The organism is Paenibacillus sp. JCM 9796, assembly GCF_055379675.1.
Window position 1 is genome coordinate 917762 of the sequence record NZ_AP043723.1, and the last position, 57671, is coordinate 975432.

A 57671-nucleotide genomic window follows, 5' to 3' on the forward strand; every position below is an offset into this window, starting at 1 on the left:
CTGGAAATTTTGAAGGGGGGCGAATGTGGGTTTTCTCAAAAAAATGGCAAAAATTTTGATAGATAAGCGTCAAGGGACACACATGCGCCCCTCTAGGCTTTCTCGGAGCTTCTGTTGATAAAATTGCAGAATATGCCGGATTTAGCAAAGGGGCGGTTTATGCTCATTTTAATTCCAAAGAAGATCTCTTTCTAGCTATGATAACGGAATCGGTAGAACAAATTTCCAAGGCCATTGAGAAATTGATGTCGAAAGAGAATCATGAGTCTAGACCGTGTGCCCCTTCATCTATATGGAAAAGCACTACAAAATATGCTCCTGTCCCCACGTTAGTTCGAGTCTGCCGGATATTGGCCGCTTGGTATGCCTTCTCACCGCATCCTTTAAAATGCTTCATAAAAAAGAGGGCCTTTCCCGGAAGGTCTATTTATGACCTTATGGGAAAGCCCCCTTACGTTTATTGGAACACCAGCTGTCTGGCTTCCATCTCGACAATCCGATCGCAGATCGCATCGGCATCTTCCCGGTCATGGGTGACAAGGATCGAGGTAATGCCTGCCGCCCGGAGCAGCGCCTGCAGCTCCCCTCGGATCTGGCTCTTCAGATCCGCATCCAGGCTGCTGAATGGCTCATCCATGAGCAGCAGCTGCGGCCGCGGCGCGAGTGCCCTCGCGAAAGCGACGCGCTGCTGCTGGCCGCCGCTCAGCTCATGCGGATACCGCTTGGCGAAGCCGCTCAGCTGGACAAGCTCCAGCATATCCGCCAATCGCGCCGCACGCTCCGAGCTCGGCAGCCGATGCAGGCCGAACAGGATGTTCTGCGCGACCGTCAGGTGCGGGAACAAGGCATAATCCTGGAACACCATGCCGACGCCGCGCGCCTCCGGCTGCACGAATACATTCGGAGAAACCATTGTCACGCCGTTAATGGTGATATGCCCCGAGCTCGGCTGCTCAAGGCCGGCGATCAACCGAAGCAGCGTGCTCTTGCCGCAGCCGCTCTGTCCCAATATTCCCACAATCTCCCCTTGCTTTAATTGAAGCGAAAAGCCGCTCAGCACGCTCCCGCCGGCCTTCGAATAATGATACGATATATCCTGAAGCTCTATGAAGCTCATCTCGCATTCCTCTCCCCTAACCAATGATAGAATACGACGGACAAAATCCCGACCGCGATAATCATGAGCGAAGGCACGGATGCCTGATGGATCTGCTCATCGCTCGCATATTGATAGGCCTTGGTCGCCAGCGTATCGAAGTTGAATGGCCTGAGCAGCAGCGTCAGCGGAAGCTCCTTCACGATCTCCATGAACACAAGCACTAGCCCGGCCAACACCGATCCGCGTATCATCGGCAGGTCTACCTTGAAGAACGTGCGCGTCATTCCGAGACCGAGCATGCGCGACGCCTCGCTGTATCGATTGCCGATTTTGTCAAAACCAGCCTCTACCGCATTATAACCCACCGCCAGAAAACGAACGGTATACGCAAATACAAGCATAACAAGCGACATGCTCAGCACGAGCTTGCCCGCTCCCAGGCCTAGCTGCTCATAGACGCCGGCAAGCTGCCGGTCAAGCGACAGGAATACGGCGAGCACGCCGATGGACAGGACCGCTCCCGGGATGGAATAACCCATCGCAATTACACGGCTCATCATCCTTGAGAAGAAGGTTCGCCCGTAGCGGTTCACATTCGCCACGATGACGGCCAGAAGCATAATAAGCGCGATCGAGACACCTGATAGGACGAGCGAATTATTCAGCATGCCTGCGAACCTCATGTCCAGCACGTCATGGTACGTCCACCCGGCCCAGACGATCATCTGGAGTACCGGAATGATGAATGACAATGAAAGCACGATCGTACTGAAGACGACGGCTGCGGCAGCCTGAATGCCGCGCAGCTTCCTCCGGCGCAGCGGGGTCGAACGGCTGACGGTCGAATGGTATTTCTTCCGTCCGCGTAGCAGGCGTTCGATGACGAACAGCCCTATGATGACCATCATGAGCAAGGCGGACAAACGCAGCGCCGAATCGATGTCGCTCATGCCGAACCAAGTCTTGAAAATGGCGGTTGAGAATGATTGAATGCCGAAGTGCTTGGACACGCCGTAATCGTTCAGCACCTCGAAGGCAACCAGGCTTGCCCCCCCGACGATCGCCCCTTGCGACAGCGGCAGCACCACTCGAAGGAAGATATAGACGGGCCCCTTTCCCAGCAGTCTTGCATTGTCAATGAAGGCGGCGCTCTGCTTCTCGAGGAACGACTTCGTAATCAGATAGATGTACGGGAACAAGAACAGGGTGAAAATAAAAATAGCGCCCTTCATGGACATGATATCGAAGTAACTCTGATTGACGGTCCATCCAAGCTTATTGCGCATAAAGGTCTGCACGCTGCCCGTATAACTGAGCATGGAGCCGTACGTGTAGGCCGCGATATACGGAGGCATAGCCAGAGGCAGTACGAATGTCCAGGCAAAAAAGCGCCGCAGCGGGAAATCGTATGCCGCTACGAGCCAGGCTAGCGCAACGCCGATCATGACGGCAAACGCAACCGTGCCGCCCACGAGCCGCAGCGACTCCAGCGCGTAATCGACAAGCATATACTCCCTGATATGCTGCCAATTCTCATTCGGCTTGCGGAATAGGCCGACCAGAATATAAAAAGACGGAAGAAGGGCCGCCATGGCCCCAATTCCACTAAGGATTACCCATCCATTCAACTTTCGTTTCAAGTCCCTCAACAAGGTGGAAGCCATCATATTTATTTCCAGTTCACCTTGTTCATGATCTCTATAGCCTTCTTGTTATGCTCGCCCAGCTTCGAGAAGTCGAGCTGCTGCACCTTGAATTCGCCCCACTCCTTCAGCAGCGCCGGCTTCTCGGCTTCGACATTGACCGGGAATTCGAAGCTTCCGGCTGCAAGCGTCGTCTGTGTCTCCTTGCTTGTCAGATACTCGATCAGTTTGACGGCGTTCTCCTTGTTCTTCGCATGCGCAGTCAGTCCGACGCCGCTAATGTTAAGATGCGTGCCGGTCGTGTTCTGGTTCGGGAAGAAGACGCCGATCTGCTCGGCTACCTTGACCTCCTCCGCTTCCTTCGAATGCAGCATCTGTCCAACATAATACGTATTCATGATGGCCACGTCGCCAACCTTGGCGGCGATCGCCTTCGCTTGGTCGCGGTCTCCTCCATCCGGCTTTTGAGCCAGGTTGTTCACCAGCCCCTTCGCCCACTGTTCGGCTTGCTCTTCGCCATTCAGCTCGATCAGCGATGCGAGAAGCGATTGATTGTACAGGTTGGAAGACGAGCGCACGAGCACTTTGCCCTTCCATTTCTCGTTTGTCAGATCCTCGTAAGTGGACAACTGATCCGGCGTTACCCGGTCCTTGGCATAAACAATGACGCGTGCGCGGGTAGCATAGCCGATCCAGTTATTATCCTTATCGCGAAGATTCGCCGGTACGTTGGCATTCACGACATCGGACTGGACGGGCTGAAGTACGCCGTTCTGCTTCGCGTAGTTTAATACGCCGCCATCAACGGTGATGAACAAATCCGCCTCGGAACTCTCGCCTTCCCGTTTCAGGCGCTCCACCAGCTCCTCGGCCGTACCTTTGATCTCATTGACCTTAATGCCTGTCCGCTTCTCGAATTCGTCGAAAATTTGGAAGTCGATATCGTAATGGCGTGCCGTGAATATATTAACGACCTGCTCCTTCTTCGGCGCTTCAGTGCTAGCAGGCGCCTCCTTTGCCGGAGCATTGCCCGCTTCTTGATTCCCTGTATTTCCAGCGCCGCAGCCTGCCAGCGCTATGGCCATCATTAGCGTTAGTACGATCATGCCCACGAAGTATTTCTTTCTCATTTCGGTCCGACCTCTCATTCTGATAGTTTATTTGTGATAATGAATATCATTACCAACTCATTGTAACGAACGAAAATGAGAAAATGCTGTGAAAACGAAAAAAGTTTTCTATTCGAGCCGCACTCACTTGATCTTCTCAGGAAACGTAACCGTTACGGTTGTACCTTCATTCAGACGGCTGTCTATTTGAATCGTTCCGCCGCAGCCCTCGGCCAGCCGCTTGGCAATGGACAAACCGAGCCCATAGCCGCCCTGCTCTCCGCTTCGCGACTTATCCGCGCGGTAGAAGCGGTCCCAGACGTAAGGCAAGCTTTCCTCCGAAATCCCGATGCCGCAGTCGATCACCGCAAGGGTGGCTTGCCCGTCCGAAGCCGCTCCACGGATTCGAACGGTGCGGCTGTCGCCTGAATATTTGACCGCATTGTCCATGAGGATAATAAAAATCTGCTCCAGATGCTGTTCGGAAATCGCTAGCCTGATGCCCCCCAAGTCTTCGAGCTCCGCTTCGAATCGGAACGACGGGTACAGGGCGGCTGCATGCTTGATCAGCCGCGACAGAATCGGCGTCGGGTCTGCTTCCCTTGCTTCGTCGCCGCTGACAGACCGCTCCGCCCTCGACAGACGAAGCAGCTCTTGCACCAACCCCTTCAAGCGGGCCAGCTCGTGAAGGGAGATGTCCAGCGACTCCTCAAGAACGGCCGGGTCCTGCTTGCCCCAGCGCCGCAGCATGGCCAGATGACCCTCCAATATCGCGATCGGTGTCCGCAGCTCATGCGACGCGTCCTCGACAAATTGCCGCTGCTGTGCGAAGGAGCGCTCGACCTGGTCCATCATTTCGTTGAATAGGTTCATCAGCGAATGGATCTCGTCCTTCGATCCGGTAAGCTGGATCCGCTCTTGAAGCCCATTCTGCTTGACGCGCTGCATCGTTTCGTTCATCGCCTGAAGCGGCCGCAGCAGTTGGCGCGCCAACAGTCTGCCGCCGAAGGCACTGACCATGACCGCCCCCAGTCCGCATAGAAGCATCACTTGCAGGAAAGCGTTGATCAGCTTCTCAAAGTCTTCCATGCTCTTCACGATTTCAACGGTGCCATGGAATTCGAAGATCGTAAACGGGCTTCGCATGACCAGCATGTTATCCAGACTGAACGAATGGTTATCGTTAGCCCTCAGTACAGCGTCATTGTCCGCTATCCACTCATTCGGAAAATCATCCGATACCGCAATGATCGGCAAGCCCTTCTCATCGAACACGCGGATAAGCTGGGAAGATTGATTCACCTTCTCCAGATAGCTGCGTATGCGCGAGTACTCAGACTCCTCGAAGCGAAACTCCTTCTCCAGCAGCACATTCAGTATTTCCCTCATATCCTGCTGTGTGCTTGCCTGCTCCTCCTTAATCATCCACCGCTCGACGAATACATATTGGACGATGTTATAAGCTCCGAACAGCAGGAACAGCAAGAGAGCTGACCATAGGGTCAGCTTCCATTTGATCGGTAGAGCGTGATAGCATATAGGAAATCGGTAACGTTCCGCCTTCATTTGCGCATCACATAGCCAATGCCACGAACCGTCTGGATATAGCTGGCTTCTCCTTCGGTATCGATCTTGTTGCGGAGATAACGCACATAGACGTCAACGACATTCGTATCGACTACCGTATCGAAGCCCCACACCATATCAAGCAGCGTCTCCCTCGGCAGCACGCGGTTCAGATTTTTCATGAACGTCTCCAGCAAGGCATATTCCCGTTTCGTCAGCTCAATCGTTCTGGAGTCCTTGGTTACAACTCTGGCATCCACATCGAGAACAAGATCATGGAACGCAAGCAGCTGCCGCTGCTGTTCCTCCGCCTCCTCCTGCCTGCGGAATACGACACGTATGCGCGCAAGCAGTTCCTCGATTGCGAACGGCTTTGGAATATAATCGTCAGCGCCGTTATCCAGACCGGATACGCGATCCGTCACGCTGTCTCTGGCCGTGATCATGATGATCGGCACCTTCTTGGCGGCTCTGATCTGCCTGCATACCTCAAGTCCGTCCATTGCCGGGAGCATCAGATCGAGCAGAATAAGATCCCAGCTCTCCCGGATTGCCAGTTCAAGACCGCGCTTGCCGTCCGCTGCGAGCGCAATCTCGAACGCTTCATGGCGCAGCTCCAGTTCGAGGAACCGCGATAGATTCTTCTCATCCTCAATTAGCAATATCCGTTTCATCCTTCGCCCGCCCTAATCGCATCTATATTCTCTATTGATCTTCATTGTAAATGATAATATTTCTCAACGTCAATCAGGAGAATTAACAGATGAGGCCCGATTAGCTTGAGATTCAGCTAATGCGGGCCTCGGCAATGACATGCTGGAAGATCCTCTATATCCTAAATCATGTTTACGGGAAAAGTTGAAGCTTGTTCATCAAATTGTAAACGGCTTGCACGCTTTCGGCACGGTTGGCTTGACCTTGAGGTACCATCAGTCCCTCGCTTCGGCCGGAGATTAGGTCGAATTGATAAGCCGCATTAACTCCTTCTTGCGCCCACGCACTCATATCTTTAGAGTCGCTGAAGGCGCTGATCGCATTGCCCGTTGCTCGCCGTTTCGTCTGAAGTTCATAAGCCCGTACCAGAAGGACCGCCATTTGCTCACGGGTTATGGTCCGGTCAGGCGCAAACAAATCCGGCTCTACCCCTTGGACGAGGCCCGCCTGGGAGGCTGTGGCGATCGGGGACGCATACCACTTGTCGGCCGACACATCGCGGAATGATGCCGAAGGCTCGGGATTCAAGCCAAGCAGGCGTACCAGAAGTGCCGTAAACTCCGCACGGGTGACCGGCTGCTCCGGGGAAAAGAGAGTCTGGCTTGTCCCTTCCACAATATGTTTAGCCGCAAACTGCTTAATGACCGGCGCAGCCCAGTGATCGTTCGGAACGTCGGAGAACGTTTTCTCGAACTCCAGCACGCCATATTTGCTAAAATGATACGTTTGTCCTTCTACGAATTCGTCTTTTACCCGACCGCTGACGAATGTCAAGTCCCCGTTATCGCTAAGGATGAAGGGGTTGAACCGACTGAGGTGTCGGTATCCGTGTTGGTATTATTACGGTTTGGCAGCATTTGAATGGCCGCCTCGTACTTGGCGTTGCCATAAACGGCAGTGATCACGCTGGTTCCCGCCGCCAACGCCACAATGGAGCCCGGCCGCACTGCTATCGTATCCGGATGACTGCTTGTAACTCGTCAGCATCATCTTATCGACATTAACCGGAATATTGAACGGCTGGTAGTCATGATAAACCTGAAACGTTACGGTGCCACTTTTTACACCCAGCACTTGTCCGCTGGGCAGCAGTGAAGCGACTCCGTCATTCGAGCCGAGAAGTTGAATCCCGCCGTTGATTGGCGTTGGCCCGTAGGTTCTATAAGTTACCGTAGAGACTGTGGTCAACGGATCCGTAAGTTCGCCGGGATGGATGGCAAGCCGTTCCGGAGCGCCGGTTACGGCCGTCGGTACCGTTTCCATCCAGTTGGCGTAATCCGTAATGATCCCTGGCAGTCCCATTTTCATCAAATCCTGCATATCTTTCTTGGTCTCAACCGTATAGGCGTAGATCGGGAGTCCCCGGTGCTTGGCATACGAGACCAATTCCGGCGTAATCGCATTGAAATCGATATTTAATAACGTGTTCTCCTGGATGTTATCCGTCACGACCTGTTCAGCGGATTGAAGCGCTATCCCCGGAGACGGCTTGACACCTGCATAATTGTAGCCTCGCCCCAGTCTCGGATTTAACCGGGCGTTATCTAGGTATCAACGGATTGTTAGGATCATGTAAAGACCACCGCCGTTCAGCAAATGTCGCTATTTCATCTCTACCCACAATTTCTTCTCAACATCCATCCTTTTTAGTGCCTGAAGATTTCATAAATATCACAATGTAAGCGGTTGTAAAATGTTTATTTATGCTTTATAATTTTTTCAACCGCTTGAGTTCATCTGAGAATGACTTTCCAAAAGGGAAGTGATTGGTTGCTCGACACTGTGATGAAAGATTATCTGCAGATGATTTACACGGCCGCATATCATGAAGACAAGATCGTCCTCACTGCAAGAGGATTCACGGAACTCTTCCCTTTTTCAGGTGTTCATTTATACAGTTATTCGCCGTTAAGCGAGATTATCGAAGGCATTCTGCAAATTACCGACCAGGGAACCAGCCCCTTGAAAATTCGAGACGATGTGCGCAACCTCCCCCTTCTTCGTAAAGCAATTCGAATACAACAAGCGGTGTATGCCGAAGGATCAGAATTAATTCGGCTTTCGCCTGAGAAGTATTTGAAAATGGAATTTTACAAGTCTTTTGTCTTAGCCGTTCCTATTCCTTGTAATACAACAGTAGTTGGATATGCTTGTCCCGGGCAATATACAGGCTCAAAACCGATAGGCGGCGATCTTCTTCAGGCACTCACTTTATACGGGCAGCTGGCAGGTAAAGCCATTCGATCTATGAATCCTATTGATAACCCTAGTAAACTGAGCGACCGTGAGATCGCCGTTTTACAAAGAATGTCTTTTGGAGAGAGTGTGAAAGAGATGTCGGAGTTTATGGGGATTAGTCAATTCACCGTTCAGGATTATGTTAAATCCGTGACCAAGAAAATGACTGCGCACAATCGGGTTCAAGCTGTCGCAGAAGCGATACGGCAGGGAATCATAAAATAACATGTAAAAAGCGAGGCCATCTAAATGAAAATCAAGCTCCAGACAACTTCGCTGGAGCTTGATTCTCTGCAAGAAATACTTCGGAATACCTACATTTTCAAGACCGGCTTAACCGTTTTCCCCGTATGCGAATCCTCAAAAGCCTCATTGATCTCATCAAAATTGTAAAACTTAATCAGTTTATTGAACGGGAATTGACCACGTTTGTAATACTCAATTAACTTCGGAATAAATACCTGCGGAACAGCGTCGCCTTCAACCACCCCAACCATTGTTTTTCCATCCGCCATCAGATCTTGGTGGATATTGAACATTACTTCTCCCGTTGCCCCGACAATGGCGACTGTCCCTCTGTTTTTTAACGCTTGTACGGATTGGCGCACGACCACAGGAACTCCCGTCGTTTCGATGGCATAGTGGGCCCCCCCATTCGTCATCTCTTTGATTTGTGCTACCACGTCTACCACTTCTTTTCCATTTAATGCATGGGTGGCACCCAGCTCCATGGCTAACTCTAAACGATGATCATGTACATCAATGGCTATAATTTTAGAACATCCGGCAATTTTCGCAGCCATGACTGCACTAAGCCCAACCGCGCCGCATCCATATATGGCAATCGTAGAACCGAATTCAGGCTTTAATTTATTCAATACCGTCCCGCTTCCGGTTTGGATTCCGCAGCCTAGTGGTCCAAGCAGAGCCAGATCTACATCTTTGTCTACTTTTACGAGGTTTTTCTCGTTGGCCACGACATAGGTGCTAAATGAAGATTGTCCGAAAAAAGTGGAAACTTCCTGCTCCTTATAGAAGATCCTGTGGGTGTGATCGCTCATCCTTCCGCCAAAATTCAATGGGTTTAACTCGTTGCACGTTGTTGGATGCCCAGTTAAACATTCCTCGCATTGGCCGCAGGAAGAAAAAGATAGGACAACATGATCCCCTGGACGCACAGTCCTTACATTGAATCCAATTTTTTCTACAATCCCGGAGCCCTCATGCCCTAGAACAGCCGGCAACGGTACAGGAGCGATTTGGTCTCTGACTATGGCATCCGTGTGGCAAACACCCGATGCCACAACTTTGATTAAGACTTCATTCTCTTTGGGTTCCGACAGAATCACCGTTTCTATTTTAAAAGCCGAGCCCTTATGATGGGTTACGGCAGCTTTGATTAACATAGGAAGACCTCCCTTTTCCATGGATTAAATTTGTGGTTCGATGACCTGTGGGCCAATCCTTTCGCCAGCTCCATAAATATATTTGTTAATCCTGTCTGGTATTCATCTGCCAGAGACCGTTCTCAAATAATTAGCCACCCGATCAATCGCATGCTTCCCTTGATCCAATATCCCTGCAAACCAAAAGAATCCGTGAATCATTCCTTCATAGCACTCGTATTCCACGGAAACCCCGGAATCTTTCAGACGGGCTGCATATTGAGCTCCCTCATCGCGAAGCGGATCATATTGAGCTGTAAGGATTAGTGCGGGAGGCAGCCCGCTTAAACTATTGGCGAGCAACGGGGAAACATATACGTTCTGAATGTCATCTTCGGATCCCAGATAGTGCTTCCGGAACCAAAGCATGTCTTCTTCGGTTAGATTATATCCTTGGCCATTTTCTTTGTACGAGTTGCTATTGCAGGAAAAGTCAGTCACCGGATAGAGCAATACTTGAGAAACAATTGCAGGTCCTCCCCGCTCCTGTGCCAGGATTGCAACAACGGCTGCCAGGTTTCCCCCCGCACTGTCTCCGCCGACAGCTATTCGGGAAGCATCTCCTTGAAAGGTGGATGCCTGATTGCTTACCCATTCAAGGGCAGCGTATCCATCCTCAACAGGTACCGGAAATTTATATTCGGGAGAGAGCCTGTAATCTACGGAAACGACAACCGAACGCGCAGCATTGGTAAGATTTCGGCACGGTCTATCCACGGTTTCCAAATCACCGAACACATAGCCTCCACCGTGAAAAAAGACGAGAATGGGAAAGGGGCCTTCCCCCTCGGGTCTATAAATCCGGACTTTAATTTGACCATCGGGAACAGAAATATGGCGGTCTTCCACCTGGGCAACCGCTTCAATTTCTCCACCCAGAGCGTGCATCTGGGCGAATAAGGCCCGACTTTCTTCAGGTGTCATCATCTTCAAAGGCGGTGTGCCACCCGATTTGATTAAATCCAAGAATGCCGCTGCTTGAGGATCCAAAGTCATGATAATAAAACCTCCTTTGCCAATCTCTGATTATATGCTTAGTGGATGGAAAAGGATATCAAAGAGAATCCCTCGTAACCCTTATCCGCAACTTCGTTGCATTTCTGGCGGTAGGGTCCAACACCCCCCAGATAAATCGGGAATCCAAGCGGCTTATCTGCGATATTCGCACCCGTGTACCAGGAGTCGGTCTTGGTATAGAGCGTGGAGTCGGCCACCTCTCTGCAATGCTTGCTCCATGCCTCTTCTGCCTCCGCCTTGGCCTCAATCGTCTCCACACCATGCTCGCGCATATATTGGATACAATCCGCAATCCATTCCACGTGCTGCTCAATAGATACAAGCATGTTGGTCACGACGGAAGGACTCTCGGGACCTGTAATCATGAAAAAATTCGGGAAACCAGCGGTAGCTATTCCGAGGTACGTCCTTGTCTGCGCTCCCTCCGCCCATTTTTCCTTTAACGCCGCCCCGTCTCTACCACGGATATCGATTTTGAACAACGGTCCTGTCATCGCGTCGTAGCCGGTAGCAAAAACGAGGATGTCCAGTTCATACTCCATATCCGATGTTCGCAGCCCCTTGGGCGTGATCTCCTGAATAGCCGCTTGCCTTACATCTACTAAGGTAACGTTCTCGCGGTTATAGGTCTCGAAATAATTGGTGTCTATCACTGGACGTTTGGTGGCGAAATAGTACTTTGGCATCAACTTCTCGGCCACCTCGGGGTCAACTACGATCTCCCGTATCTTGGAGCGGACGAAATCGGCGATAGTCTCGTTGGCTGCTTCGTCAAAGACCAAGTCCTTATAGGTAAACGGAAGTGCTTGCCCGCCTTGCTCCCAGGCCTCCTCGAATACCCGCTGGCGTTCTTCCGGTGTATCATCGAGCACCGACCGATCACGGGGCATATACGGAGTGCCCATGAACGATTCGCGTATTTGTCGTTTAATCGCACTGTAGTTGTCTTTCGTTTGACGTATGAATTCCGGGTCCAACGGATGGTTTTGCGCTGGCGTGCTATACTGTGGGGTCCGCTGAAAGACCATTAGGCGGTCTGCCTCTTGTGCAATGGCCGGTATGACCTGAACGCCCGTACAGCCGGTACCGATGACACCGACCCGTTTACCCTGGAAATCCACCTTGTCGTGCGGCCAATGTCCGGCGTGGTACCAGTCACCCTCGAAGCTATCTAAGCCCTTAAATGTAGGAATACTGGCGGCAGAAAGACAACCTACTCCCGTGATGAAGTACTTAGCCGATACGCTAGTGCCATCGTCCATGTTGATTTGCCATCTATTCGTCGTCTCGTTGTAATGAGCAGCAGTGATGCGCGTCTTGAATTGGATGTCCCGACGCAGGTCGAACTTGTCTGCCACGTAGTTGAGATAGCTTAGGATTTCAGGCTGTTCGGCGTATCTGGAAGACCATGTCCATTCCTGAAGAAGCTCATCAGAGAAAGTGTAGTTATAATAGATGCTTTCAATGTCGCAGCGCGCTCCGGGATAACGATTCCAATACCAAACACCTCCAACCCCATCGCCTGCCTCGTAAGCACGGGTGGAGAAACCTGCCTCACGTAGGCGATAAACCATATACAAGCCCGAAAATCCTGCCCCGACAACGACCGCGTCGAAGTTGGCAACCTCCTTCGTTTCAGTTTTCTGGTGTTTCTGTTGAGCAGCGTTCATTCTTGTTCCTCCCTTACCTAAGTAGACTCCCATGTTCGCCGAGGCAGTTGTCTTACCTTGAAGTTAAGCGCTTACATGTTTCATTTTAGAGCTTAGCTCCCGATAGGAAAATTCCCAAAATTCTTTAATTTTTACACCTTAAAATCTACATGTTTTCCTGATATTGGGCATAGCCCTCCCCCAAAACAGGGGTGCATCCAATACTTGATTTCCTTAAGCTCTCGTAGCAGGCCCTTTGCAGCTGAACAAAAAAAGCTGCCAGTCGGCAGCATCAATTATTTGTATGATTTTAACTTCCAGTAAACCCAAAGCCATTTTTCCATAGGAGATTAGACAATGAAAAACGAAACAAAGAAGATGATCGCATACTGGGTAACTACCATATTCGGCCCGGTGAGTTTCGTAATCGGCGATTTCCTCTTCATCACCCACGGGGAGCACCAAGTGGAGCAGCTGAACCACAAAGAACAGATCGTCAACACGATCTGCCGCCAATTACTATGTAGTAAAACAAGCGGTGAGATACGATGATTCACCTTCAGGGGGTTCACTCCCCATCCTTTGCTGTCATGGGCTTTTTTCCAAGGTTCAATCGATCCACAATTTGATCGACTGCTTCTTGTTTCATGCTGCTGTTCGTTATCAGCTGAGAGAGAATTTTCGTTACATCGATAGATGTCTTCATGATTTATCCCCTATTCAGTATTTTTTGAGGTGTTGTAACCAGCTCAGCGAGCTTGTTACGTACTGCCTTTATGGAAGGACTCCGCAGATCCCCGTTGGCCTCCCATTCCTCCGCGGTCATCATGGTCTTTCTGAAGAATCCGCACTCTGGTCGCTTTTGTTCATCTTCACCAGTGACCGAACACCAGGTTATCATACTCATACTATAGACTTATTCTACCCATAAAAAAATCCCCAAAGCGGGGGAGAAGGAGGGGGGAATTTCCGTGCTCCGAGGGAGATGAACACATGCTTCTATAGCAAGTTCAGTTCCTTCCCCCGCTGCAGGGCTTGCAGCCTGCTGTTTACACCAAGCTTTCTATTGATATTCTTCATATGACTCTTCACCGTCTCGACTGTAACCCGGAGCTGCTCGGCGATCTGTTTATTGGACATTCCTTTCTCCAGCATTCTTATAATTTTCAGTTCCTGTTTCGTGAGCAGTGACCAGGAGACAGCTCCTCCTTTGCTCGTCTCATTCATCAACTGAAGTATTTTGTTGACGTATAGCAAGGAGACTTCGGATGATCCAACGCTAGAATGATGGTCTTGCCTATGTTCGATATATCGACACAGCAAGTCCGCCATATGATTTCCCGCGTCCACGAAACTGCGAAGATATTCACTACGTTCTGCCAGTCCCAGGGCTGCTTCCAGCTTCATCAGGGCGTTTCCTTCATCCCCCATTCGATGAAAGACCAAGCTTTGCAGAATGAACACCCTAATTTTATCTCTAAGTCGATTTTCGTTATGGACAAGCTGATATAAGTTCTCCAGAATTTGCAAAGCTTCCGGATATGCCCCATATTCCGTAAGCACCTTGGCTAGCTGAAGATATTCTATGACATGATGCAGTGAAACTGTATCCGTGTGCTTATAGCCGCAAGTTTGCAGCCAAGCGTCCACGTCTTCCAGGGACCCTTTAGTGAGTGACAAAAAAGCTTTCTCCCTCTCCAACTTTTTCAAAAAAAGATGCTTAGCCGGCGAATCGATCTTCGGCTTTATCTGTTCAAGTTTCGGCGTAGTGCTGCTCCATAAGAAAGTGCTCCACGGCCTCATCAAAAAAGCCTTGCTTCTCCAACTAATTAGCCGCATGCAAATTCAATCGTTTGAAACGTTCCGGATACTTTCCAAGAGAAAAGACTGAATCTCTTGAGACTGATGGCGAAGCACTTCCTGAAAAAGATAATCGGATATAATGCGATGCTCACCATTGAAAGCATGAATAAATCCGTGAACATCGTCACTGCCTTGCAGCGATATCGCAGCAAGATGCAAACCGCTGTTCCACCTGCCGCAGGGAAGGGCAATTGAATGCGACTCGCTATATATAAATGGATATTCTCCGGCACATTCTCAAGCAATCGCACCACCGATGCGTGAATGGAAAAAAGATGAATCGTGTGATAATCGTCTAAATTGATCGCCAATTACTCGCCGCGGATGCTAAACTCATGAATCATCGCTGCAAGTAAAGGCTCAACAGCTCCGGTTTTCAGCGCAGACAAATACGGATCCATAGCCGTGGCAAAAGAAGGAGTCTTGCTGTCAAAAGCCGCGATGATATAGCTCCAAAACTGATACAGATCATTATCTTGCGAATCCAGGGAAACCCATGCGGCGGGTATCTCGCTTTGCTGTACCCACTGACTCAAAGCTGTTGTCTTTCCGTACCCCCAGGGGCCGTCACGAAAGTCAGTTTCGTATGCAATCCCTCATTCAGCATCTCCATGATCGGTAGGCGTTCCATAAGCACATGACGTCGTGAATACGGAATGTGTAGCTTTGTCGGTAAAATCATCGCCCGATACCCCTTTTTGCCGCTCTTATCCTTAAATAGTTGCTCCTGAAAAAGTCCAATTTTAAAAATGGTCTCGGGGAGCCGAGTGGTTTTGTGGATGTCGGTTCCCCCGGATTTCTATTTCTACCTTAGTTTTGAAGCATTTTTGCTGCTCTTTGCAGATTGTGGGTCAGGATTCCGAAGCCGACCCAGCATTTTGAGCCAGCAAAGCCCCGGTACCTGCTGCGGTTCAAACCGTACTTGCGCTTGAGAAGACTAATCTTCGCTTCTCCGGCTGCACGGTAACGCTGCAAGTCCTTAAACCATTTTTCGTTTTCGTACTCCGTGCGGGCAATGCCTTTCTTGCCCTTTCGCGGCAAGCTGGCTCGCTTTACACCAAGTTCAGTAATGGCTGCTTCATTCTTCTTGCTTGAGAAGCCGCGGTCGGTGGCTACGGCCTGCGGTGCTTTGCCGAACTGCTTGATATGTGCTTCTATGGCGGGAACAAGCAATTCGTCATCAGAGGGATTTCCCTCATAGACGGCGTAACCGGTGACGAAGCCGCTTTCCGTCTCGTCGATTCGCACCTTGTATCCGAACTCCGTGCCTTTGGCTAGCTTGCCCTTCTTGATCGGCCTGGCTTCGGGGTCAAAGAAGCTGACGATACGATCGGCGATGATACGATTGCCGGAGACGACCTGTCTGGCTTGTTCCAGCAGTTTCCCGGTAAGCTCGACCGCCGCCGACAGTTTTGCTTTGCTTTGCTGAACGGCCGTTTTGCCCTTGTCTTGCAGTTTTTCTACGACGCTTTGTGCACCCTTTACGACGCTGTCGGTTACTTCGATTACGCTTTGCGTAATCTTGTCAACTTCTTCCCACGATTCCCGTGTGCGACGCCGCAGTACTTTGGCGATGGACAGAATCTTTTCTTTAACTTCAGCCGTACGATCTTCAAAGCCTTGAACGGCGTGGGAAGCGACCTTGCGGATTTTCTGAATCATTCGCGTGATGACCTTCACACCATCCTGCAATAGCGTAGCATCTGTCGGGTGATGAATGTCGGATTCCACGACAGTCGTGTCTGTACGGAATTTACGGGTTTTCAGAATCGCTTTTTCTTCACACTGTTTGATAAGCGCAGCGTTGATGTCCTGGGCGATTTTATCGCCGTAGCGTTTGCGGGCATAGATGAGCGTGGACGGATCCGGCATCTTCTCATCGATGGCAATACGGCAGAACATTCGCCAGGTGATGCTGTCGCCAACTTCCTTCACGAGCGACTCGTAGCCCAAATTATATTTGTGTTTCAAGACCATAAGACGGATGTACTTCTCGATCGCCAGCGTAGGGCGACCGCTCTTCTTGCCTTTCGGATGCAGCTTCGCGAATGGTTGAAGAAATTTTTCGTCGTCCAGCAAGCGATCGATGATGGCAAGTTCGGCCGGCAGCGTTCTAACAGCTTCCGGAAGAATCGCATCCCACATCGTTATTTGCTCGTCACGAAGTTTCAACATTTTCATCACCTCAAGGAAGGATTCCCGAGGCTCTGCGTTGAACTCCTTAAACAAAGGAATTCTTCCCTCGGGGATGGATGGATTGTTATCTGGACAATAACAATTTCCATTTTGAGGTGCCGAATTCCTTTTTATTTTGTCAAAATAGCCCGACTTTTTCAGGGGTAACTAAATAGATTATATATAAATAATAGCAACTTTCGTAGAGCAAACATAAAATACCCGTTATCAAAAAAGGATAGGTCGCTGAGATGAGCTTTTTCGAAATGCAGCCACAATAAAAAAACCTTTGCAAGAGATTCCTTGCAAAGCGTTTACGATTCTTCAAATGCATCTCATTATTCAGCTATTCATTATTATTCATTCACATTTCAGAATCACTGCCGCCTGTCAAGGCGAAAACCGTACCTGACAGGCTCTCTTTAGATTCGTTGTCAAACCATAAACCTGTACCCGGATCCCCAGACCGTACCTATATATTGAGGCTTGGACGGGTTCTCCTCGATTTTCTCCCTGATCCGGGCGATGTGTACCGTAACCGTAGACGCATCACCAAGCGCATCCATCCCCCAAATCCGTTCAAAAAGCTCTTCCTTGCCGAATACCCGATTGGCATTTTGCAAGAGAAACAGAAGCAGGTCAAATTCCTTATGAGCCATCGTTACCTCTTTCCCGTTCACAAAAACCCTTCTGGAATCTTTTTGGACCTCTAGTCCCCTGACCTGGATCTTGCTGACCTCATCAACCTTACCAAACCGTTCTTTCATCCGCTCAAACTTGTTCAGATGAGCGTTAACCCGGGCCACCAGTTCACCGGAGCTGAAAGGCTTTGTAATATAGTCATCCGCGCCGAGACCGAAACCGTTAATTTTATAAATTTCCTCCGCCCTGGCCGATACAAGAAGCACGGGAATGTCCTCCTTCTCGCGGATCGTTTTCAAAACCTCAAATCCGTCCATCCCCGGCAGCATAATGTCCAGAATAATAAGGTCAAACGCTTCCTCCTCAAGGACTTTCAAACCGTCCGTTCCGCTATTCACGATCTTAACTGAAAAGCCGCTCAGCTCAAGATAATCCTTTTGCAGATTTGCTATACTTTGATCGTCCTCAATAATCAGTATCCTTTTCATCCTAACCTCCAAAAATGCTAAAACTTTTTCAGAGATATCATCATGCGGGTTCCTTCCCCAACTGAGCTTCTGACCCATATTTTTCCTTCGTGACCTTCCACAATTTGTTTGGCAATAGCCAGCCCAAGGCCGCTGCCGTCCGCACTCTTTCTTGACGGATCCGCACGATAAAATCTCTCAAAAATATGGGGAAGGTCGTTCTCGGGTATTCCTTTTCCATTGTCCCTGATTTCTATTATAGCGGATGTCCGGGTTTCCCTTAATATAATATGAACCTGTCCGTCAGCCTTTTCCATGTACTTCTTGGCGTTGTCAAGAATGTTTTGAATGACCCGTTTTAACCTTTCTCTATCGATTAAGACATAGACGGTCTCCTTCAATTCACTGATAAGCGCCAGTTTTATATTCGCCTTTTCATATTCATAGCGATGGTCAGAAACGCAATCCTCGAAGTATGGCTCCAGATTCGTTTTCTCAAAATGATAAGGGATTTGGTTCAAATCCAGCTTGGAGTACAACAGAAGATCATCAATCATGGCGTTCACCAGAATCGCCTTTGATCGTGCCGTTTCCAGGTATTCCTCCATTTTTTCCGGTGTTTTGGCTACCCCGTCGATAATGCCTTCGATATATCCTTTAATGGAAGTAACAGGGGTCTTTAAGTCGTGAGAGATGCTGGATACCAGAAACTTTCTGTTTTCATCGTATTTCTGCTGCAGATAAATAGACTCCTTCAGCTTAATCCTCATGAACTCCAGCGTCCTGCACAGTTCCCTGACCTCTCCTTCGCCTTCCTCCGCAATCCCGCAGCTTAAATCGCCTTCACTAATTTTAACAGCGGCATCCCTCAGCCTGGAAATAGGTGTAATGATGCCGCGGGAGAACCGGTAGGAAACCCAAAAGTTCATGATCAAAAAAGAAAGGATAAAAAAGCTGACCGTAAAAATGCCAAGAAACAGGTAAAAGCCCGTTTTCAGCTTGATCGGCGCAAGCAGCAGCAAAACGCCCTCATCTCCCGAATGAAGGCTATAGTCCGCTCTGGCAAACATAAAGGTTCTGCCATCCAGCTCTAAAGTATCAAGATTAGGCGCATTGTCGGATAGCATCAAGCTTTTTTCAATATCGATTTCATTAAACTTTTTTGTGGAATATAATACTTCTCTGTTTTTCAAAATAACGGCATTAGCCCCCAAAGCCTTAACCCGATCGGACAGCTCCTGCTGATAGGGTTTATCAAGCAGCTGTTCGAACTCGAGTGTCTGCGCTGCCCTCTTGATCTCACCGATCCCCGACCTGACTTCAAAGATCCTTTTCAAATCGTTGATATCCGCTTCCGGGCCAACCACTTTCGTATAAGCGGCAACAAATATAATGACAGCCAAAACGGTTAATGCAATGGAAACCAGCACGGCGAGCGCATTCATCGTAAAAAAGCGTTTGGTTAATTGCATTGGAATTACCTTTCTATATATCCTTGCGGTCAAACAAATAATAACCCGCTGTAAATAACATTATACCACAGCCCGACATGATTAAGATCTGGCGGAAAATTTTAAAACCATTGACCGTTTCCGAAATCCAGAGCGTGTACCAGTCAAACATGGATGTGATAAAAAAACTCGAGTAATTGGAAAAAACGATGCCTAAAAAGTTAAACCCGATAAAAACAATAATCGAGAGAAAAAAAACCGCCAGTCCTCCCCGAAGTATATTGGATAGCAATACAACGAGAAGGGCAAACACAAAAACAGGAAAAAACGTTGCGGCATATGACAAAACGACCCTTACGATACCGATCAGGCTGGCGGACGAAGGATTAAATATGAGCCCGGCCAGTAAAGAAAGAATCATGACAAACAGCAGGTTTGCAAAAATGAACAAGGCTAAATTCAAAACCTTCGCGCTAAATACGCCGAATCTGGAAACAGGCCTTGTGAGCGTTATTTTCATTGTATTTGACGAAAATTCGCCGTTAAACATATCGATGGCTACAAAGGTTGCAAATAGAGGCAGGATCGTGTAAGTAAACATCGATAGAACCACTAAAGGAAATTCGTTGCTGCCTACAACTCTTAATCCAAGGCCATGCTTAATCGCCGTTACGGCAATTTGTCCAATCACAACGGCAAGAATGGACAAAATGGCGGCCGCTATCATTTTTTTCTTTTTCAACAGCTTGACGATTTCATTGATAAATGCAGCCTTAAACCCTGCCATTCCGGTCCACCTCACTAACAAAATAATTTTCAAGCGAAGAATAATTGGAAAGGATATTTTGGGTATAATCCACATTGACAAGCTTCCCGCCGTAAACCACTCCGATTCTGGTGCAGGTAAGCTCCACATCATGAATCAGGTGACTGGAAATAAAGAACGTCGTGCCTTCTTCCTTGGCAAGCCGTTTAATCATCTTCCGCATATCCAGCATACCCTCGACATCAAGTCCGTTCAATGGCTCGTCCAATATTAACAGCTTTGGCTTTGACAGGATCGCTGCCGCTACCCCAAGCCTTTGTTTCATACCAAGCGAGAACTTTCTTGATTTTTCATGTTTATATTTTAACATGCCGGTGATTTCAAGACATTCGTCAATTCTTTGCTGGTCAACCTGCGGATAAAACCTGGCAAACAGCTTCAGGTTTTCGTTTGCCGTTAAATAAGGATACGACTCCGCTGTCTCGATAATACAGCCCACATGCTTCATAGCATTAACATAGTCCTCTAAAATGCTGGCGCCAAAAATCTTCACATCGCCGCGGTCCGGTTTCAGGAGTCCCGTCATCATTTTCATAGCGGTCGTCTTTCCTGCGCCATTTGGCCCCAAAAAACCGAATATATCGCCTTGATCGACTTCCAAATTCAAATCGCTGATTCCCCGGCCGTTGTTATATACTTTGGTTAAACCGGTGATTTCAATAGCTTTATTCGTCAATGATAACATCCCCCAATAAATATGACATGGCTGTCCCTAAAGTGAAGGTTCACTTTAGGGACAGCCTTTCGATTAATCTTCAAATACGCGGCTAAATTCCCCATCGAAATGTTGGTGACTGGTGTTGGATCTATACGAGTTATTGTCCAAGATCTCGATGTTCAGGTCGAGACGAATTTTTCCGGAGCCGCTCGGATGAAGCTGCCCGTTTTCTTGCTCGCCTTTAGCATTTGTATAAGTAAAGAAAGACATAGACTTTGAATTGCTCGGATTATATTCAAAAGTAAAGTTATATTTGTCAGGATATTCGGCTTCGAATCCGGGCTTCACGGTTTCGTAATACTTGCCGGTCACTTTATTATTTTCCACGCTCGTGATTTCAAGGATTCTCTCACCGATTTTCACGAATTTCCCGTCTTTCTCGATAATGATGTTATTTTTATATTTCCCCGCATACTTACTGCTAAAGCCGCCGGACTGGCTTACCTTCTCGACGTTTGCGCCTGTCAGGTCAGGCTTTGTAATCTTCGTATTTCCAATGTCGGAAAGCTTGAGAACCACATTCAGCGATAAATCATGCTGTACTCCGCTTTTATCTTTCCCGGAGAGAATCACATCACCCGTCAAATTTTCCAATAATCCCGCTTTGTTTTCAACGACTGTGCCCGATACCTTTTTAACAAAAATATCACTATCAATTTCCGGCAGCTTCGAATTTCTATCCATGCGGCTTTGGTCGCTAATCATCTGCTTTATACCGAAGGAAGAGACAGCATTTACTACGGCAGGCACTTGCGCCTCAGACAAGCTTCCCGAGTAAACTCGTCCGCCCTCAGGCCTTTCTTCAACCTGCACATAGTCTTTCAGATTGCCAACCAATGCGTCAACGATCTTCTCGACCTCTGGCGCCCCCTTCTCGTTAAAAGGGTTATCAAATCTGTTCCCGCTCCCCCTGTCTATATCGTCGGGGTATTCCGTCACATAATATTTGTCGTCCGTTCCGCTTTTCCAAATCGAAAGCTTTTGATCGGAATACGAGTAATTGGTTGTCGTTTCACCATTTGAATATTGAGTCTTAGTAGAATTTTCAGATGCCTGCTTTTCATTATCGATTTTATTGAAGGTGGAGGCCTGAAGGAAGGTTTGATCGTTATCCTTCAGCGTGAACAGCGCCTCGACCGTGTAGTTGTTCAATCCCTTCTCCATCTGCGCGGAGGTATTTTTTACGGAATTCTTTAACCGGTCATAGCCTGAGCCAAGCGCCATATCGGCAAAGGCTGTGGATACAAAGACACACGCTCCGATCGTAAATGAGAGGACGCTAATCGATTTTTTACTGAGTTTCATTTCGGATCTCCTTTATTTCATATTGGGGAAACGTTTCCTTCCCTTTCATTATAATCAGGGCTTATTGAATCTATCTAAATAAACTATTAACAAATTATAAACTCAAGCCGGTGCAAAAATAACGAGGGCTGTGCTTGCATAACTTTCTCGTATTCTAGCCATAATAAATATCCCCTCCAAGATCAACAGTAAATGTCATTCCTTTTACTGTCTACTTAAAGGGGATAATATTAACGTAATATAATAATCTGGTTAATTACGGATTAGATAATCGAATGCGCCTAAGGCTGCATTAGCACCCGATCCCATAGAAATAATAATCTGCTTATACGGACTGTTTGTACAGTCACCTGCAGCAAACACTCCAGGTACGTTCGTAGCGCCATGGCTATTTACAACGATCTCCCCGATGCGATTGCGTTCGACCGTATCGCCTAACCAATCGGTATTGGGTACAAGACCGATCTGAACAAACACGCCCTCCAATTCAATATGCTGAACCGCTCCTGTATCGCGCTCAATGTAGGAGATACCGTTTACCTTGTCAGTACCGGTAATTTCTTTGGTTTGAACGTTCTTTAGAACCGTTACGTTAGGCAGACTGTAAAGACGATCTTGTAATACAGCATCAGCTTTCAGCTCCGGCATAAACTCAAGAACGGTGACATGGCCCACAATACCTGCAAGATCAATGGCCGCCTCAATACCGGAGTTACCGCCGCCAATAACCGCTACGCGTTTTCCTGTAAACAAAGGACCATCACAATGAGGGCAATAGGCTACACCTTTGTTCTTGAACTCCGCTTCGCCGGGTACGCCAACATTGCGCCAACGGGCACCTGTTGAAAGGATGACGGTCTTGCTCTTTAGAACAGCACCGTTTTCGAGCTCAACTTCGATGAAGTCCCTTTTTTCCAAACGCTTGGCGCGCTGTAATTTCATTACATCAATGCCGTACTCTTTCACATGCTCTTCAAGACTCGCTGCGAGCTTAGGACCTTCGGTATATTTAACGCTAATAAAGTTCTCTATACCTACGGTATCCATGACCTGACCGCCGAAGCGTTCCGCAACAATGCCTGTGCGAATGCCTTTACGTGCCGCATAGATCGCTGCACTTGCACCAGCTGGGCCGCCCCCGACAACAAGCACATCGTATGGATCCTTGTTATCAAAATCTGAAGCATCCGGAGCATTCCCCATCTTGGCAAGAATTTCCTCAAGCGTCATACGACCACTACCGAAGAATTCACCATTGAGGTAAACAGATGGCACGGCCATGATGTTCTTGCTTTCTGCCTCTGCTTTAAACGCCGCGCCGTCAATCATGGTATGCGTAATGCCTGGATTGAGGATGCTCATCAAGTTCAGTGCCTGAACAACATCGGGACAGTTGTGGCAGCTCAGGCTGATATAAGATTCAAAATGATATTCACCGCTGATGTTTTTAATCTGGTCAATTACGTTCTGTTCAACCTTCGGAGCTCGTCCACTAACCTGCAGCAGAGCTAACACCAATGAAGTAAATTCGTGTCCCAGAGGAATACCGGCAAAAGTTACCCCAGTATCTTCGCCCACACGATTCACACTAAAGCTCGGCGTTCTCGGTAATTTTGTTTTTTCTACCGTAATTCTGGACGACATGCTGGATATTTCATCCACTAAGGCCAGCATGTTAGTAGATACCGCATCGGACTCTGCGCTAACTTTGATTAGCACGTCGCCTTCCATGAGCTGAAGGTATTGGTTTAATTGTGCCTTGATATCCGCGTCTAGTATCATATTTTGAGCCCCTTAAATCTTTCCTACGAGTTCAAGGCTTGGCTTAAGTGTTTCAGCACCTTCCTGCCATTTAGCTGGGCAAACCTCGCCCGGGTTGTTTCGAACATACTGTGCTGCCTTGACCTTGCTAACAAGAATGCTTGCATCGCGACCGATGCCGCCAGCGTTGATTTCAACGGTTTGGATGATACCGTCCGGATCGATGATAAAAGTCCCGCGATCAGCCAGACCCTCTGACTCGATCAGCACATCGAAGTTGCGGGAAATCGTATGTGAAGGATCTCCGATCATAACGTAGGTAATTTTACCAATCGTTTCTGAGCTGTCGTGCCATGCCTTATGTGTAAAATGGGTATCGGTTGAAACGGAATACACTTCAACCCCGAGTCCCTTTAGAGTCTCGTATTGGTTTTGAAGATCCTCCAGCTCGGTTGGGCAAACGAATGTAAAGTCTGCAGGATAAAAGCAAACTACACTCCACTTCCCTTTTAGATCGGCTTCTGTAACTTCGATAAACTTACCATTTTGATACGCTGATGCTTTAAACGGTTTTACTTCGGTTCCAATTAGAGACATAATCCTTTTCCTCCTAAATGTACATCAAATCTTTAGTTGTATTTAGTGCTATAGAGATAATATCACTGTCAGCCATTATGTTCATGAAGGAACCATGAAAATAAAATGAAACCTTCATGAAGATGATGGATGAATCAGAAATACGATATAATCGTCCCCCTGACTCTCACATGATTCTCGTAAATTCTTTAAGCGTATACAGACGTCGCCATTAATTCGATACTTGTGAGATTTCATTTATCGCTTCAAGAACCTGCTCATACCGCTCAGGCGCATTCCCATTAAAGTACAGCTTTAAGTCCAGATCCACCAGATGCTGGAGCTTGATTTTGGTCGCTGCGGAAATAGCAAAATCAAGATTCAGCTCCCTTAAAGTGTTCGTGACCTCCTCCATTTCCGCTACTCTCCGTTCCGCATGAACGGCAGTACGAGTTATGAGCAGGTTAGCCAACTCCTCTATGGAGCGATCACTCAAAGTCCCCCCGATGGATTGGATAATTTCCCGCTCAACACCGGATTTATGGGCCGCCGAAAGTGTTTCGAGCAACAGCGCCGTAAACCCCTTCATAAACACACTACGGACCATCTTCATTGCGGAAGAACTTCCCGCCTTGTCATTAATGACAGTTATGTTCATTCCGCATGCGCCCATCAGATCCGCAAACCGCGAAGCTCCGTTGCCGCTCACGGAAATCGGAACTTTGTGCCGATAGGGCGGCACCGCTTCCATTACTGCCGCATCCACAAATGGTGCGCCCGAAGCACCTATTATCGTGGCTATCTCCTTCTTAACCGTCGGTGATGCCGAATTCAAATCCGCATACAGTTGGTTATCCTTCACAAATTTAGCGGCATCTTCTGCAATTTTTACCGCATATTTCGCACTCGTTGCACAAAGGATGACATCACTGCTTTCTATAAGCTGCTGCAGCGATGAAACTAACGATACATGCGCAGCTTGTGCGCGTTCTTTGATGAGCGGACCGTAGGCTAAATCCTCCAACATCGCATCAAAGGCAACTATTTGTTCAATTCCTTCCGACCATAGTCCGCTGCTGATATGAAACGCCGCTTCTCCGAAACCGATAAAGCCAATTCTCGGCACACCCATGATTCATTACACCTCGTTGTTTAGTATATAGACGGTCGTTATCAGTTGATTGCCCATGTTTTTTTCCCGTTCAAAATCCACTAAATTAGCGCTTCCATTTTCACCCCGTAACCAACGGCTTACCGTCAGAGCGTAAAAAAACAAACAAAAACAGACGTGACTGAAAGTTTCGCCTACCCAGACCAAATTTCATTTTCACGTCTTATTTGTTTTCTGAAAGAAATTCCTTATTCACATTCCCGCGGAATGGATTAATACCGAAAATAGGGAGGGCCTTTCACAATAAAATCAAATGATTGTCCCGTATGGTACGACGTACATTCGAGATATGTGCCCTCATCGCTTCTTCCGCTTCTTTCTCATCGCGATTTTTTAGTGCTTGAAATATTCTTGTATGCTCTTCGAGCGACTGTTGATTTCTTCCTGGGACCAAAACGGAACGAATATCCACTCTTGACAATTGAGTTTTGATCAGATTAATCAGTTCTACTGATTGTATGTTTTTTGAGGACTTATAAATAATATTGTGAAACTGTTTATTCAGGGCCGAGTATTGAGTAAAGTTGCCGTTTTGAACTTGTATTTCCATATCCTTCAAAATTTGACCCAGTTCCTTGATATCCGCATCGCTCATCTGATGGATGGCCGATTTTATAGTGAGAACTTCCAAAGCTTCTCTAATTTCCAGATAATTTAAAATTTCCTCCAATGTGAAGGATTTAATGGTTGCCCCTTTATTTTCCTCCATCTCCACCAAATTTTCCTGTTCGAGTTTTAACAACGCTTTTTTTATTGTATTTCTGCTCACGCCTATTTCATCAGCAAGTTGAATTTCAGTCAGCTTTTGAGAAGGTTTATAGGTATTGTTTAAAATTCTTTCTTTTATATATACATATGCGGTTTCCATTTGTGCGCTCATAATTAACCCCACGATACAAAAGTATTAAATCAAAATCGTACTACAATTTTGATTTACAAAAAATATACTGGTTTTGTTGAAAAAAGTCAACAAATGTAGTTCCTTTCATGCATAAAAAAAGAATAAATACCTTTCAATGATTTGTGGAAACAGTCGAAAATCCTTTATATTTCGGACTATTTCCACAACCACTTCCTTCTCTGCGGCTAACTATTCTTGGACGGACAGCAGAATGGAGGCCAGCTCCTCAGGTGCCGAATAAAATGGAGAATGATCGGTGTCTATTGTGAAAACTTTTTTACATGGCGATTCCATGCCAAGCACCATGAATCAACACATAAGTCGACATTGTTTTATTCACCCTTATCATCTTATTCACATTCGAATGAAGACCGATTCCCGTTACAATTCCGGTGCTGTATGCGCTTATGCCTTCACTTGATCTTCGTCCTCATAATAATGGACATTTTCCCGCTGCAAAACTTCCCGCAGCTGATAAAAATCGAGGCTAAGCTCTCCTCTTGCAATTTTTTCTTTCGTGCCTTCCTCTTTCCGCATTCTCTGTTTAGACGCTTCCAGCGTAGATCGTATGTCGTCACGCTTCACAACCAAGATACCGTCATCATCCGCCATCATAAGATCCCCCGGATTCACCGCGGCGCCGCCACATACCGCCGGAGCATTTACCCATCCGCCCCGGGTTTTCACCGCGCCCTGTGAGTGAATCGCTTTCGTCCAGATCGGAAACCCGAGCTCCCTGATTTGAGCCGCATCGCGAATTCCGGATTCTGTGATGACGCCTTTTACGCCGCGTTTCATTAACGCCATGACGATCAGCTCACCGATCATTCCGATGGCATTTTCACCAATGGTGCTGATGACAAGAATATCGCCGGGCCTGCACACTTCAATGGCGGCGTGGATCATCAAGTTGTCCCCAGCATAACAAACAGCCGTTACCGCCGGGCCGCAAATTGCGGCCCCGCTTGATATCGACTTGATCTCCCGGCTCAAAAGGCCTGTCTTCCCCTGAGCTTCGTGAACGGTAGAAACATCCAGCTTCGAATATTCTGCTATAAGTTGCTCATCCGGCCGCTTGATATTTTTGACGACGTACTTGTTCATCACACAAATTCTCCTCCCACATAAGGAAAGAACCGGCTGAAAGCCTCGGCATATTTATACTGGTTGTTTCCCGATACCCGGCGTGCATGGTTGCCTCTCAGCCTGGCTTTTGCATCATAGTAATCATGCAAATGTTTTTGCGCTTTAAAAGCTTCCATCGCAGCTAATTTTTGTTCATAGGTTTCCGTAATATCAAGGATAAGTTCAGGTTTAAAGTCACTAATTTCCGATTGATGCGGCTCGAAGCCGAATATACGTGATTGTTTAGCCGTTGCCGTTCCGTCGATTCTAACGCCGTTTGAGGTTGACAATACGCTCGCATCAAAAACGAATTTACCCACCGTTTCATGATCCGGATTGAAGGCGTCTTTGAATCCGTGCGTCAGAATGTCGTGCGGCCTCACTTCCCTAATCTTGCGTACGAGCCGCTCCATCCGCTCTTCGCCCAATTGCATATGGTAATCCTGATAGTCCCAGTACTCCATATCGGTTATTCCCAAAGCCTGTGCGGCTTCCTCAATCTCGCTTCTGCGTATTTTCTTCACATTGTCATAGGTTTGCCCTTCGATGTTCCAAAGATCGTTGGATTCCCCCCGGATCCCATAACTCAAAATGACGAGGGATACATGGGCGCCATGCTTGACGTACTTCGCAATGGTGCCGCCTCCCCGCCATACAAAGTCGGCGGCGTGAGCGCTTACAACTAATAAATTCGTATTGCTGTCAATCATAGTCTATCCCTCCTTGGCTGATTACATGGTTGGGTCCGTACTATTTGTCCACTACCGGTGTGCCGTATGTATGGAATGTGGAGATCGTAGGCGTCAGCCAAGCCTGCCCTCTGGCGCGTTCTGCCTGGCTCCAGGTGATGGTCTCCGCATCCGGCGCATAAATGAAATAGCCTCCGGTACAGACCTCAATTCGGTTTCCGCCCGGCTCATAGCAGTACAGGAAGAAGGTTTGCTGAATCGCATGCTTTGCGGGTCCGCCTTCGATATAGATGTCATTGTCGATATAAATGTCTGCGGCCCGTAAGATTTCTTCCCGCGTATCGACGAGAAAGGCAAGATGGTGGAGTCTTCCCCGGCTGTTCGTGGAATCAACCGTGTAAACCAGCTCATAAGATTTCTGCCCCGAATACAGCCATGAACCGGCATGCTCCCCGCTGTCGAGCACAATCTGCTCGCTTACTTTCATACCCAAATGATTCTGCAGGAACTTGCTCGTCGGCTCGACTTTCTGTGCCAGATAATTGATGTGATCCAGCTGGCGGACGCCTACCCCGTTGCCGGTATATTTTTGCGGCTGGTTCTTCAGGATGGGGCGTAAATGTTCAGGCGCTTTATACTTTTCCGTTTCAAAGTAAAGCTCCATAGCATGCCCGTCGGGATCGCGAAATTGGTAGGACTTCCCATGACCGAAGTCGCCTTCACTCCAACCGATGCCATAACCGCTTTTGTCGATGGCCGCCGCACGCCGTTCCAGCGCTTGCGGCGATGTCGTGCGTATCGCGGTATGTCCGATCCCCGGTTCCTTGGACTCGGTCAATTTCATACAATAAGACTCATAATTCCCGAATCCGCGAAGAAATACAGATTGCCCCTCACGTGCCACTTCCTGCATACCCAGAATATTCGTGAAAAAGGCAACGCTTTCATTTGGCTTCGGCGTCAGCAGTTCAACATGCCCCAGATGCGCAATATCTCTGACCTGTTCGTTAAAAGTATCCATCAGATTTCTCCTCCCAAAAAAATGAATGCAAGATTGTTTTACAATTATGTATACAAGTTTAGTTTAATTTGTTTTTCATCCTGTGTCAACATGAATGTTTAAAGTAACCTTCACAGCACAGGGAAATTAAATTAATCCGCTCTATCCTCAGTACATGCAAAACAGTCTAAAACGATGAATCGTTTTAGACTGTTCTATATTTCCTATGGGTGCCAAGTTAGCGATTTCATGCACGCAAACCGGCTATGTAATTTTCAAACCAATGGTTGTTCGGTAGTCCCACGGAAATATTTGCGCAGCCGCATTCACTCCGGAATATACGGCAGATCGAGAAATGTCGGTACGTTGATGACATGCTTTTCCACATAAGCGAGAAGCCCATCGATTCCATATTCCCGGCCTACCCCGGATTGTTTCACGCCGCCGAACGGGAAACGTACATCAAGCCCCATGATGGCCGCCGTGTTAATCATGGTAGTACCGGCTTCAATACGGCGCGCCACGCGTACCGCGTGCTCTTCCTCTCCCCAAACGGAGCTGGTTAAACCATAAATACTGTTATTCACGAGCGAGATAACCTGTTCTTCATCATCGTACGGCATAATGGGCACCGCCGGTCCGAACTGTTCTTCCGCCACAATCGGAGCGTTATCATCCACATCCAGCACCAATGTGGGCTGCATGAAATAGCCCTGTTCAAACAACTCCGGCTCCAGCACCCGTCCTAGTGGGATGACTTTGGCGCCACGGCTCTTCGCATCCTCAATCAGTTCTTTTACATACTTCAGCTGAGCAGCGTTGTTCACAGGACCGATTGTAACCTCCGGATTAAAGGGACTTCCTACCCGAATCCATTTATTAGCGGCTTCGATATACTTCTCAACAAATTTGTCGTAAATCGAACGATGAACATACACGCGTTTCGCAATCATGCAAATCTGGCCGCCGTTGAGAAAATTAGAGATAACGAGACGGCGCATTGCCCTTTCATCGTTCACATCAAATTCAGGAAGGAAGATGGCGGCATCGTTGCCTCCCAGTTCCAATGTCAAATGCTTAATCGTATCCGCAGCCGATTTCATGATGTGCTTCGCTGTATTCGTGCCTCCCGTGAAGGCGATTTTAGCGATCTTAGGATTGGAAGTTAGTTCGACGCCTACATCCGCCTCGCCATGAACCATGTTGATTACGCCAGGCGGGAATTCGGCTGCGATTAATTCAATGGCCTTGCTCACCGCAAGCGGAGCATATGGACTCGGCTTTAGCACCATGGTGTTGCCGGTAAGTACGGCCGGAGCAATTTTGATGGTAGAAAGCGAGATCGGGTAATTCCAGGGAAAAATCGCCGTCACCACCCCCATCGGATCATGGGAAATAATCGTCCTGCCGTGATCATGCTCTTGTACTTCATCTTGAATGACATCCTTAACACGGCTGCATGCATACTCCATCCACATCGTTGAAACTACAATCTCGCCCTGCGCATCATAAAGCGGCTTACCATGCTCACGGGAGAGCAGCTCCGTTAATTCGGGTGCGGCAGCTTTCAGTTTCTCGATCGCTCGCTGCATCCGCTGGATACGCTCATCAATAGGCGTCGCTGCCCAGGCAGAGAATGCCGCTGCCGCAGCATCTATCGCAAGCACGGCGTCTTCCCGTGTGTTGACCGGGCCGTAGCCGACGATCTCACTCGGATTTGCCGGATTCTCGCGTCCATACCGCTTTTCCGTTACTAGCTGCCGGCCATTGATTAGGGCATGAACAACAACAGGCTCATTTGCCATAGCAAGTTACCCTCTTTCCTTATGGAATGATAAATTGATAGCGCTTTCAAGATGTATATTCAATATCTTACCGAAAATGCGAAATATTGTCAAACAATTATGTTTAATTTTTATGAGAACAAAATTATTGAACCAGGGGAGAAGGGCGTAAAGCAGAACCTGCAGCAGCGCAAAGCAGCTCTCAACTTATGATCAACGTTGAGAGCCGCTTTTTGACTTTTTATTCATCCTACGAATTCCGCTAACAATGATGAAGTATTCCTATAAATCCACACTCATCAATAAATGGCCTCAGCCTGTCTTGGCAGTTGTTTGAATAGTATCGATGATAGGCGTACCGTACATGAAAAATTCTTGAGGAAGCTGAGAGCCGTACCAGATAATCCCCTTCTCCAAATCCTCTTCCTGCCACATGATTGGCTTCCAGGCCGGGTCAAAAATAAGATATCCGGCGTCCCCGAACAGCTCTACGCGGTTGCCCCCGGGCTCGAAAACATACAGGAAGTACGCTTGGCTCACGCCATGCTTGCCGGGCCCCGCATCGATTCGAATGTTGTTCTCCACCAAAATATCGGAAATGTCGGAAAGGTGCTGCGGGTATCCGTACCAGTAGCAAATATGATGCATGCGCGCCTTTCCGCCGAGCGGATCGCCCATCATCGCAATTTCATGCACAAGCGGGCTGACGCTCATCCATGCGGCGGCATCGTTTCCGTTCTTCAGCCTGATATGCTCGCGCAGATTGAACCCGAGGTTGTTCATCATGAAATCGACATTCGGCTTCAAATCGCTTGCCATCAAATTGACGTGGTCCAGCCGGCGGACCGGGACACCGGTCGTCGGACGCTTCTGCGGACGGTTCAGCAAAGGCGTACGCTGATCCTCCGGCGCCTGATAATAGTCCACTTCCCAAAGCAGCTCCATGCGGTGGCCGTCCGGCGTCCGGAACTGGTAAGCCGCGCCGTGGCCGTTTTCCCCTTCAAACCACCTGGTGCCAAGTCCCGTATCCTTAATCGCTTTTACACGCCGATCCAAGGCCTGCGGGGAAGTCGTCCGCCAAGCGACATGGCCCAGTCCCGGTTCCTTCGCCTCGGTGACCTTCAACGTATGATGATAGAAATCTTCATACGCTCTCAAATAAACCGACTGACCTTGTCGGCCGGACTCCTGCATCCCCAGCAGGTCTTTAAAAAACCACAGCGTTTCATCCGGCTTCGGTGTGAAAATTTCTACGTGCGCCAGCTGCGCCACATCAAAAATCGGTTCTTTTTCCATGGGTATAACCTCCTGAATATGGTATGAAAAACATGGGTAACATCTAGGATTTGCTTGCTAAAAAATAGTGAACAACGTCGCAGAACTGCTCTTTCTTTTCGATTTGAGTCCAATGTCCGCAATTCGAAAACGTATGAAGCTCTGCCTTCGGCAGCAGATGAAACAACTTCCAGCTTGTTTCCCGGATCGGGATTATCCGGTCTTCACGCCCGTGGAGCAGCAGCACAGGAATGTCGATACTCCTCAATTGCTGCTCACTTAAGGCAAGTGCGTCCACATGACGCTGCCGCGGAGCCGGAAACATCGAGGCGAAAGCCGCTTGATTCTCTTTGTTTAATGTCGCCTGGTAGCGCATTTGAACGAGATCTTCATTATTGGAAAAATGAGGATCGAAGGCAAATAACTCAACAAGCTTTTTCATGTTATCGAAACTTGGTACATAGCCCCAGACCTGATCAAGCCCTTCGGTTAACGGGAAATGAATGCCCGCGCTTCCCATTAACACGAGCTTTTTGACCAAATCAGGTCTCTGCACCGCCAAATGCAGGGCGATTGCACCACCAAGCGAATTGCCAATGATCGATAATGGCCCGATCTCTTTTGTTTCGATAAATGCTATAAGCTGCTGAACCCAAACATCAACACCGTATGGCATCAATTTCGGTTTTTCCGACTCGCCGAAGCCGAGAAGGTCAGGTGCATACAGACGGTATTTATCCGATAAAACGGGAAACACCTGCCGCCAATTTGCCCATGCGGATACACCCGGTCCTGATCCGTGAATGAAAAGAAGCGGCTCGCCGTGCCCGGCTTCGTGGTAGTGGACATCATAATTACCGATTTTTTCGGTTAAACCGGTCTCTGCCATGTGCGTTATCTCCCTATCCGTATATTGATTTTGACCGCTGCTGTAAATATGCCGAATCATTTCGCAACCATGCCACGATATCCCGCCCATTTTCTTCACATATTTCATGTCCCGCCGGATAAGTCTTGTAGCAGACCGACTTTGCACGGCTGTTTAAATATACGTAATTTTCTTTACCTATGCTCACCGGGAAAATGTCGTCAAATTCCCCGTCCGACAGAAAGATGGACAGCCGATCGATGGATTTTACTTCAAACTCATCTTTTACAAACGCCGGAATATATCCATTCATCGCCACAATCCCTTTTATCGAGTTACCTAATAATAAGGCTAGTGACATGCTGAGAATGGCTCCCTGACTAAAGCCCAACAAATATCGGTTATCAGCAGAGACGGGATATTTGTTTGTGGCATACTCCATGAATACTTGAAGCATTTCCAGGCTTTCATCGAATGTATCCCTGTCCGGTTTTCCATATTCTTTGAGCGTATAATAGGCATAGCCCTGGTTATAAGAAAGATGCCCGCGCACAGCAATCAGAATAAATTCTTCTTCTAAATCGGCCACAACAGAAAGGATGTCTTGTTCGCTGTACCCGATGCCGTGCAAAGCGAAAATGACAGGATAACGCTGATCGGGGGCGATTGCCGGTGGTATATGAATTCTATAGGCAAACGGACTTTGCATGAACACTCCTCCCCTTGTTTGCTTCCTTCACTGTGAATATGAAAACGTTTTCATATTCATTCGTTTCGAATCGTCTCAACCCGCTTGGGTATCCGCATAAAAAGTAGTTCTCTTCACGTGGCATACCGGTATTACACAAAAGTTAAATTCAAGACGCCCAGAACCGCCTGATCCGGATAAATCGTGCGCGCACAAACTTTCCATTCTTGATTGACTTTGCGCAGCGTGTCAAATCTTTCGCCAAACATCTCATAGTTCACCGTGCTGTCGCTTCTGCTTCGCAGTAACAGAAAATTACTGCGCACATGGACCTCTGTGTCTTCGGAACCGGCTTGTATGAATATATTCGAAATAAAATGCCGGTTACGCGTAGGAGGATCCTCTACCCAAGCCGATTTGGTCCCGAGCCTTTCGATACGAAGCCTTAACGATTTCATATCCTCTTCATAAAAAGCCGTATCGTCGGTCATATTGGAGCCGTCTTTTCGTTCCCGCGTAGAACGCTGCGGCATACGGTACACGATATCATCCGTGAGTAGAGCCAACCATTCCTTATATAGTCTGCGATCCAGCAAAAATGCTTCATGATACAGGAAACGGGTGATTTCATTTTGCGTATCGCTGCTCAAGAATAACCCGGCAGTCTCACTTGGAATCTGGGCATTCATCGTCGGTACCTCCCTCTATAAATGAATACATGCTCGCTCAATTTTCTTGCAGCATCTTCAGCCACTGCTCCCAAAAATTCCGGATCGCTGTATCCAGAAGCCACGTCGGATAAGCTTTTCCCGGACCCGGGAAGTTTTCAATCGGCATGACGCGATCAATCCCCATCAAATAATTGAGCACATTATCGTAACTTAAATCCTTATTACGTGCCATCACCGCTTTGCTGCTTTCCGTAATCCGGGTCCATATCTCGGTGTCATCTTCCTCCAGCGTACCTCCGGGGCCAAAAGAGATGATATAAGCTCTGCTCGCCTCTTTTTTGTATTCCTCATTTGCTTCTTTATCAATCATCACCCAAGAGCAAATTTCGATGCTGTCGGGACCGATAGGCCGCCACACCCTCATATTTAAAAAGGTGGTGATCGAATCGCCGCCGGTACTTTGCGGGATGCTGACCCAGGATAGATTCGGGAAGCAATTCCCGACGTGCACTTGCAGGTTTTCCAGGAACTGCAGCTGATCCGGATTCAAATTACGTTCAAACATCGGCCATAGCTCTTCCGGAAGCCCTTGATATTTAGGTCCCTCTACCCCTGGCGGCGTAAGAACCAAATTGAGCCCGTGTCCGTTGTTTAATGAAAGCTGATAGCCAAATCCGGCTTGCGACACAAAATCCGGACTAATCCCCATTTCTACCGTCGAGCGATGGGAAGTAAGCGCATGATAGGAATCAGCACAGAAATTCTCCGCCGTGACTTTCCAGTTCGTATTCACCACCCATCTCTGGGGTGCGCCTAACACCTCCATGCCTCCATCGGTACGGCTGACCAAAATGTCCAGATACCATTTTAATTCGCCCAGATATTCATCCAGAGAAGAGGCATTGGAATCGAGGTTGCCGAAGATGAGTCCCGCATACCTATCAAGCTTCGGAACCGGCCGAAGCGCCCACTCATCCTTCACCATCTCCTCCCCGTAAATTCTGTTGCCGGCCGTAACGCCGATCAGTTCTCCATCCGGATTAAATGTCCACCCATGGTAGGGACAGGTCAGGTTTTTGCTGTTCCCGTAATCAGCCGTACAAAGCTTAGCGCCGCGATGGGTGCAGGAGTTGAGAAAGGCCTTGATTTCCCCTGTCCTGGTTCGGGTAACCAAGATCGGATCATTGCCGATATACCTTGTCACGTAACTTCCGTGCTCTTTTAATTCCGATTCATGAGCCAGAAAACACCATGTCTTCGAAAATATCTTTTCAATCTCCAACTCAAAAATTTCCGGATCATACTTAACCCATTGGGGTAATCGGCCGGCGGATAGCTTTTCTTGAATTAAATTCAGCGTTTTATTTTCAACTGTGCTGTTCTTCACCTTGTCTGCCTCCTCATTGATTTAATGAGAAACATGTCCAAAAACATGAACCAAGAGACTTTAAGCGCCTTCAATAAAGTTTGGCAATCACCCCCTTTAATGCCGAACCTATCTTTAACTTTTAGTGAAAGGATTTTTATTGATTAATCGCAGCGTAAAGTAAATTTGCACGGCCAAGTGGTACTTGAGACGGCTCATTCCGTCGTTCAAATTGATTCCGCAAAGCTCTTCAATTCGGCGAATCCGATAACGCAGCCCGGTGATGGATAAATGGAGCTCACGTGCGGTATTAGCCAAATTGCCGCTGTTATCCAGATACGCCTTTAAAGATAAAAGCAAGTCGCTTTGGTAAACGAGATCATTGTCTATTAATTTGCCTAACACATTATGGCAGAAGCTGATAAATTCATCGTGATCTAAACTTTTAATAAACAGCATGATATGTTCTAACTGCTCAAAACTGGCCACGGCATTTTCTTGAAGAAACGATACCTGCACAAAGTCGGTAATTAAATAGGCGTCCTGATAACTTTTTCCGAGACTTACGATGGAATTAGCGACCCGACCGGAACCTACGTAAATGTTGGTTTGTGAAAATTTTCTCTGCAGCATATTTTTTAAACGCGTCTCAAAATTATGCTCTTCCATCTCCGGATTTTCGCTGCGCCGAACGGAATTTTCCCATTCCCTGGATACGATGAGCACGATCCTGTCTTTACTTATGAAAGCCTCCAGAAGGGGAAATTTCAAATTGATATAGCTCATGACATGTTCCAGCTCATCCGCGGACTTCAGCTTTATGCAAACAACTTTTACGGCCGAGCTGAAATCTATGCCTGAATCCGAAATCCTCCTTCTCAACTCCTGCTCATCATAATTTCCCCGTAACATCTCTTCAAATAAATCGGCTTTCATTTTCCAATTCCACTTGTTAATTGATCGCTGATGGTATAAGTGCGTGGTGATAACGCTTACAACCCTGCGTATAATCATTCTTTCCTGCTTGGTTAATTCATTCGCTCCCACGACAACCATGGTTCCAAGCAAACTATGATTCGCCTGAAGATCGAATGAATCGCATGTAAACGATTCTGTAAATTGGCCTGTGCTGGAACCTGCTTCCTTCCACCTTTCATATAACTGAAGATCAGTTTCCGCTTTCCAGACAGCTTCGTTTATTCCGTTTCTCTTTACTTTTTCGATAACAATACTCCGGTTTATGGCTTTCGATAAGAAATCGATAAGATGGTACAAATTCTTCCCTTCCAGCATGAAATCCGTCAGTTTATTGCTGATTTCCTCGGAGTGAACCATGATACGGTTTAGCTCCTGTATCTCTTTATTGTAGGCGTCCAGCTCGGAAGCAAGGGATTCCGCCTGATAATAACGGAGATCTTCCTGGTAGTCGGGATCGTTTTCGTCAACCGTTTTGGCAATAAAATAGCAGCAATCGTCCCCTTTAGCCTTACAGCGGCTTTCCTTTACCAAAACACTTTTACCCAAAACCTTAGTCAGAAAACCGCTGGCATATCCGACAATCGAGTAGCATACCGCTTCATCGCTCCGGCCGAAATGACGAATATGCTCTTCCGCTTCGTATGAATGCTTCCAATACCCGTGTGAATAGAACTCTCCTTCAATAATATCCAAGGCTTCAATCTCCACCGTCACAATGCCTTCCATGGTAGCAAGCACCGGCCCTGAAAGAATATATTCTTTTAAAGAATCCCACCGAAACATTTTACCGACTGCATCGCCATCGTTGTAGCCATACGCCCATCCATAGCGCATTAAGAAGCCTTTTGCACGCTCCATCCCCAACGTACTGACTAAGTCGCGGCGCAATATTCCCATGGCTTCCGCTGAGATTAACAGCATTCGTTTCGAATCCAAAGTCAAGATTCCGGTTCTACGATCAATGTCAATAATATTTTCAAATAACAATCGGCTCGCCTTTACTCCTCGACCATGCGACATCAAATAACTCTTGCTCTGCATGAGGTCCTTATCCCCTTTCGAAAGCCATAAGAAAATACGGGAGTTCATTACATTTGTGCGACTGATTCGTAACCTTGATTTAAGTGTACGCTCCGATATTTCTTGCCGCAATAGCAAAAAAAGATATACTTTTCAGATAATTCCGTCCATTTTTACCATGCCTGTTCTGTATAACGGTTATTTGCATTAAAATCGTCTTTTCATGGTAAGTCAAGTTTAATTACGGCCGGTTTTATTAAACCCGCAAACCAAAAAAATCCCCCATTCATAGTTGACAGCGCTCTAAAGCACTATCGAACTTGGGGGAGTGTAACCAACAAATATTCAATTTTATCGATACTCTTTCGGAATGCGGCGGGCCACCTTCGTTCGAATCGCAGCCTCTATCACTCGTTGTCGTATCAAATCTACCACTTTGTGATCGAAAACACTTGGAATAATATACAACCTATCCAATTTATCCTCTGTTATGACGGAAGCAATAGCCTCAGCAGCAGCAAGTTTCATTTCTTCATTGATTTCAGTCGCCCTGCAGTCCAGCGCCCCACGGAAAATCCCGGGAAAACAGAGTACATTGTTAATTTGATTCGGGTAGTCAGACCTCCCGGTCGCCATAACGGCGACAATATCATCGACTTCTTCCGGAAGGATTTCGGGTGTCGGATTAGCCATCGCAAACACGATCGGTTTGGAGGCCATAGTAAGCACATCCTCCCGTTCCAACAAACCGCTTGAAGAAAGTCCGATGAACACATCGGCTCCCCGCATGGCATCCTGAAGCGTGCCCGAAACACCAGCCGTATTGGTATTCTCGGCAAACCACCGTTTCATCGGATTGGAATATTCGTTTCCTTTCACCAGAATTCCGTTTCTGTCCAAACCGATGATATCTTTCACTCCAGCAGCCAGCAAAATTTTCGTGCAGGCGATTCCGGCCGCCCCGACGCCGCAGACAACCACTTTAATGTCACGGATGGACTTGCCGGCAATTTTCAGCGCGTTAATCAGTCCTGCATACATGACGACTGCCGTTCCATGCTGATCATCATGGAAGACGGGAATATCGAGTTCCCGGCGAAGGCGTTCTTCTATTTCAAAGCAGCGTGGCGAAGAAATATCCTCCAGATTAATTCCCCCGAAAGATGGCGAGATCGCTTTAATGATTTTGATGATGTCCTCCGTATCCTTCGTATCCAGACAGATTGGGTATGCGTCAACATCCGCAAACTGCTTAAACAGCATCGCTTTGCCTTCCATCACCGGCATTGCCGCTTTCGGTCCGATGTCCCCCAGCCCCAAAACGGCGGTTCCATCCGATACAACGGCTACCGTATTTCTTCTGATTGTCAGCGAGAACGCTTTTTGTTCGTCTTCATGAATGGCCATGCATACTCGCGCAACATCCGGCGTATAGACGCGGGAAAGATCGTCGCGGTTCTGAATCTTTACCTTCGGATGGATGCCGATTTTTCCGCCCAGGTGCATCAGAAAGGTGCGATCCGAAACATGCACCAATCTTACCCCTTGCAATCTTTCGATGGCTTCGGTAATTTTACGGTTATCCTCCGCGTCCTTCACGTTGATTGTAATGTCACGGGTGGTCGAGTTAGGCCCGATATGAATGGTATCGATGGCGATAATATCTCCGCCCGTAAGCGATATAGCGTTGGTCACCATACCGAAGTTCATCTTCTCCGTGTCGATATCAAGACGAATGATAATACTTTTTCCTCCTAATTCCTGATTGCTGCCTGTACTCATATTCTGGTCCCCTTCCCGGGGAAATCCCTTCATAAACACATTGCGGACCATCTTCATTACCGAAATGACCTTAGTTGATCTATCGGTTTAAATTTCCGCAAGGAAAGTGGGATTCTCGTTCGTCATGATCCTGACTTCTTCCGCGCTGAAACCGTTCTGCAGAAGATTCGAAATAAACATCTTCATCCCTTCGTCCGGATAAACATATTGCGGTTGGCCCAAATCGGTGGACAGAATGCAATTTTCCGGGCCTACGTAGCGAATTTGTTCATATACCGATTCCCAAGTCACTTTATCGGTGTATGGAGTCGTAAAGCAAAACTCCATAATCGCCCCTTTATCCGCCAGTTCTTTGATCTGCTCCTTGGAAAGATCGGATGAAGGAAAATTCGGATGGGTGATAACCGTTTTTTTCATTTTCCGTTTGGCCGATTCTTCAACTAAGGCATAGATTTCTTTAACGCTGATATGGCCTGTAGCAAGCACAAGGCTGTGATGAGCCGCAATGTCCATAATGTCCAGCACCTGACGCTTAAGCGTACCGGACTCATCCAACAGCGAGATATTCGGCATCGTTTTCCCTTGTTCTTCAAGTTCCATCTTCATCTTCGCCCAAAACGGAAGCTTGTCGTGCTTCGCGGTTTTGAAATGCTCCTGCTCATTCAAGGAGTCAAATGTCGGCATCCAGACGATTTTCGCGCCATCCCGTGCGGCGATTTCTACGGCCATCGGGTTCAGGCCCCCGACCGTATTGTTCAGACAAATGGCGCCGACGACATTGACATCGGGGTACAGTTTCTTGGTCAAAGCGGCTCTTTCCGCCGTGCAGAAATAGTGCGACTTAATGCCGAATCCCTTCATGCCGGCCTTTTGCATACGCTCCGCCATTTCAAAATCATCCAGCTTCCTGCCGATTACATCAGGTCCTGTGTGAATGTGGAGGTCATAAGCTCCTGCTAACAATTGCTCTGCATCCATGGTATTTCTCTCCCTTTTTATGTTATTGTGACTATCTTTTCTATATGCCAAGATATTGATGCTGGATTTCATTGTTATCGAGAAGCTCTTTTGGCGAGCCCGACCAAACAATTTGCCCCTTGCTCATAATCAGCACCTCGTCGGCAACCCCGCAGGCCAAATGGAAATTTTGCTCGACAAGAAGAATGGAAAGCCCGGACTTTTTTAAACCGTGAATGATATCGCCTACCTGTGAAACCACGGATGGAGCCAGTCCCTCCGAAGGCTCATCCATCAAAATAAGCTGAGGATTGGTCATTAGCGCCCTGCCGATCGCAAGCATCTGCTGCTGGCCGCCGGACAGCTGGTTGCCCATGTTTTTTTCCCGCTCTTTGAGAACGGGGAATAACGTATACACTTTGTCCAAATCCCAATCCGGCAGAGCGTCCTGCGTTTGCGAACGCGCCGCCATCGTCAGGTTTTCACGGATGGTCAGGGAAGGAAATACACGTCTGCCTTGGGGCACCAATCCGATGCCTGTCCGTGCGATTTCATGGGGCGTTTTGCCCGTGATGGTCTTGCCAAGAAACCGGATCTCCCCTCTTTTCGCCGGCGTAAGTCCCGAAATGGAATGGATGGTCGTTGTCTTTCCCACTCCGTTTCGGCCCAGAAGCGCTACACTTTTGCCCGCCGGAACGTTGAATGTTACGCCTTGAAGCACATGGCTGTTGCCGTAATAGGTATGTACGCCTTCAATCGTCAGCATGCGATAAAGCCCCCCCGCCGAAATACACATCTTGCACTAGGCTGTTATTGCGAATCTCGTCCGGGCTTCCGCTTAATAGCAGCTCCCCGTGATGCAGCACCGTAATGCGGTCCGCGATGGAAAAGACGACGTCCATATCATGTTCGATAATCACCATGGTCATCGAGCGCGGCAGCTGCTGAATCAACTTGGTCGTATGCGCTGTTTCCGCAGGTGACATGCCTGACGTCGGTTCATCCAGCAGCAAAACTTTCGGTTTCAGCGCAACGGCCAGCATCACTTCCAGCACCCGCTGTTCACCGTATGACAATTCACTTACTATTCTGTCTTTTCGCTCCAGAAGGTTCCATTGTTCAATCAGTTCGTCGGCCTCGGCCCGGATATCCGCATAGCTGTCAAGCGGTTTAAAAAAACGGTATTTATAAGGCTTGTTGGATGTAATGGCAAGATAAACATTTTCTTTTACCGTAAGGTTCCAGAACAGATTGTTTTTCTGGAACGTTCTCGACATCCCGAGACCGACCCGTTTATGGGTTTCCATCGTACTTATATCTTGATTCTGGAGAAATATTTTCCCGCTGCTGATCGGCAGGAATCCGGTTAAACAGTTAAACAGGGTCGTTTTTCCGGCACCGTTCGGACCGATAATAACGTGGCGTTCATTCTCCTGCACTTCGAGAGAAACGTCTTTTAGCACCTGCAGCGCCTTAAACGATTTGCTTATTTTTTGCGTTTTCAACAGCGACATTTGCGTCTTCCCCCTTTCCCGGCCTTTTCTCCCAGAGAGAAGAAACAAGCTGCACGATGCCCCCGCGCCCGTAAAGCACAAATGCCACAAAAATAATCCCCATTATAAGCTGCCAGCGTTCGGTGTAAGAGCTGACGTAGTTTTGCAAAATGATAAAGAAGACGACGCCGACTACAGGCCCCAGCAGCGTTCCCGCTCCGCCGACGATGACCATAATGAGCGCCTGCCCGGAAAAAATCCAAAACATGAGGTCAGGGCTGACGAATGAATTAATAAAGGCGTAGAGCGCGCCTCCGAAACCGGCGAGCGTACCGGAAAGCGAATAAGCGATTAATTTGTAATTGCGGGTTTGATAGCCGAGAGCTTTCATGCGTGTTTCGTTTTCCATGATGCCTTTGACGATTTTCCCGATCGGCGAATTCACAAAGAGCAGCAGAAGAAGATAGCAAAGTAAAAAGCCAACCCCGGCCAAATAATACAAGCCATGCGTGCTCGTGATCGGACCGAAACCGAAATCGGGAGACACGCTTATCTGCATGCCGTCTGCACCGCCGGTCCATGATTTCATTTTAAACGCGAAAGCGAACAGCATCTGGCCGAAGGCAAGCGTAATCATCAGAAAGTAGCCGCCCGTCGTACGGATGAACAATGCGCCGGAAATAAGCGCCAACAATCCGGAGAAGACAAGCGCAGCGAGCAGCAGCACATAAGTATTGCCGATATGCTCGCCGAGCAGCGCCACCGTATACGCCCCGGTTCCGAAGAAGGCCGCGTGACCTAGTGAAACGAGTCCGGTATATCCCATAATAAGTCCCAGACTGAGCGCGAACACAGCCATAAAGAAAATTTCCGTTGCGAGATTCGTGCCGAAGCTGCTTAATATCAACGGCAGCACGAGAACCATAATAATCATGGCTAAAAAGAAGTAGGCATGTTTCCTCACAGCTGCACCCCTCTTCCGAACAACCCGGTCGGACGAACCAGCAGCACGATAACCATTAAGATAAACACCAAGGCCATGGAAACCGAGGGGAACCAGACTTTTCCTAACGTATCGATCATCCCGACCAGGATCGCTCCTGCAAAGGCGCCTTTCCATGTTCCGAGTCCGCCGATAACGACGACAACCAAGGAAGAAATGAGGACTTCCGCATCCATTCCCAGATAGATTCCCGTTACCGCACCGCCAAGAACGCCGCTGAAGCCGGCAAGCAGAGCACCGAAAGCGAAAACGCCGGAAAAGGCCAAGCCTACATTTATTCCGAGCGCCGATACCATCTGGCGATCGTCTACCCCGGCTCTGATGACCGACCCGACACGCGTGCGGCTTTCGAAGTACCAGAGAAGCACGGCAACCAGCACACCGACCATAATTACAAACAGACGAAAGACGGGAAATACGGTTTCTCCCAAATGGATCGATTGGCTAAGTTCCCCGGGAACCGGGATACTTTGCGGGCTCGTGCCCCATGCCCACTTCACCAGATCGGAAAAAATAAATGTCAAACCGAAGGTGAGCAGTACCTGGTCCAATTCCTTCCCGTACACGCGGGCCAGGAAAACCTTTTCCATAAACCATCCGAATAGACCGACGAGGATAATCGTCACCATAAGCGCGACCCAAAAGCCCATCCCCTGCTTCATTAACGCAAATGCGACATAGGCTGCGATCATGAAAAAGGAACCATGGGCAAGGTTAACGACATTCATAAACCCCATAATGATTGATAACCCCGCCGCAATCATAAACAGCAGCATCCCGTAAGCCAAACCGGTTAAAATATGTGAAAACAGAATGGATGCATTCAAGACATTTCCTCCCTACCGAAAGTGAACATGGAGTGATTAATAAGTGCAACAAAACCGACTTCTGTTTCGGAGGTTTCGGTCTATTCTTAAAAGAATGAGCTAAGATTAATGGACGTCAGTACCGTTTGATCCGGGTAAATCGTTCGCGCAGCTATTTTCCACTGTCCATCCACTCGTCTGAGTATGTCCAGCCGTTCTCCATAAACCTGGTCGGAGACTTCATCCTTCGCTCTACTCCGCATAAACAGAAATGCGCTTCTGACCTCAAGCTCATCTTTGCGCGTTTCCCGCTCAATCAGAATATTGTTGATGAAATGCCGCGTACGCGGTACCGGATCCCAGGCCCATGCCGAGGTTGTTGCCATACGGCTTACCCGTGTGATGAGCGATTTCTTCGTTTCTTCAAAGTAAGTCATCTCATCCACAATGTTGGAGCCGTCTTTTTTCTCGCGGGTGACCCTTAGCGGCATGCGGTAAATAATGTCATCCGTCAGCAGGCCCAGCCATTCCTGGAATTGCAAGCTGTCCAATATGTACGCTTCGCGCTGAAGGAAATTCGTGATCTCATAGTGAAGTTCATAGTTCATAATGATGGCTCCTTTCCTCAATTATTTTATTTCCGAATGCACCGCGGACTGCCGCAGATTGACGTCACCGGTGAGCAGAGACAGCCAGAATTCATGCATGTTCCTTGAGGCATAGTCGACGTAACAAGTCGGATAAGCTACGCCCGGTCCGTCCCAATGGTCCAGCGGCTCTACTTTTCCCTCGCCCATCATATAGTTCAGCACATTGTTGTAGCTCAAATCCTTGTCACGGGCAAGTATGCCTTTGCTCGCCTGCGTCACGCGCGCCCAAATTTCGGCATCGTCCTGCTCCAACGTGCCCGACGGGCCGAAGGATGCGATGTAGCCTTTGTACGAGGCTTGCTTGTATGCTTCCGGCGCCGCCTTATCGATCATAAACCAGGACCACACTTCGATTTTGTCGGCTGAGATCGGACGCCACACACGCATGTTCAAGTAATTGTGCAGATGACCTTCGCTTCCGTGAAGCGGACTCAGGAAGGACAAGTTAGGGAAACAGTTGCCTACGATAACGGTACATTTCGATAAAATATCATGCTGCTCGGCCGTCAGGTTCTTTTGGAACATCGGCCACATCTCTTCGGGCATTCCCTGATACGGCGGTATGTCTAAACCCGGAACGCCGGTATTGATGTTAACGTTGTGTCCATGGTCGAGCACCACTTGATAACCATAGCCCGAGAACAGCGGATCCTGCGGGCTGATGCCAAGTTCCACCGTCGAGCGGTGTACGGTCGCCACATGGTACGGATCCCCTCCGAAGTTTTCCGATGTCAGCTTCCAGTTGGCGTTAAGAATCCAGCGCTGCGGAACGCCTCGGACCTCCATGCCGCCATCGCTGCGGTTCAGAAGAATATCAAAATACCATTTCATTCCTCCGAGGTACTCTTCCAGCGGCATGGTATTTGCATCCAGGCAGCCGAATATCAAACCGTTGTAGGTGGCGACCTGCGGCACCGGCTTAAGACCCCATTGCTCTTTGTCCATGCCTTCGCCGTAAACCTTATCCCCTGCGACGACGCCGATCAGCTTGCCATCATTATTAAAGCTCCAGCCGTGATACGGGCATTGAAACGTGTTCTTTTTGCCGAAATCGGCTGTACACAGCTGCATGCCTCTGTGCGGACAAGAATTAAGAAATGCTTTGATTTCTCCTTTTTTCGTCCGGACAACCAAGATCGGATCATGAACCAGCCATCTGGTGATATAGCTTCCCGGTTCCTTCAGCTCGCTCTCATGGCCGAGAAGCTGCCACGCATGAGCGAATACTTTCTCGATCTCCTCGTCGAATATAGCGGGGTCGTTCAAAATCCACTGCGGCATCATCCCCTGCGAGATTTTTTCTTTTATCTTCCGCAATCTGTCTTCGTCCAAAACAGTACTCATAATTCTCCTGCCTCCTCATGTGAATTAATTAGAAATTACTTCGCCGCGGGATCCTTTTCCGGCATAACCATTTCTCCAAGATTCGCCAATGGTTCGAAGACGATGCTGCCGTCTTTCATTACATTTCTGCCGGCATAAAACGTTTGAATCGGATTATTCGTTTTGGGATCAATGGTAATGCTGCCGCGCGGGCTATTGATCGTAATTCCTTTAAGCGCTTTCAAAAGATCGTCGCTTTTTACGCTTCCGCCTGTCTTCTTCACCGCTTCCGCGAAGGCCTGAGCGGCATCATATCCATATACGGAGTAGAAATCCGGTATTTTGCCATACTTCGCTTTAAATTCTTCGACAAACTTTTTGTTCGTCTCATTCTCGAGTGCAGGGTAATAGTGGAAGGTGCTATAAATTCCTTCTGAATCGGCACCGGTCGGTTCCGTGATGAGGACGTCTCCGAATTCGCCGGAAGAAGTCAGCGGGATGTTCCCCTTCAGGCCAAACTCTTTATATTGCTTAATGAATCGGATTCCGTCTGCCCCAGGCAAGAATGCAAATACCAATTCCGGTTTAGCCTGCTTGATTTGATTCAGATTTGTCGCATAATCGTTTGCCCCGAGCGGAGTGTAGGCTTCCTCGATGACTTTGCCGCCAGCCTGGATAAACGCCTCTTTAAACCCGGCAGCCACTTCGTGTCCTGCAGGATAGTCGGACGCTACGATGTATGCCGTTTTGCCGACTTTGTCGGCAAAGTACTTGCCGCCGGGCGTTCCGCTTTGCCAGTTAGAGAGGGAGGTGCGGATCATATAGTCGCTTTTCTTGGACCAGGAAATATCATTGGCGGCGGCGGTGACGATAATCATGGGTTTCTTGACCTTTTGCACCTCGTCTGTAAGCGCATACACAACATTGCTTAGAAGGGGACCGAGCACGACATCCGCCTTGCTGCTGTTAATAAGCTGGCGGTACTTCCGTAACCCCGTCTGAGGATTCCCTTCATCATCCTCGTACTTGATTTCGACCTTGCGGTCTCCGATCATGTAATTATGCTGCGAGAAATAAAGCTCGATTCCTTTTTTGGCACTTTCTCCGGGTTGTGCTTGAGGGCCTGATTGACTGAGGAGTGCACCCACAATAATAGGGTCTTTGCTTTCACCCGCGGCCGCGGTTGAGGCTCCTGGTGAAGAGGGGCTTTCTGAATTTTGCGTCGTCGCAGCGGAACCGCCGCTGCAGGCTGTGAGGAGTATAGCCAACATAACTGTCATCATTGCCGTCAGTCTCTTTTTCATCTTAAAATCCTCCCCCAAAACAACATGAATTCGGTTGCATGTACAGGTCTTTATCAGATTAAAAAATTGGAGACACATAATGACTGATCATGATGTTCTTGTGGGCGTATTCAACTAACGGTTTGCATCATCTCACTTTCAGCTACCAACATGTCGGTAATTTTTCATCAAAATTGTTCTACGATATTGACAACAATTATGAACGCATGTTCAGTATACAAAACATAGTATTAAATGTCAATATGTCATTTTTTATACAGGATCCGGAAAATCAACAAAAAAAAGAGCCGCATCATGAGATTAACGGCACTTTAATCATGAGGAAACAGCTATTCCGAGGACAGGTATAAATCATATAACTTGTACGCAAGCATCAGATTAAAGCGTATTTCCGCATCCTCAATGTTCAGTTTTAACAGCTCACTTATTTTTCCCAAGCGATACTTTAGCGTATTTCGATGAATATGAAGATGTTCTGCGGTATCCTTTAAGTTTCCACTTACACGTAAATAAACGTACAAGGTATCGAATAAATCCTTATTGCCGCCTTCGACGTATTCTAATAAGGGATCCAGATATTCTCGAATAAACAAGGACGCGGTACCGCTATCCTGGAGGTTGTGGAGCACCTTATAGGAACCCAAACCGTTAAAACAGAGAAATCCCTTGCTTCTATATCGCTGGCACACGATTTTTAGCGCCTGCAGGGCCTGTTTATAGCAATGAAAATAATCCTCCAACTTTTCCGTCTGTTTGCTTATCCCTAAAAAAATCTCAATTCCCTTGAGCTCTCTCGAAACCAGCTGTTTCAGCTTGGCATACATAAGTTCCCAGAAATCCTTATACTCGTTCTCTTTTTTCGCGGGGACAAAAAGAATATAATAGCTGTCTTTACGGGTTACCTTAATGTCGGGATCATATACCGCCATCTTCTCTCTGATTTTTTCCCAAATCCACGTTTTGGACGTTTCCAGCGACAATAAATCGTCTTCCCGATAGAAGCTGCCGTTAAATTCAAGAGAGAGCAAACCGATTTTATGAGATTCTTGAATATTGAAATTAAACAGGCTCGAGTACTGTACGATTTTGTTGCGATCCTCAAGCTTTTCTACCAGCAGTTGATTGATGAAGCTGTCCTTTATTTGCTCCTTGGCATCCAAAACCAGTTTTTGCTTAATAAATTGGATCGCATACACATTCAAACTCTGGTTGACCGCCATTCTTACGAATAAATCCAAATCGTTCTTGTGCAATTTTAAAACTAAATAGGCATGCAAAGCCTTGCCGCCTACCACTTTCCATAAACCATACTCGCCCAATTGATCATTCAGCCAAAGCCATTGCTCTTGATTGCCGTTTTGTATAACGTCCCATATTTTTCCATTTAAAATGATAGAAATTTGTTCGATATCGACGATGTCGTTTTCAACAATGGAAGAAGCAATCGGCCGAAAAAAACGATCAAACAACATAACGCTGCAATGAATCATTCGCGATAAAGAAACGGTGATTTCCGAACAATCTTCTCCAATCACGGTCTGCTTGATTAACTCCTGGTTGTGCAGCACCAATTTTTCCAACCGGCTTTTCGCTTCCAATTCATTTTTATACAATCTTGCGTTTTCCACCAGAACCGAAACATGCGAGCATAAAAACTGCAGCAGTTTCTTATCTTCATCGGTAAATAAACCGGAGGACTTCATCACATGAAGGATACCTATGGCTTTCAGATTAACCATCAGTGGGATTGTCAACTCCGGCCCTCCCGCTTTTTCTAAATAACTGAAATGGTTAAACAAATGAAAATCGTCATGAATTTTAATGGTTACAGCCGAATTCGATGGCCCGTACGCAGGAGGCTGAAAAATGAAGTGGTTATGGTCCTCATCAAACAGATATACAACAGCCGAATCCGCATTCGTTTCATTTCCGGCGCGTTCTACAATGTTTTTTATTAATTGTTCAATGGAGGAACCCAAATAAATATTTTCCTTCAGCCAATCGATTCCCCGGATTCTTTGTCTTTCCCTTTCTTTATGGATGGCTACGCCGATACTTGTCGCGATATCTTTGCCGAATTCCAAAAAAAGCTTCTCGACGCTGTTGTCCACGACGAATGGGACTATTTTTCTGTAGCCGATCACGCATATGCCGAGACTATCGGCATCCGATTCCTTGATAGGCACAGTAAACCAATTCGAGAATTGTTCATGCTTGAGATATTCATGAAATTTACATTCCTGATCTTCACGTATCTCGGTTAAGTGGGCCACTCCGCTGGTCAAAAAAACGGGCGAGAAATCATGTTCTTCCATGGTTAAAATTTGCGAGAAAACTCGGGAATCGCCTTTCTCAAATTTGATTCTGAGCAAATTCCCTTCCTTTAAAATAATTGAAACATAATCACAGGTGAATTTTTTCCAAAACGATTCCGTCAAATAGTGAAGGGTTTCAGCAAGTGTATCGAATTTGACCAATTGCCTTGCCGTCTTTCTCAAATGGTCGTCGATTTTTTCCATTAATAAATTTTTTCTGCTGTTCACCATATCGCGAACCTCTTTGTTTTGGATTTTTTATTATTTAAACGAAAGCATCGCTCAAGCAGGCTCTTCTTGCCCGAGATAGGATGACTGTACCAAAGGATCACCCAAAACGCGCTCGGCGTCACCGTGGAGTACGATTTGTCCCCGGTCCAAAACATAGGCGCGATCCGCTACTTTAAGCGCAGCCCTTACATTTTGTTCGACCAGGATAACCATTGTCCCCAATTCTTGTTTGATCCTTCTTAACGCCTGCAAAATTTCTTTCACGATGATGGGAGCGAGCCCCATTGAAGGCTCATCCAATAAAAGGAGCTTGGGTTCCGACATAAGTCCCCTGGCGATCGCCAACATTTGCTGTTCGCCGCCGCTTAAGTTGCCGCCGGGGTTGTTCATATGTTTTTTAAGACCCGGAAACAGCTCCAGCATCCGCTCAAGATTGGTGTTGAGCTTTCCTCTGTCAGCGTAATATTGACTAAACATTCCGAGGATAAGATTGTCTTTAACGGTTAGATTGTGAAATATTTGCCTTCCCTCGGGCACAAGACTCAAACCTTGCCGGACGACCCGATAGGCAGGAAGCCCCTTAATGGATTTTCCCGCAAGCCGTATTTCCCCATTAGCAGGTGGATACAGTCCTGCCAATGTACCTAATAGTGTGCTTTTCCCGGCACCGTTGGAGCCGATGACCGCAACGATTTCGCTTGTGTTGACAAACAATTGAATAGACTTCAGCACATGAATCTGGCCGTGATACGTATCAAGTTGTGTGACTTCGAGCATCAATAGACCTCCTCACCCAGATAAGCGGCTATGACCTTCTGATTGGACTGAATTTCACTCGGCGTCCCTTCTGCGATCATGTTCCCGAAATCGATGACCACAATACGATCCGCGATTTTCATGACCGTACGCACATCATGTTCAACGAACAAGAACGAAGTGCCCTTTTCTTTCATTCGCATAATAATTGCGGCGAGCTTATCACTTTCCGCATCGTTTAAGCCGGCCAGAGGTTCATCCAGCAGAACCAGCGACGGTTCCGATACGATGGTTCTTGCCATTTCTAACAGTTTCTGCAGTCCGTAAGAAAGGTTTCCGGCCAATTCGTCCCTTCTGCCGACGAGTCCCACTAATTCCAACGCCTGTTCAGCCAAGTGCAGTGCCAAGTCGTCATCCTTACGGACAACGGATCGGACAAATGCCGCATTAAACACATTTGTTTTTAATTTTGTATGCGTACCGAGAACGACATTCTCAAGAACCGTCATGTTCTTAAAAATTTCCAGGTTCTGAAACGTTCTGCGAAATCCGCGTTTGGCCAGTTTATGGACCGGAAGCCCATCAACCCGCTTCCCGTGAAATTCGATCACTCCGGAAGTCGGAGCGGTGATACCGGAAATCATATTAAACAATGTCGTTTTACCGGCTCCGTTCGGCCCGATAACGGCGACAATATAGCCGCTGCCTACTCCGAACGTTACGTTATTCACTGCCGTAACTCCGCCGAATTTCTTCGTTATTCCGGTTACTTGTAAAATATTATCGGCCACCTGGATGTTCTTCCTCCTTTACCAGCCCTATCGTTTTGCCGTTCATCCACCTTGATTTCGCCTTCTCTGACCAGCTTCCGAACGCGGCGATCAAGCCCTTGGGCATAAACATCATCACCAGGATCAGTACCAGTCCATAAACCACGACTTCTACCTGACCTCCTCCCTCCATCAGCAGCGGGACAACGTAGCGAACCCCCTCACTCATAAACGTCATAACCGTTGCCCCAAGAATCGCTCCCCAGACCGATTGGGAACCGCCGACCGCCACCATAACGAGAAACTGGATAGAAGCAACCACACTGAAAGTAGGCGGAGCAATGAAATTGATAAAATGGGCGTACAGACTTCCAGCTACAGATGCATAAACGGCACTTAAAATGAAAATTTGCACTTTATATATGGAAATGTCGACACCCAGCGTCAGCGTCGCTATTTCACTGTCATGGATGCCGCGCAGCACCCGCCCCACCTGGGAATTAATAATGTTCAGCGACACAAGTGCGACCAGCAGCACGATGAACCATACCAACAGAAAATAAAAACGGTTCTCGGACAGATTCAAGCCGAAAAGTGATAAGCCGGGTATACCTGAAAGCCCGGATGCGCCGCCTGTCAATTTGGATTGACCTATCGTGACGATATAGACAATGATGTTAAAGCCTATCGTTGCCAAAGCTAAAGAAAACCCCTGCAGCTTTAAAATGGGCAGCCCTACAATAAAAGCTATCGCTGCCGTAACCGCTGCTCCTATCAGCAAGGCTGCCGTCGGATTCATCCCATAAGTTGTAGTGAGCATGCCTGATGCATATGCGCCGATACCGAAAAAGGCGGCATGCCCGAGCGAAATTTGTCCGGCATACCCCATTAACAGCGATAATCCCAGCGTAACAATGCTGTAGATGCCAATCATGATGAGTATGCCGAACAGATTCGCCGATTGGACAAAAAGCGCCACAAGCGCCATCAGTACAAGAATGAACAGAAAAGCTTTGGAATTGCTTTTATAGAACCTTTTTTTGATTTCGGGCATTCGCAATAACCTCCTGATTTAGACCCGCTTGCCGGACGCTTTGGCCAATAAACCTCTGGGAGCAAAACACAGCAGTAAAACAAGAATGGCAAAACTAATCGCATCGCTGTAAGCGGTGGAGATATACCCCCCGGAGAAGGTTTCCAGCAATCCGAGAACCAGGCCGCCCAGCACGGCACCTGTCACGCTATGCATGCCGCCAAGCACCATCGCCACCACTCCCTTTAAACCGAGAAACAATCCCATATCGTAAGTGGCGCTGGTAATCGGGGTAATCACGATACCGGCAAGGGCCCCAATGCCCCCGCTGATGACAAATGCAAGGGAGGACATCGCTTTCGTGCTAATGCCCATTAATTGCGCCGCTTTTGGATTAACCACACACGCTTTTACTGCTGCTCCCAATACCGTTTTTTCAAAAAAAAGATATAACAGGCCCAAAAGGACAACCATCGTCGCAAACACCCACATGCTCTGTGGTATCAGAACGGCCCCGAGAATCTGAATCGGCTCATTGCTCGAGAACGGCTCCATCCCTATCGGATAAGCTCCCCAAATGATATAGCCTACTCCCCTGATGAGAATCGACAGGCCGAGCGTGATGATGATTAAGGTGACCACGGAAGCACCCGGAATCGGGGACATCGTTGACTTCTCTACAATCCCGCCTAGTAATGCGGTAACCAGTACGGCAAGCACGACGGACACGAAGACCGGGATACCCTTATGAATGAATGAAATGCAGGTCAAGGCGCCGATCATGGCAAACTCGCCCTGAGCGAAATTGAGAACACCGGTCACATTGTAAACGGTAACAAAACCGGTTGCAACCAATCCGTAAATGCTGCCTATGGTTAATCCGGTAATGACAAACTGCATAAATTGCGCAAAATCCATGTCGGTTTCACCTCATATAGGGAATGCATTCCGAATTCGAATTTCGTTTGCATTCCCTTTGTATTATTTAACGTAGGACCAGGCGCCGTTCTTTACAGGCAGAAGCGAGATACCGCTATCATCCACACCGGCATGATTGTCTTTGCCGAAACGGAATATCCCTGACAAACCGTGATATTCGCCTAAATTATTTTCCAGAAAAGCCCGGATTTGCTCAGGCGATGTATTTCCGGCTTCGACGGCTTTCAGGATGATGTTAATGGCGTCGGTCGCTTTTGTTGTAAAGATGTCACCCTTGTATTTATACTCCGCCATCATGTCATTATTGTGCTGGATTAATTGCTTTTTGTAATCGGACTCCGGAAGCTGGTCGACAATACTGATTTTGCTTCCCTGCGCTAAAACGCCTTCGCCGCTCGCCCCTATCTGCTGCAAGAATGCATCGTTAGCCGCCGCCTGACTCTGCAGCATCGGTATCGTGAAACCCAGCTGCTTAAAGTTTTTCACGACCACGCCCGCCCCCGGTGTTCTCGACCAGACGATGAGCGCGCCTGGTTTTTTTGCTTTTATCTTACTTAACTGGACCGTCATATCGGTCGCCGAAGCATCAAAGTCTTCAACAGCGACGATCTCAATGCCGTTTGGCTTCGCCAACTTTTGCAGAATAGGCAGTCCGCTCTGCCCGAACGCGTCCCTGGCATTAATCCACGCAACCGTGTTAATGCCTTTTTCTTTGAGATCATCGATCATCTGCTGGATGAGTACTTCATTGGTGTGGCCTGTTTGAAAAATGTTATCTCCCAAGTCTCCAATCGGGGCCCCGGAGACAAAAACGACATTACTTTTTAAAGCGGCATCGCGCAAAGCGATTGAGGTGCTGACCTGCGTCGCTCCATAAATCACACTGACGCCGTCATCGGAAATTAATTTTCTCATGTGCAATACGGCTTTCGTGTCATCCGTTTCGTAATCCTTCATAATAATGTCAACTTTCTTCCCGCCGATTTTACCGCCTTGCTCCTCCAATTTCTTTTTCACTAATTTGATAGCGTCTACCTCCGGCTTGCCCAGCCCGGAGGCAGGTCCGGTTTCGGCCAATATGATGCCGATTTTCACAGTGTCGCCGGAGGCGGAATCGCTGAGCGGAGCTGCCGTTTTTTCGTTAGATTTTGCATCAGGACTGGCGGCCGGAGGCGAAGAACTGCATCCCATGACCGCTATCCATGTAAGCAATGCGATGAAACAGCCTATTCTTTTACTCATTCTACATTCCTCCAACAATAAGTTTAATGGCGCGTCCCTACTCGGAAAGGATTTGTTTCGCAATAACCAGCCGCTGGATCTGATTGGTGCCTTCATAAATCTGCATGATCTTCGCATCGCGCATAAACTTCTCCACCAAATAATCACGCATAAACCCGTATCCTCCGAAAATCTGCACGGCATCCGCAGCCACCTTCATCGCCGTATCGGAAGCAAAACACTTGGCAAAAGATGCGTGTTTAAGGGATGGTTGTCCCTGCTGCAGCAAAAACGCCGATTGATAAACGAGCAGTCTGGCCGCTTCAATGTTCATGGCCATATCCGCAAGCATAAATTTAATGCCCTGAAAATGGGAGATGGGCTTTCCGAACTGTTTGCGCATTTTGGAATATTCGAGTGCCAGCTCATACGCCCCTTGCGCCACACCGACGGCCTGCGCTCCGACAATGGGACGCCCGTATGACATCGCTTTCATAAATATCCGGAAGCCGTCACCTTCCTGTCCGATAAGGTTTTCAGCAGGAACCTTCACTTGCTGAAACATGACCGATGCCGTGTCGGAAGCGCGCAGCCCCATTTTCTTTTCCTTAGGCCCTACCGAGACTCCGTCCAAATGGCGATCGACAACCAAGGCCGTGAAACTTCGTGAATCGCCCAGTTCCGGATGTTTGGCCAGCACAACAAAGAAATCGGCGTAGCTTGCATTGGTGATAAAGCACTTCTCGCCGTCAAGAATGTAGCCGTCCGCGGTTCTCCTGACAGTCGTTGACATCCCTGCGGCATCACTGCCCGCTCCCGGTTCTGTCAAGGCGAAAGCGGCCAGCTTGTTTTCCGCTGTCAGCCGGCTTAAATACCGCTTTTTTAGCTCCTCGCTGCCGCCGATCAATAGCGGGTATGCGGCCAGTGAATTGCCGTCAACCGCGAGTACAAAGGAGGGGCAGCCCCGGGCAATCTCCTCCACGACCAACGCATGTGAGATTTTGTCGATCCCCGGGCCTCCATATTGTTCCGGTATACCCAAGTTGAACAGCCCGCAATCCCGCAATTGTTCCAGCAGTTCGAAAGGAAACCTTTCTTCTTCGTCATATGTTCTTGCCACCGGAACGATGACTTCATTTGTTACTTTCCTGGCAAGCGCCCGGACGGCAGCTTGTTCTTCGGAGAGCTGAAAAATAGGTCCCGCCTCCTCTCGCAGTCTTTTATCCAATCATGGCCTTGCGTATCCTGGCCGGGATGGAGGCAGCCTTGATATTGCCTTGATTAATCGACACCCATACCCGAACCTCATATCCCGCTGCCAGTAAAAGCTCCTGTTTGTATATATCGTGCGTGACCTTAAAGGACTTCTCTCCCACATGCACGATCTTCGATTCGATACGGAGCACATCTTCGAATAAAGCCGGCGCTTTAAATTCGCAGTGCGTTTCAACAAGCGGCATTCCCGCGTTTTGTTCAAATAATTGGGACAGCGGATAACCCAAAGAATGAAACAGTTCCGCGGTTGCCTGGTCCATCCATTTATAAAAGTTCGGGTAATAAACAATCGCCGCCGCATCCGTATCCGCCCATTTCACCTTGTACACGTATTCATTTTGATACATGACAACCTCCGATATGATCGTTATGCCGCGCTAGAACCACTATACGCTCATTTTTTCTAGCACTTCCGTTTTGAGCTTCATTTTCTGGATTTTACCGCTTGCGGTTACGGGGAATTCCTGCAAAAACACGATTTCTCCGGGAATCTTGTAGCTCGCCAACTTATCCTGCAAATAATCTTTTATTTCCTGGGCCGAGCATTCCGCGTCCGGTTTTAATTTAACCGCTGCGCAGACAGACTCTCCCATGACAGCGTCAGGCAGCCCGATAACGGCAGCCTCCAAAATTTTGGGATGCTCATACAGCTTGCCTTCGATTTCCTGCGGGTAAATGTTGTAGCCACCGCGGATAATAAGCTCTTTCTTCCGGCCGACAAAACGGATATATCCTGCTTCATCCAAAGTTCCAAGATCGCCGGTGTAAAACCATCCTTCAATATCGAACGCCTGCCTTGTAAGCTCGGGCGCATTATAGTAGCCTTTCATTGGGCCAAAACCTTTGCAAGCAATCTCTCCCACTTGGCCAAAGGGCAACGGCTCGCGCATCTCGTTTACGATTTTCACTTCTGCTTCGGGCAGAACCTGCCCGATGGTCTCCAGAATATGCTGTTCTTCATCCGGATATAGGGTCTGGGCGACGCTTCCAACCTCGGTCAAGCCGTATCCGGTGCAAATTTCAATCTTCATTTTTTTCCGGATCTCTTTCAATGTTTCCGGTTGTACAGGAGCCCCGCCTATCAGACATGCCCGCAGGGAAGACAAGTCGTAATTAGGAAACTCAGGATGATTAAGTTCGATAATAAACAAAGCCGGTACCCCGTTGCGGATCGTTACCTTTTCCTGTTGTATGAGTGCAAGCGTTTCTTTCGGACTATACTTTTCCTGCAGGACGATTTTCGCTTGCGCATGAATCGCCGACATGAAGCAAGAGCCCATACCGAACACATGAAAAAGCGGGATACTGATAATGAACACATCTTCAGACGTACATTTCATCCGGGATCCGACTAGCGAAGCTCCGCGAGTCAGATTGCGATGCGTCAGAATGACTCCTTTCGGAAGACCCGTCGTTCCCGATGTATAAAGGATGCATAAATCGTCATGGGTAGGATCGATTTCAACTTGGATGGGAGCGGGCCCGGTATATGGGTTGAGCTCGGTGAAGGGAGTAGTGCCCTCCTTCTCGAAGCGAACGGCGACGATATCATGGATCCACGGCACGATAACGCCCACGCCTAAATGCTGTTCGAACTCTTCGCTTATAAAAACCAGTTTCGGCTTGCAGTCCTGCACAATATGTTGGACTTCATGCATGCGATACTTCGGATTAAACGGCACGAGAACAGCACCTAATTTGGAAACCGCAAAATAGATAAGCACCGTCTCATGCCAGTTCGGCAAACAAACGCCTACGCGATCGCCTTTTTGTATTCCCCTGGCGGCCAAAGCACCGGCCAACCGGTCGCTCTCCTGCTGCAGCTCACGATAAGTGAGACGCCGTGTCCGATCATAAACGGCCTCTCTGTCCGGCTGCAGCTCTACCGCTTTCTCGAGCATTTGCGGCAAAGTCAAGCAGCGCTCGCTCTCTCCCATTGTTAACCCTCCCTTTTACAATCTCTCCCAGATGACGGCAATCCCTTGGCCCCCGCCGATACAAATTGCAGTGGCC

The 57671-nt window shown here is 48.0% G+C and carries 54 protein-coding genes and 1 pseudogene (1 of these 55 cut by a window edge); 3 read left to right on the forward strand and 52 right to left on the reverse strand.

Annotated features, from left to right (window positions below):
- Positions 1-80: 80 nt before the first annotated feature.
- A pseudogene (locus ACZ439_RS04450) lies at positions 81-203 on the forward strand (TetR/AcrR family transcriptional regulator); the annotation flags it as partial.
- Positions 204-457: 254 nt separating this feature from the next.
- Here the strand turns inward: ACZ439_RS04450 and ACZ439_RS04455 are convergent.
- The 7 genes from ACZ439_RS04455 to ACZ439_RS04485 form a co-directional block, all read right to left on the reverse strand.
- On the reverse strand, positions 458-1117 hold the full coding sequence (locus ACZ439_RS04455; protein ID WP_054796613.1) for an ABC transporter ATP-binding protein: 660 nt from the start codon (positions 1115-1117) through the stop codon (positions 458-460).
- On the reverse strand, positions 1114-2766 hold the full coding sequence (locus ACZ439_RS04460; protein WP_464620673.1) for an ABC transporter permease: 1653 nt from the start codon (positions 2764-2766) through the stop codon (positions 1114-1116). Before ACZ439_RS04460 ends, ACZ439_RS04455 begins: the two co-directional genes overlap by 4 nt.
- 2 nt (positions 2767-2768) lie before the next feature.
- A complete protein-coding gene (locus tag ACZ439_RS04465; protein WP_054796612.1) occupies positions 2769-3872 on the reverse strand; it encodes a Fe(3+) ABC transporter substrate-binding protein in 1104 nt (367 codons plus the stop codon).
- Positions 3873-3995: 123 nt separating this feature from the next.
- The gene (locus tag ACZ439_RS04470; RefSeq protein WP_464620674.1) at positions 3996-5417 is read right to left on the reverse strand and encodes an ATP-binding protein; all 1422 of its coding nucleotides are present in this window, start codon (positions 5415-5417) and stop codon (positions 3996-3998) included.
- Positions 5414-6091: a response regulator transcription factor gene (locus tag ACZ439_RS04475; protein ID WP_464620675.1), complete on the reverse strand. Its 678-nt coding sequence runs from the start codon at positions 6089-6091 to the stop codon at positions 5414-5416. Before ACZ439_RS04475 ends, ACZ439_RS04470 begins: the two co-directional genes overlap by 4 nt.
- A 172-nt stretch (positions 6092-6263) precedes the next feature.
- On the reverse strand, positions 6264-6905 hold the full coding sequence (locus ACZ439_RS04480) for an S-layer homology domain-containing protein (protein WP_054796611.1): 642 nt from the start codon (positions 6903-6905) through the stop codon (positions 6264-6266).
- A 66-nt stretch (positions 6906-6971) separates the two neighbouring features.
- The gene (locus tag ACZ439_RS04485) at positions 6972-7580 is read right to left on the reverse strand and encodes a glycerophosphodiester phosphodiesterase (protein WP_054799349.1); all 609 of its coding nucleotides are present in this window, start codon (positions 7578-7580) and stop codon (positions 6972-6974) included.
- Between the two features lie 321 nt (positions 7581-7901).
- Here ACZ439_RS04485 and ACZ439_RS04490 point away from each other — a divergent pair, with 321 nt between their 5' ends.
- On the forward strand, positions 7902-8594 hold the full coding sequence (locus ACZ439_RS04490; protein WP_054796609.1) for a helix-turn-helix transcriptional regulator: 693 nt from the start codon (positions 7902-7904) through the stop codon (positions 8592-8594).
- Between the two features lie 89 nt (positions 8595-8683).
- Here the strand turns inward: ACZ439_RS04490 and ACZ439_RS04495 are convergent, their stop codons facing one another.
- The 3 genes from ACZ439_RS04495 to ACZ439_RS04505 all read right to left on the reverse strand — a co-directional run bounded on the left by ACZ439_RS04495 (position 8684) and on the right by ACZ439_RS04505 (position 12501).
- Positions 8684-9775, reverse strand: a complete 1092-nt coding sequence (locus ACZ439_RS04495; RefSeq protein ID WP_464620676.1) for an NAD(P)-dependent alcohol dehydrogenase — start codon at positions 9773-9775, stop codon at positions 8684-8686.
- A gap of 102 nt (positions 9776-9877) precedes the next feature.
- Complete coding sequence (locus tag ACZ439_RS04500; RefSeq protein ID WP_464620677.1) at positions 9878-10810, reverse strand: alpha/beta hydrolase; 933 nt, start codon at positions 10808-10810, stop codon at positions 9878-9880.
- A 38-nt stretch (positions 10811-10848) separates the two neighbouring features.
- Positions 10849-12501: a flavin-containing monooxygenase gene (locus ACZ439_RS04505; RefSeq protein WP_464620678.1), complete on the reverse strand. Its 1653-nt coding sequence runs from the start codon at positions 12499-12501 to the stop codon at positions 10849-10851.
- A 336-nt stretch (positions 12502-12837) separates the two neighbouring features.
- Here ACZ439_RS04505 and ACZ439_RS04510 point away from each other — a divergent pair, with 336 nt between their 5' ends.
- Positions 12838-13032 carry a hypothetical protein gene (locus ACZ439_RS04510; protein WP_054796608.1) on the forward strand — a complete coding sequence of 65 codons (195 nt, stop codon included), beginning with the start codon at positions 12838-12840 and terminating at the stop codon, positions 13030-13032.
- A 16-nt stretch (positions 13033-13048) separates the two neighbouring features.
- On the opposite strand, the gene ACZ439_RS04515 is transcribed toward ACZ439_RS04510, so the two are convergent.
- The 42 genes from ACZ439_RS04515 to ACZ439_RS04720 all read right to left on the reverse strand — a co-directional run.
- Positions 13049-13186 (reverse strand): hypothetical protein, encoded by a 138-nt coding sequence (locus ACZ439_RS04515; RefSeq protein ID WP_155615124.1) that lies wholly within the window; start codon positions 13184-13186, stop codon positions 13049-13051.
- Positions 13187-13479: 293 nt separating this feature from the next.
- Positions 13480-14160 carry a LuxR C-terminal-related transcriptional regulator gene (locus ACZ439_RS04520; protein WP_464620679.1) on the reverse strand — a complete coding sequence of 227 codons (681 nt, stop codon included), beginning with the start codon at positions 14158-14160 and terminating at the stop codon, positions 13480-13482.
- A gap of 494 nt (positions 14161-14654) precedes the next feature.
- Entirely contained in the window at positions 14655-14879 is a 225-nt protein-coding gene (locus ACZ439_RS04525) for a hypothetical protein (RefSeq protein ID WP_054796606.1), read from the reverse strand.
- A gap of 274 nt (positions 14880-15153) precedes the next feature.
- Complete coding sequence (locus tag ACZ439_RS04530) at positions 15154-16518, reverse strand: ISNCY family transposase (RefSeq protein WP_074730150.1); 1365 nt, start codon at positions 16516-16518, stop codon at positions 15154-15156.
- Between the two features lie 434 nt (positions 16519-16952).
- A complete protein-coding gene (locus ACZ439_RS04535; protein ID WP_054798517.1) occupies positions 16953-17648 on the reverse strand; it encodes a response regulator transcription factor in 696 nt (231 codons plus the stop codon).
- Between the two features lie 17 nt (positions 17649-17665).
- Positions 17666-19099 carry a sensor histidine kinase gene (locus tag ACZ439_RS04540; protein ID WP_464620680.1) on the reverse strand — a complete coding sequence of 478 codons (1434 nt, stop codon included), beginning with the start codon at positions 19097-19099 and terminating at the stop codon, positions 17666-17668.
- Between the two features lie 13 nt (positions 19100-19112).
- Positions 19113-19865, reverse strand: coding sequence for an ABC transporter permease (locus ACZ439_RS04545; protein WP_464620681.1), 753 nt, complete (start codon positions 19863-19865; stop codon positions 19113-19115).
- Entirely contained in the window at positions 19852-20580 is a 729-nt protein-coding gene (locus tag ACZ439_RS04550; RefSeq protein WP_464620682.1) for an ABC transporter ATP-binding protein, read from the reverse strand. The genes ACZ439_RS04545 and ACZ439_RS04550 overlap by 14 nt, the downstream gene beginning before the upstream one ends.
- A gap of 72 nt (positions 20581-20652) precedes the next feature.
- Positions 20653-21927: a hypothetical protein gene (locus ACZ439_RS04555; RefSeq protein ID WP_464620683.1), complete on the reverse strand. Its 1275-nt coding sequence runs from the start codon at positions 21925-21927 to the stop codon at positions 20653-20655.
- Between the two features lie 252 nt (positions 21928-22179).
- On the reverse strand, positions 22180-23709 hold the full coding sequence (gene ahpF / locus ACZ439_RS04560) for an alkyl hydroperoxide reductase subunit F (RefSeq protein ID WP_464620684.1): 1530 nt from the start codon (positions 23707-23709) through the stop codon (positions 22180-22182).
- Between the two features lie 12 nt (positions 23710-23721).
- Entirely contained in the window at positions 23722-24285 is a 564-nt protein-coding gene (ahpC, locus tag ACZ439_RS04565; RefSeq protein WP_054799352.1) for an alkyl hydroperoxide reductase subunit C, read from the reverse strand.
- Positions 24286-24496: 211 nt separating this feature from the next.
- Positions 24497-25396, reverse strand: coding sequence for a DUF1932 domain-containing protein (locus tag ACZ439_RS04570; protein WP_464620685.1), 900 nt, complete (start codon positions 25394-25396; stop codon positions 24497-24499).
- Positions 25397-25673: 277 nt separating this feature from the next.
- Complete coding sequence (locus tag ACZ439_RS04575; RefSeq protein ID WP_127608333.1) at positions 25674-26315, reverse strand: GntR family transcriptional regulator; 642 nt, start codon at positions 26313-26315, stop codon at positions 25674-25676.
- A 426-nt stretch (positions 26316-26741) separates the two neighbouring features.
- Positions 26742-27440 (reverse strand): 4-carboxy-4-hydroxy-2-oxoadipate aldolase/oxaloacetate decarboxylase, encoded by a 699-nt coding sequence (locus ACZ439_RS04580; RefSeq protein WP_464621108.1) that lies wholly within the window; start codon positions 27438-27440, stop codon positions 26742-26744.
- Positions 27440-28171, reverse strand: a complete 732-nt coding sequence (locus ACZ439_RS04585; RefSeq protein WP_174817587.1) for a PIG-L deacetylase family protein — start codon at positions 28169-28171, stop codon at positions 27440-27442. The genes ACZ439_RS04580 and ACZ439_RS04585 overlap by 1 nt, the downstream gene beginning before the upstream one ends.
- A 40-nt stretch (positions 28172-28211) precedes the next feature.
- Complete coding sequence (locus ACZ439_RS04590) at positions 28212-29171, reverse strand: catechol 2,3-dioxygenase (protein ID WP_464620686.1); 960 nt, start codon at positions 29169-29171, stop codon at positions 28212-28214.
- Between the two features lie 305 nt (positions 29172-29476).
- Entirely contained in the window at positions 29477-30955 is a 1479-nt protein-coding gene (locus ACZ439_RS04595) for an aldehyde dehydrogenase family protein (RefSeq protein WP_054800100.1), read from the reverse strand.
- Between the two features lie 291 nt (positions 30956-31246).
- Positions 31247-32230 (reverse strand): catechol 2,3-dioxygenase, encoded by a 984-nt coding sequence (locus ACZ439_RS04600; RefSeq protein ID WP_464620687.1) that lies wholly within the window; start codon positions 32228-32230, stop codon positions 31247-31249.
- Between the two features lie 43 nt (positions 32231-32273).
- A complete protein-coding gene (locus ACZ439_RS04605) occupies positions 32274-33098 on the reverse strand; it encodes an alpha/beta fold hydrolase (protein ID WP_307720703.1) in 825 nt (274 codons plus the stop codon).
- A gap of 13 nt (positions 33099-33111) precedes the next feature.
- On the reverse strand, positions 33112-33786 hold the full coding sequence (locus ACZ439_RS04610) for an alpha/beta hydrolase (RefSeq protein WP_054800099.1): 675 nt from the start codon (positions 33784-33786) through the stop codon (positions 33112-33114).
- A gap of 131 nt (positions 33787-33917) precedes the next feature.
- Positions 33918-34454 carry an aromatic-ring-hydroxylating dioxygenase subunit beta gene (locus tag ACZ439_RS04615; protein ID WP_230876217.1) on the reverse strand — a complete coding sequence of 179 codons (537 nt, stop codon included), beginning with the start codon at positions 34452-34454 and terminating at the stop codon, positions 33918-33920.
- Between the two features lie 37 nt (positions 34455-34491).
- A complete protein-coding gene (locus ACZ439_RS04620) occupies positions 34492-35823 on the reverse strand; it encodes an aromatic ring-hydroxylating oxygenase subunit alpha (RefSeq protein ID WP_201318951.1) in 1332 nt (443 codons plus the stop codon).
- Positions 35824-35937: 114 nt separating this feature from the next.
- Positions 35938-37821 (reverse strand): XylR N-terminal domain-containing protein, encoded by a 1884-nt coding sequence (locus tag ACZ439_RS04625; protein WP_464620688.1) that lies wholly within the window; start codon positions 37819-37821, stop codon positions 35938-35940.
- 330 nt (positions 37822-38151) lie between these two features.
- Positions 38152-39582: an NAD-dependent malic enzyme gene (locus tag ACZ439_RS04630; protein WP_054797774.1), complete on the reverse strand. Its 1431-nt coding sequence runs from the start codon at positions 39580-39582 to the stop codon at positions 38152-38154.
- An 87-nt stretch (positions 39583-39669) separates the two neighbouring features.
- Positions 39670-40560 carry a DUF6282 family protein gene (locus tag ACZ439_RS04635; protein WP_127610583.1) on the reverse strand — a complete coding sequence of 297 codons (891 nt, stop codon included), beginning with the start codon at positions 40558-40560 and terminating at the stop codon, positions 39670-39672.
- 40 nt (positions 40561-40600) lie between these two features.
- On the reverse strand, positions 40601-41305 hold the full coding sequence (locus tag ACZ439_RS04640) for an ABC transporter ATP-binding protein (protein WP_127610770.1): 705 nt from the start codon (positions 41303-41305) through the stop codon (positions 40601-40603).
- Entirely contained in the window at positions 41292-42053 is a 762-nt protein-coding gene (locus ACZ439_RS04645; protein ID WP_464620689.1) for an ABC transporter ATP-binding protein, read from the reverse strand. Before ACZ439_RS04645 ends, ACZ439_RS04640 begins: the two co-directional genes overlap by 14 nt.
- Positions 42013-42996, reverse strand: coding sequence for a branched-chain amino acid ABC transporter permease (locus tag ACZ439_RS04650; protein ID WP_244933053.1), 984 nt, complete (start codon positions 42994-42996; stop codon positions 42013-42015). The genes ACZ439_RS04645 and ACZ439_RS04650 overlap by 41 nt, the downstream gene beginning before the upstream one ends.
- A complete protein-coding gene (locus tag ACZ439_RS04655; RefSeq protein ID WP_236595957.1) occupies positions 42993-43862 on the reverse strand; it encodes a branched-chain amino acid ABC transporter permease in 870 nt (289 codons plus the stop codon). The genes ACZ439_RS04650 and ACZ439_RS04655 overlap by 4 nt, the downstream gene beginning before the upstream one ends.
- Before the next feature lie 86 nt (positions 43863-43948).
- Positions 43949-44449 (reverse strand): 3-phenylpropionate/cinnamic acid dioxygenase subunit beta, encoded by a 501-nt coding sequence (locus tag ACZ439_RS04660; RefSeq protein ID WP_054797771.1) that lies wholly within the window; start codon positions 44447-44449, stop codon positions 43949-43951.
- Between the two features lie 21 nt (positions 44450-44470).
- Entirely contained in the window at positions 44471-45835 is a 1365-nt protein-coding gene (locus tag ACZ439_RS04665) for an aromatic ring-hydroxylating oxygenase subunit alpha (RefSeq protein WP_155615113.1), read from the reverse strand.
- A gap of 35 nt (positions 45836-45870) precedes the next feature.
- Positions 45871-47118 (reverse strand): ABC transporter substrate-binding protein, encoded by a 1248-nt coding sequence (locus ACZ439_RS04670; protein ID WP_464620690.1) that lies wholly within the window; start codon positions 47116-47118, stop codon positions 45871-45873.
- Positions 47119-47447: 329 nt separating this feature from the next.
- A complete protein-coding gene (locus tag ACZ439_RS04675) occupies positions 47448-49097 on the reverse strand; it encodes a helix-turn-helix domain-containing protein (protein ID WP_464620691.1) in 1650 nt (549 codons plus the stop codon).
- A gap of 618 nt (positions 49098-49715) precedes the next feature.
- Entirely contained in the window at positions 49716-50441 is a 726-nt protein-coding gene (locus ACZ439_RS04680) for an ABC transporter ATP-binding protein (RefSeq protein ID WP_464620692.1), read from the reverse strand.
- On the reverse strand, positions 50441-51211 hold the full coding sequence (locus ACZ439_RS04685) for an ABC transporter ATP-binding protein (RefSeq protein ID WP_054797764.1): 771 nt from the start codon (positions 51209-51211) through the stop codon (positions 50441-50443). The genes ACZ439_RS04680 and ACZ439_RS04685 overlap by 1 nt, the downstream gene beginning before the upstream one ends.
- A complete protein-coding gene (locus ACZ439_RS04690) occupies positions 51201-52244 on the reverse strand; it encodes a branched-chain amino acid ABC transporter permease (protein WP_464620693.1) in 1044 nt (347 codons plus the stop codon). The genes ACZ439_RS04685 and ACZ439_RS04690 overlap by 11 nt, the downstream gene beginning before the upstream one ends.
- A gap of 18 nt (positions 52245-52262) precedes the next feature.
- Positions 52263-53141: a branched-chain amino acid ABC transporter permease gene (locus ACZ439_RS04695; RefSeq protein ID WP_464620694.1), complete on the reverse strand. Its 879-nt coding sequence runs from the start codon at positions 53139-53141 to the stop codon at positions 52263-52265.
- 63 nt (positions 53142-53204) lie between these two features.
- Positions 53205-54404 (reverse strand): ABC transporter substrate-binding protein, encoded by a 1200-nt coding sequence (locus ACZ439_RS04700; protein ID WP_464620695.1) that lies wholly within the window; start codon positions 54402-54404, stop codon positions 53205-53207.
- Between the two features lie 37 nt (positions 54405-54441).
- Entirely contained in the window at positions 54442-55611 is a 1170-nt protein-coding gene (locus ACZ439_RS04705) for an acyl-CoA dehydrogenase family protein (RefSeq protein ID WP_464620696.1), read from the reverse strand.
- On the reverse strand, positions 55604-56005 hold the full coding sequence (locus ACZ439_RS04710; protein WP_054797757.1) for an acyl-CoA thioesterase: 402 nt from the start codon (positions 56003-56005) through the stop codon (positions 55604-55606). Before ACZ439_RS04710 ends, ACZ439_RS04705 begins: the two co-directional genes overlap by 8 nt.
- 39 nt (positions 56006-56044) lie before the next feature.
- The gene (locus tag ACZ439_RS04715) at positions 56045-57595 is read right to left on the reverse strand and encodes a class I adenylate-forming enzyme family protein (RefSeq protein WP_464620697.1); all 1551 of its coding nucleotides are present in this window, start codon (positions 57593-57595) and stop codon (positions 56045-56047) included.
- A 15-nt stretch (positions 57596-57610) separates the two neighbouring features.
- Positions 57611-57671: the 3' end of an acetyl-CoA C-acetyltransferase gene (locus ACZ439_RS04720; RefSeq protein ID WP_464620698.1), read on the reverse strand. The gene runs 1121 nt beyond the window's last position; 61 of the gene's 1182 nt are visible here — the last part of the coding sequence; its start codon lies beyond the right edge, outside the window — the gene reads right to left on this strand; its stop codon occupies positions 57611-57613.

What these genes read in the sequence shown, in the direction of transcription:
- ACZ439_RS04455 (WP_054796613.1), bottom strand. Translation starts at nt 1,117, where the DNA reads ATGAGCTTCATAGAGCTTCAGGATATATCGTATCATTATTCGAAGGCC.
- ACZ439_RS04460 (WP_464620673.1), bottom strand. Translation starts at nt 2,766, where the DNA reads ATGATGGCTTCCACCTTGTTGAGGGACTTGAAACGAAAGTTGAATGGA.
- ACZ439_RS04465 (WP_054796612.1), bottom strand. Translation starts at nt 3,872, where the DNA reads ATGAGAAAGAAATACTTCGTGGGCATGATCGTACTAACGCTAATGATG.
- ACZ439_RS04470 (WP_464620674.1), bottom strand. Translation starts at nt 5,417, where the DNA reads ATGAAGGCGGAACGTTACCGATTTCCTATATGCTATCACGCTCTACCG.
- ACZ439_RS04475 (WP_464620675.1), bottom strand. Translation starts at nt 6,091, where the DNA reads ATGAAACGGATATTGCTAATTGAGGATGAGAAGAATCTATCGCGGTTC.
- ACZ439_RS04495 (WP_464620676.1), bottom strand. Translation starts at nt 9,775, where the DNA reads ATGTTAATCAAAGCTGCCGTAACCCATCATAAGGGCTCGGCTTTTAAA.
- ACZ439_RS04500 (WP_464620677.1), bottom strand. Translation starts at nt 10,810, where the DNA reads ATGACTTTGGATCCTCAAGCAGCGGCATTCTTGGATTTAATCAAATCG.
- ACZ439_RS04505 (WP_464620678.1), bottom strand. Translation starts at nt 12,501, where the DNA reads ATGAACGCTGCTCAACAGAAACACCAGAAAACTGAAACGAAGGAGGTT.
- ACZ439_RS04510 (WP_054796608.1), top strand. Translation starts at nt 12,838, where the DNA reads ATGAAAAACGAAACAAAGAAGATGATCGCATACTGGGTAACTACCATA.
- ACZ439_RS04515 (WP_155615124.1), bottom strand. Translation starts at nt 13,186, where the DNA reads ATGAAGACATCTATCGATGTAACGAAAATTCTCTCTCAGCTGATAACG.
- ACZ439_RS04530 (WP_074730150.1), bottom strand. Translation starts at nt 16,518, where the DNA reads ATGTTGAAACTTCGTGACGAGCAAATAACGATGTGGGATGCGATTCTT.
- ACZ439_RS04535 (WP_054798517.1), bottom strand. Translation starts at nt 17,648, where the DNA reads ATGAAAAGGATACTGATTATTGAGGACGATCAAAGTATAGCAAATCTG.
- ACZ439_RS04540 (WP_464620680.1), bottom strand. Translation starts at nt 19,099, where the DNA reads ATGCAATTAACCAAACGCTTTTTTACGATGAATGCGCTCGCCGTGCTG.
- ACZ439_RS04545 (WP_464620681.1), bottom strand. Translation starts at nt 19,865, where the DNA reads ATGGCAGGGTTTAAGGCTGCATTTATCAATGAAATCGTCAAGCTGTTG.
- ACZ439_RS04555 (WP_464620683.1), bottom strand. Translation starts at nt 21,927, where the DNA reads ATGAAACTCAGTAAAAAATCGATTAGCGTCCTCTCATTTACGATCGGA.
- ahpF (WP_464620684.1), bottom strand. Translation starts at nt 23,709, where the DNA reads ATGATACTAGACGCGGATATCAAGGCACAATTAAACCAATACCTTCAG.
- ahpC (WP_054799352.1), bottom strand. Translation starts at nt 24,285, where the DNA reads ATGTCTCTAATTGGAACCGAAGTAAAACCGTTTAAAGCATCAGCGTAT.
- ACZ439_RS04570 (WP_464620685.1), bottom strand. Translation starts at nt 25,396, where the DNA reads ATGGGTGTGCCGAGAATTGGCTTTATCGGTTTCGGAGAAGCGGCGTTT.
- ACZ439_RS04575 (WP_127608333.1), bottom strand. Translation starts at nt 26,315, where the DNA reads ATGAGCGCACAAATGGAAACCGCATATGTATATATAAAAGAAAGAATT.
- ACZ439_RS04580 (WP_464621108.1), bottom strand. Translation starts at nt 27,440, where the DNA reads ATGAACAAGTACGTCGTCAAAAATATCAAGCGGCCGGATGAGCAACTT.
- ACZ439_RS04585 (WP_174817587.1), bottom strand. Translation starts at nt 28,171, where the DNA reads ATGATTGACAGCAATACGAATTTATTAGTTGTAAGCGCTCACGCCGCC.
- ACZ439_RS04590 (WP_464620686.1), bottom strand. Translation starts at nt 29,171, where the DNA reads ATGGATACTTTTAACGAACAGGTCAGAGATATTGCGCATCTGGGGCAT.
- ACZ439_RS04595 (WP_054800100.1), bottom strand. Translation starts at nt 30,955, where the DNA reads ATGGCAAATGAGCCTGTTGTTGTTCATGCCCTAATCAATGGCCGGCAG.
- ACZ439_RS04600 (WP_464620687.1), bottom strand. Translation starts at nt 32,230, where the DNA reads ATGGAAAAAGAACCGATTTTTGATGTGGCGCAGCTGGCGCACGTAGAA.
- ACZ439_RS04605 (WP_307720703.1), bottom strand. Translation starts at nt 33,098, where the DNA reads ATGGCAGAGACCGGTTTAACCGAAAAAATCGGTAATTATGATGTCCAC.
- ACZ439_RS04610 (WP_054800099.1), bottom strand. Translation starts at nt 33,786, where the DNA reads ATGCAAAGTCCGTTTGCCTATAGAATTCATATACCACCGGCAATCGCC.
- ACZ439_RS04615 (WP_230876217.1), bottom strand. Translation starts at nt 34,454, where the DNA reads ATGAATGCCCAGATTCCAAGTGAGACTGCCGGGTTATTCTTGAGCAGC.
- ACZ439_RS04625 (WP_464620688.1), bottom strand. Translation starts at nt 37,821, where the DNA reads ATGCAGAGCAAGAGTTATTTGATGTCGCATGGTCGAGGAGTAAAGGCG.
- ACZ439_RS04630 (WP_054797774.1), bottom strand. Translation starts at nt 39,582, where the DNA reads ATGAGTACAGGCAGCAATCAGGAATTAGGAGGAAAAAGTATTATCATT.
- ACZ439_RS04635 (WP_127610583.1), bottom strand. Translation starts at nt 40,560, where the DNA reads ATGGATGCAGAGCAATTGTTAGCAGGAGCTTATGACCTCCACATTCAC.
- ACZ439_RS04640 (WP_127610770.1), bottom strand. Translation starts at nt 41,305, where the DNA reads ATGCTGACGATTGAAGGCGTACATACCTATTACGGCAACAGCCATGTG.
- ACZ439_RS04645 (WP_464620689.1), bottom strand. Translation starts at nt 42,053, where the DNA reads ATGTCGCTGTTGAAAACGCAAAAAATAAGCAAATCGTTTAAGGCGCTG.
- ACZ439_RS04660 (WP_054797771.1), bottom strand. Translation starts at nt 44,449, where the DNA reads ATGAACTATGAACTTCACTATGAGATCACGAATTTCCTTCAGCGCGAA.
- ACZ439_RS04665 (WP_155615113.1), bottom strand. Translation starts at nt 45,835, where the DNA reads ATGAGTACTGTTTTGGACGAAGACAGATTGCGGAAGATAAAAGAAAAA.
- ACZ439_RS04670 (WP_464620690.1), bottom strand. Translation starts at nt 47,118, where the DNA reads ATGAAAAAGAGACTGACGGCAATGATGACAGTTATGTTGGCTATACTC.
- ACZ439_RS04680 (WP_464620692.1), bottom strand. Translation starts at nt 50,441, where the DNA reads ATGCTCGAAGTCACACAACTTGATACGTATCACGGCCAGATTCATGTG.
- ACZ439_RS04690 (WP_464620693.1), bottom strand. Translation starts at nt 52,244, where the DNA reads ATGCCCGAAATCAAAAAAAGGTTCTATAAAAGCAATTCCAAAGCTTTT.
- ACZ439_RS04695 (WP_464620694.1), bottom strand. Translation starts at nt 53,141, where the DNA reads ATGGATTTTGCGCAATTTATGCAGTTTGTCATTACCGGATTAACCATA.
- ACZ439_RS04700 (WP_464620695.1), bottom strand. Translation starts at nt 54,404, where the DNA reads ATGAGTAAAAGAATAGGCTGTTTCATCGCATTGCTTACATGGATAGCG.
- ACZ439_RS04710 (WP_054797757.1), bottom strand. Translation starts at nt 56,005, where the DNA reads ATGTATCAAAATGAATACGTGTACAAGGTGAAATGGGCGGATACGGAT.
- ACZ439_RS04715 (WP_464620697.1), bottom strand. Translation starts at nt 57,595, where the DNA reads ATGGGAGAGAGCGAGCGCTGCTTGACTTTGCCGCAAATGCTCGAGAAA.